This window comes from Pedobacter alluvionis, from assembly GCF_003664035.1.
Classification (GTDB): domain Bacteria; phylum Bacteroidota; class Bacteroidia; order Sphingobacteriales; family Sphingobacteriaceae; genus Pedobacter; species Pedobacter alluvionis.
The window spans coordinates 461,372-519,042 of the sequence record NZ_RCCK01000010.1; the positions used below are offsets into that span (position 1 = coordinate 461,372).

The 57,671-nt window shown below is 38.4% G+C and carries 47 protein-coding genes (2 of these 47 running past the window's edge); 35 read left to right on the plus strand and 12 right to left on the minus strand.

Features of this window, described 5'->3' with window-relative positions:
* Both BCL90_RS02040 and BCL90_RS02045 read right to left on the minus strand, forming a co-directional pair.
* On the minus strand, window positions 1-1,294 hold the 5' portion of the coding sequence (locus BCL90_RS02040; protein ID WP_121282289.1) for a GumC family protein. 1,121 nt of this gene lie to the left of the window's left edge; only the first 1,294 of its 2,415 coding nucleotides appear in the window; its start codon is at window positions 1,292-1,294; its stop codon lies off the left edge, out of view.
* On the minus strand, window positions 1,294-2,115 hold the full coding sequence (locus BCL90_RS02045) for a polysaccharide biosynthesis/export family protein (protein WP_121282290.1): 822 nt from the start codon (window positions 2,113-2,115) through the stop codon (window positions 1,294-1,296). The genes BCL90_RS02040 and BCL90_RS02045 overlap by 1 nt, the downstream gene beginning before the upstream one ends.
* Window positions 2,116-3,147: 1,032 nt before the next feature.
* Here BCL90_RS02045 and BCL90_RS02055 point away from each other — a divergent pair.
* From BCL90_RS02055 to gap, 5 genes are all read left to right on the plus strand, one after another.
* Window positions 3,148-3,654 carry a hypothetical protein gene (locus BCL90_RS02055; RefSeq protein WP_121282292.1) on the plus strand — a complete coding sequence of 169 codons (507 nt, stop codon included), beginning with the start codon at window positions 3,148-3,150 and terminating at the stop codon, window positions 3,652-3,654.
* A 188-nt stretch (window positions 3,655-3,842) separates the two neighbouring features.
* Entirely contained in the window at window positions 3,843-4,250 is a 408-nt protein-coding gene (locus BCL90_RS25380; RefSeq protein WP_134380529.1) for a hypothetical protein, read from the plus strand.
* A gap of 110 nt (window positions 4,251-4,360) precedes the next feature.
* Window positions 4,361-5,101: a glycosyltransferase family 2 protein gene (locus BCL90_RS02065; RefSeq protein WP_121282294.1), complete on the plus strand. Its 741-nt coding sequence runs from the start codon at window positions 4,361-4,363 to the stop codon at window positions 5,099-5,101.
* 254 nt (window positions 5,102-5,355) lie between these two features.
* Entirely contained in the window at window positions 5,356-6,435 is a 1,080-nt protein-coding gene (locus BCL90_RS02070; protein WP_244095035.1) for an MraY family glycosyltransferase, read from the plus strand.
* Window positions 6,436-6,577: 142 nt separating this feature from the next.
* Complete coding sequence (gap, locus tag BCL90_RS02075) at window positions 6,578-7,573, plus strand: type I glyceraldehyde-3-phosphate dehydrogenase (protein WP_208529830.1); 996 nt, start codon at window positions 6,578-6,580, stop codon at window positions 7,571-7,573.
* Here gap and BCL90_RS02080 read toward each other — a convergent pair.
* A complete protein-coding gene (locus BCL90_RS02080) occupies window positions 7,563-7,964 on the minus strand; it encodes a DoxX family protein (RefSeq protein ID WP_121282296.1) in 402 nt (133 codons plus the stop codon). The two genes, gap and BCL90_RS02080, sit on opposite strands and share 11 nt — an antisense overlap.
* A 249-nt stretch (window positions 7,965-8,213) precedes the next feature.
* On the opposite strand from BCL90_RS02080, the gene BCL90_RS02085 reads away from it, so the two are divergent.
* Window positions 8,214-8,651: a GNAT family N-acetyltransferase gene (locus tag BCL90_RS02085; protein WP_121282297.1), complete on the plus strand. Its 438-nt coding sequence runs from the start codon at window positions 8,214-8,216 to the stop codon at window positions 8,649-8,651.
* Window positions 8,652-8,657: 6 nt separating this feature from the next.
* Entirely contained in the window at window positions 8,658-9,851 is a 1,194-nt protein-coding gene (locus BCL90_RS02090) for a phosphoglycerate kinase (RefSeq protein WP_121282298.1), read from the plus strand.
* 79 nt (window positions 9,852-9,930) lie between these two features.
* Here the strand turns inward: BCL90_RS02090 and BCL90_RS02095 are convergent, their stop codons facing one another.
* The 4 genes from BCL90_RS02095 to BCL90_RS02110 all read right to left on the minus strand — a co-directional run bounded on the left by BCL90_RS02095 (window position 9,931) and on the right by BCL90_RS02110 (window position 17,000).
* Window positions 9,931-11,508 (minus strand): SusD/RagB family nutrient-binding outer membrane lipoprotein, encoded by a 1,578-nt coding sequence (locus BCL90_RS02095; protein WP_121282299.1) that lies wholly within the window; start codon window positions 11,506-11,508, stop codon window positions 9,931-9,933.
* Window positions 11,509-11,520: 12 nt separating this feature from the next.
* Window positions 11,521-14,667 carry a SusC/RagA family TonB-linked outer membrane protein gene (locus BCL90_RS02100; protein WP_208529831.1) on the minus strand — a complete coding sequence of 1,049 codons (3,147 nt, stop codon included), beginning with the start codon at window positions 14,665-14,667 and terminating at the stop codon, window positions 11,521-11,523.
* Window positions 14,668-15,147: 480 nt separating this feature from the next.
* Window positions 15,148-15,345, minus strand: a complete 198-nt coding sequence (locus BCL90_RS02105) for a hypothetical protein (RefSeq protein WP_121282300.1) — start codon at window positions 15,343-15,345, stop codon at window positions 15,148-15,150.
* Between the two features lie 83 nt (window positions 15,346-15,428).
* Window positions 15,429-17,000, minus strand: coding sequence for a PepSY-associated TM helix domain-containing protein (locus BCL90_RS02110; RefSeq protein ID WP_121282301.1), 1,572 nt, complete (start codon window positions 16,998-17,000; stop codon window positions 15,429-15,431).
* Window positions 17,001-17,499: 499 nt separating this feature from the next.
* Between BCL90_RS02110 and mraZ the strand changes: the two genes are divergently transcribed.
* From mraZ to BCL90_RS02200, 18 genes are all read left to right on the plus strand, one after another.
* The gene (gene mraZ / locus BCL90_RS02115; RefSeq protein WP_121282302.1) at window positions 17,500-17,967 is read left to right on the plus strand and encodes a division/cell wall cluster transcriptional repressor MraZ; all 468 of its coding nucleotides are present in this window, start codon (window positions 17,500-17,502) and stop codon (window positions 17,965-17,967) included.
* Complete coding sequence (gene rsmH, locus BCL90_RS02120; protein ID WP_121283426.1) at window positions 17,957-18,862, plus strand: 16S rRNA (cytosine(1402)-N(4))-methyltransferase RsmH; 906 nt, start codon at window positions 17,957-17,959, stop codon at window positions 18,860-18,862. The genes mraZ and rsmH overlap by 11 nt, the downstream gene beginning before the upstream one ends.
* The gene (locus BCL90_RS02125; protein WP_121282303.1) at window positions 18,859-19,281 is read left to right on the plus strand and encodes an FtsL-like putative cell division protein; all 423 of its coding nucleotides are present in this window, start codon (window positions 18,859-18,861) and stop codon (window positions 19,279-19,281) included. The genes rsmH and BCL90_RS02125 overlap by 4 nt, the downstream gene beginning before the upstream one ends.
* Window positions 19,271-21,373: a penicillin-binding protein gene (locus BCL90_RS02130; RefSeq protein ID WP_121282304.1), complete on the plus strand. Its 2,103-nt coding sequence runs from the start codon at window positions 19,271-19,273 to the stop codon at window positions 21,371-21,373. The genes BCL90_RS02125 and BCL90_RS02130 overlap by 11 nt, the downstream gene beginning before the upstream one ends.
* Before the next feature lie 76 nt (window positions 21,374-21,449).
* Window positions 21,450-22,907, plus strand: a complete 1,458-nt coding sequence (locus BCL90_RS02135) for a UDP-N-acetylmuramoyl-L-alanyl-D-glutamate--2,6-diaminopimelate ligase (RefSeq protein ID WP_121282305.1) — start codon at window positions 21,450-21,452, stop codon at window positions 22,905-22,907.
* A complete protein-coding gene (gene mraY, locus BCL90_RS02140) occupies window positions 22,907-24,154 on the plus strand; it encodes a phospho-N-acetylmuramoyl-pentapeptide-transferase (RefSeq protein WP_121282306.1) in 1,248 nt (415 codons plus the stop codon). Before BCL90_RS02135 ends, mraY begins: the two co-directional genes overlap by 1 nt.
* Before the next feature lie 150 nt (window positions 24,155-24,304).
* The gene (murD, locus tag BCL90_RS02145) at window positions 24,305-25,693 is read left to right on the plus strand and encodes a UDP-N-acetylmuramoyl-L-alanine--D-glutamate ligase (protein ID WP_121282307.1); all 1,389 of its coding nucleotides are present in this window, start codon (window positions 24,305-24,307) and stop codon (window positions 25,691-25,693) included.
* Window positions 25,694-25,708: 15 nt separating this feature from the next.
* Window positions 25,709-26,902 (plus strand): FtsW/RodA/SpoVE family cell cycle protein, encoded by a 1,194-nt coding sequence (locus BCL90_RS02150; RefSeq protein ID WP_208529832.1) that lies wholly within the window; start codon window positions 25,709-25,711, stop codon window positions 26,900-26,902.
* Between the two features lie 42 nt (window positions 26,903-26,944).
* On the plus strand, window positions 26,945-27,358 hold the full coding sequence (locus BCL90_RS02155) for a GxxExxY protein (protein WP_121282308.1): 414 nt from the start codon (window positions 26,945-26,947) through the stop codon (window positions 27,356-27,358).
* 114 nt (window positions 27,359-27,472) lie between these two features.
* A complete protein-coding gene (gene murG, locus BCL90_RS02160; protein ID WP_121282309.1) occupies window positions 27,473-28,597 on the plus strand; it encodes an undecaprenyldiphospho-muramoylpentapeptide beta-N-acetylglucosaminyltransferase in 1,125 nt (374 codons plus the stop codon).
* Window positions 28,598-28,732: 135 nt separating this feature from the next.
* Complete coding sequence (gene murC, locus BCL90_RS02165) at window positions 28,733-30,088, plus strand: UDP-N-acetylmuramate--L-alanine ligase (protein WP_121282310.1); 1,356 nt, start codon at window positions 28,733-28,735, stop codon at window positions 30,086-30,088.
* Window positions 30,081-31,301 (plus strand): cell division protein FtsQ, encoded by a 1,221-nt coding sequence (locus BCL90_RS02170; RefSeq protein ID WP_121282311.1) that lies wholly within the window; start codon window positions 30,081-30,083, stop codon window positions 31,299-31,301. Before murC ends, BCL90_RS02170 begins: the two co-directional genes overlap by 8 nt.
* Window positions 31,302-31,306: 5 nt before the next feature.
* Window positions 31,307-32,665 carry a cell division protein FtsA gene (gene ftsA, locus BCL90_RS02175; RefSeq protein WP_121282312.1) on the plus strand — a complete coding sequence of 453 codons (1,359 nt, stop codon included), beginning with the start codon at window positions 31,307-31,309 and terminating at the stop codon, window positions 32,663-32,665.
* A 129-nt stretch (window positions 32,666-32,794) separates the two neighbouring features.
* Window positions 32,795-34,423 (plus strand): cell division protein FtsZ, encoded by a 1,629-nt coding sequence (ftsZ, locus tag BCL90_RS02180; RefSeq protein WP_121283428.1) that lies wholly within the window; start codon window positions 32,795-32,797, stop codon window positions 34,421-34,423.
* A gap of 165 nt (window positions 34,424-34,588) precedes the next feature.
* A complete protein-coding gene (locus BCL90_RS02185) occupies window positions 34,589-35,830 on the plus strand; it encodes an aminotransferase class I/II-fold pyridoxal phosphate-dependent enzyme (protein ID WP_086545008.1) in 1,242 nt (413 codons plus the stop codon).
* Between the two features lie 252 nt (window positions 35,831-36,082).
* A complete protein-coding gene (locus BCL90_RS02190; protein ID WP_029278061.1) occupies window positions 36,083-36,259 on the plus strand; it encodes a hypothetical protein in 177 nt (58 codons plus the stop codon).
* 303 nt (window positions 36,260-36,562) lie between these two features.
* Entirely contained in the window at window positions 36,563-37,534 is a 972-nt protein-coding gene (locus BCL90_RS02195; protein WP_208647482.1) for a helix-turn-helix domain-containing protein, read from the plus strand.
* A 182-nt stretch (window positions 37,535-37,716) separates the two neighbouring features.
* Entirely contained in the window at window positions 37,717-38,199 is a 483-nt protein-coding gene (locus BCL90_RS02200; protein WP_121282314.1) for a GNAT family N-acetyltransferase, read from the plus strand.
* A gap of 46 nt (window positions 38,200-38,245) precedes the next feature.
* Here the strand turns inward: BCL90_RS02200 and BCL90_RS25385 are convergent, their stop codons facing one another.
* From BCL90_RS25385 to BCL90_RS02220, 4 genes are all read right to left on the minus strand, one after another.
* Window positions 38,246-38,521 (minus strand): hypothetical protein, encoded by a 276-nt coding sequence (locus BCL90_RS25385; protein WP_131526948.1) that lies wholly within the window; start codon window positions 38,519-38,521, stop codon window positions 38,246-38,248.
* A gap of 230 nt (window positions 38,522-38,751) precedes the next feature.
* Window positions 38,752-39,639: a 4-hydroxy-tetrahydrodipicolinate synthase gene (gene dapA / locus BCL90_RS02210; RefSeq protein WP_121282316.1), complete on the minus strand. Its 888-nt coding sequence runs from the start codon at window positions 39,637-39,639 to the stop codon at window positions 38,752-38,754.
* An 89-nt stretch (window positions 39,640-39,728) separates the two neighbouring features.
* On the minus strand, window positions 39,729-41,741 hold the full coding sequence (gene ligA / locus BCL90_RS02215; RefSeq protein ID WP_121282317.1) for an NAD-dependent DNA ligase LigA: 2,013 nt from the start codon (window positions 41,739-41,741) through the stop codon (window positions 39,729-39,731).
* A gap of 245 nt (window positions 41,742-41,986) precedes the next feature.
* Window positions 41,987-42,664, minus strand: a complete 678-nt coding sequence (locus tag BCL90_RS02220) for an ACP phosphodiesterase (protein WP_121282318.1) — start codon at window positions 42,662-42,664, stop codon at window positions 41,987-41,989.
* Between the two features lie 136 nt (window positions 42,665-42,800).
* On the opposite strand from BCL90_RS02220, the gene tyrS reads away from it, so the two are divergent.
* Complete coding sequence (gene tyrS, locus BCL90_RS02225) at window positions 42,801-44,087, plus strand: tyrosine--tRNA ligase (protein ID WP_121282319.1); 1,287 nt, start codon at window positions 42,801-42,803, stop codon at window positions 44,085-44,087.
* Between the two features lie 966 nt (window positions 44,088-45,053).
* On the opposite strand, the gene BCL90_RS02230 is transcribed toward tyrS, so the two are convergent.
* A complete protein-coding gene (locus BCL90_RS02230; protein ID WP_121282320.1) occupies window positions 45,054-46,256 on the minus strand; it encodes a GTP-binding protein in 1,203 nt (400 codons plus the stop codon).
* 753 nt (window positions 46,257-47,009) lie between these two features.
* Here BCL90_RS02230 and BCL90_RS02235 point away from each other — a divergent pair.
* From BCL90_RS02235 to BCL90_RS02275, 9 genes are all read left to right on the plus strand, one after another.
* Complete coding sequence (locus BCL90_RS02235) at window positions 47,010-51,152, plus strand: hybrid sensor histidine kinase/response regulator transcription factor (protein WP_121282321.1); 4,143 nt, start codon at window positions 47,010-47,012, stop codon at window positions 51,150-51,152.
* A gap of 666 nt (window positions 51,153-51,818) precedes the next feature.
* Window positions 51,819-53,375: a glycoside hydrolase family 43 protein gene (locus BCL90_RS02240; protein ID WP_121282322.1), complete on the plus strand. Its 1,557-nt coding sequence runs from the start codon at window positions 51,819-51,821 to the stop codon at window positions 53,373-53,375.
* A 366-nt stretch (window positions 53,376-53,741) separates the two neighbouring features.
* Complete coding sequence (locus BCL90_RS02245; protein ID WP_121282323.1) at window positions 53,742-54,134, plus strand: MerC domain-containing protein; 393 nt, start codon at window positions 53,742-53,744, stop codon at window positions 54,132-54,134.
* Window positions 54,135-54,249: 115 nt separating this feature from the next.
* Window positions 54,250-54,924, plus strand: a complete 675-nt coding sequence (locus BCL90_RS02250; RefSeq protein WP_244214187.1) for an ABC transporter ATP-binding protein — start codon at window positions 54,250-54,252, stop codon at window positions 54,922-54,924.
* On the plus strand, window positions 54,924-56,138 hold the full coding sequence (locus BCL90_RS02255) for an ABC transporter permease (protein ID WP_121282325.1): 1,215 nt from the start codon (window positions 54,924-54,926) through the stop codon (window positions 56,136-56,138). Before BCL90_RS02250 ends, BCL90_RS02255 begins: the two co-directional genes overlap by 1 nt.
* 17 nt (window positions 56,139-56,155) lie before the next feature.
* Entirely contained in the window at window positions 56,156-56,593 is a 438-nt protein-coding gene (locus tag BCL90_RS02260; RefSeq protein ID WP_121282326.1) for a hypothetical protein, read from the plus strand.
* Window positions 56,590-57,027 (plus strand): hypothetical protein, encoded by a 438-nt coding sequence (locus tag BCL90_RS02265; RefSeq protein ID WP_134380532.1) that lies wholly within the window; start codon window positions 56,590-56,592, stop codon window positions 57,025-57,027. Before BCL90_RS02260 ends, BCL90_RS02265 begins: the two co-directional genes overlap by 4 nt.
* Window positions 57,024-57,473: a hypothetical protein gene (locus BCL90_RS02270; protein ID WP_121282328.1), complete on the plus strand. Its 450-nt coding sequence runs from the start codon at window positions 57,024-57,026 to the stop codon at window positions 57,471-57,473. Before BCL90_RS02265 ends, BCL90_RS02270 begins: the two co-directional genes overlap by 4 nt.
* Before the next feature lie 20 nt (window positions 57,474-57,493).
* A protein-coding gene (locus BCL90_RS02275; RefSeq protein WP_121282329.1) for a Fur family transcriptional regulator crosses the window boundary here: on the plus strand, window positions 57,494-57,671 show its 5' end (the start). 260 nt of this gene lie beyond the right edge of the window; only the first 178 of its 438 coding nucleotides appear in the window; it begins with the start codon at window positions 57,494-57,496; the stop codon falls past the right edge of the window.

The following is a 57,671-nucleotide window of genomic DNA, read 5'->3' on the forward strand; positions in this document are numbered from 1 at the left end:
TGCCCAGTTTTTGGTTAGCCTGGCCAATTTGCCCATTAATGTAATTAATGGTTTTTTGATTACGTTCGTGTAATAAGCGAATATTGGTTACAATGGCCTGTTTTACTTCGTTAATCTGTTTGTTAATATCCAGGATGGGCTGCGCATTGGCATTAAAGCTCTGTAACTTATCTTCTCTGTTTATAATAAGCGCGTTAAGTTGTGCAATCAAACCAGTTAAGAGCGTATTATTGGTGCCTTCTAAATTAAGGTTAAGCTGTATCCGATCCTTGTTGTTTTTTACCTGGGTTTCTAATTGCCGGATAGCAAGCTGTTGCAGTTGTAATTCGGCAATCTGGTTTTCCAGGTTGTTTAGTTTCGAATTTCCCAGTTGCCTTTCGCTACTGGGGTCGATAAGTTTATTGCTGCTTTGAAAATTAGAAAGTTTATTGCCCGATTTGCTCACTTGTGCATCTAAAAAGGCAATCTGGCTATCCAGGTAATCTATGGTTTGTTTGGCTGATCTTTTTTTAAGTGTTGCATCATTTTTTACATATTGTTTGATAATCTCGTTCAATACATCGGCAGAAAAAACAGGATTACTATCGGTATGGGTAACCCCCATGACATTGGTGTTTTTTTCCTGTTCGAATACATTTAATCCTCCTGCAGCCCTGCCGTACAAATCTCTGATTCCGTTGAATTTAAAACCGTAATTGCCTGTTGATGGTATTTCTGTTTTAATCGTGAATACCATATTGCCCATGCTAATTGGTTGACCATAACGATATTTCTTCAAACTTTTATTGTTATCATCGCTGCTTGATAGTGCGAAGGTCCGGCTGTCAATGGGTTTAACGTTGTAGGTAGCCCTGCTGAAGTTTACAGAATCCTGTGTTAAAATATCAACCTGAAAAGGTTGTTTCGGATAAAGTTCAGTAAATCGTACCCTTCCTTCTAAATAATAACTGATTTTATAATCCAGGTTCTTTAAAGCATTTAAAATCACATCTTCCGAGCGCATAATGATACCTTCAGTTTGAATCTGATCCTGAACCTGATTAAACGGCCGGTAGTTTAACGCAGAGCCAGGCAGCGAAGCCATTTGTTCCTGCTGGTCACTATCTAATTTTAGCGAAGCCGAAGTAATATAAATAGGAGTAATGCTGCGCACATAAAGCCAGGCCAGTACAAAACTGATTAATACCGTTCCGGCAACCCAATACCACCTGCTTAAAAAAATCAACAGGATTTTCCAATAGTTGATGGTTTGGCTGGCTAACATTCTAGCTCCTGTTGGTGTAGTGTTATCCATTATCGGGTTAGGGTAAAGATTAATACAGCCAGGTTGACTACAACGAGAAACGGTTGTACAATATTATTGACACTAGTCAGCTTTTCGCTCAATGCCGAACTTTTGGTTTGTTGGAGTACAATAATATCATTATTCTGAAGAATTAGTTTTTTGCTGGCCAAGCTGTTAATATCATTTAAGTTTACATAGATAATTTCGGGGTGGCTTCTGTCGCCACGAATAATTTTAAGCGTTTTAGGATCAGCCGTTTTATTAATGCCCCCTGCTTCTCCAATAATGTCAATAAGTGTCGTGTTTTCCCGCTCCAGTAAAAAATTACCTTGTTTGCTGAATTCGCCCAATAAGGTTACCTTTAAGTTTACTATACTTAATTCAATAATGGGGTCACGAAGAAGTTGTTTTGCATATAAATCCTGAATTTTGATGGCAGCATCTCTTCTGCTTAGGCCTGATACGTCTACTTTTCCAATCGCCGGCAAGTTAACTTTACCATCAATATCTACCGGATAGGAAAGTATATTATTTATTGAGCCGCCAGCTATATTCTGATTACTGTTTAAACCATTGTTTGAAGATTGAGATGCCCCAAATTCTTTATTCTGTACATTTCTGATGGCCAATTGATCATTTACTTTTATTTTGTAGTACGCATCACTAATGCCCGGGTCGTTTACCACATAAACTTGTTTAATGGTATCCGTAACGATATCACTTGGGGCATTAAATAGACTATGCTCTTTTCTGGATGCACAACTGGCAAGCGTAATGCAGAAAAATAAAACGTAAAGAAATTTCAAAATTGCTTTTGTCTGGATCATCATCTTAAATCTGATATTGGATGGAAGCTTAAGGCTAACATGCGAAAATATGGTTAAAAATCCTTAAAAAAAAGTCAACGTAGAAGCAAAGCGCCTTTTAAAATAGTTGTCTTTAAGATTTGAAAGTATCGGAGAAATAGCAGTTTATCTTTTTAATCTGTTAAATTCTAAATCAAAAAAACATCTTTAGACCATTTGATTTCTTGACTTTAATCAATTTTAAAATATTATTGGTGGAATAGATTTTCCTGTTGGAGTCTGTCATTGATAGGGATAATGTATTTTAATAAAATCAATATTAGTGATGTATAATTGATTTCTTTGCCATATACCACGCTCACATCTCGGTTCGTCGCTGCCGAAAAACTCTTTCTTTTGTAATTAAAAAGACCAGCGAAGCTAGCTTGAACACCGTTGAAAAAATAAAGGCATGTGAAAAACAAAAAATGCAGGCTGAAAATTATTCATTTGTTGCTTATAACTTTCAACTGCAAGAAGTCTTCGACTTCGCTCACCTGACGACTTAGTGCTTAACTTAATGACATTGCCTCGAGAATTGCCCGGATTACTCAGAAAAAGGTCGGGTAGTCTCCATGGATTGCGTCGTGATTTCATAAAATTTCTATCCTTGCCTGCACAACAAAAAGCATCCATCATCTGGGGTAATTCATCTTTATAATCATAAAAATATTCAATTTACATTGTCCAGTCTTGTTGATATAATGGCATATTTTATCCGATTTATAGCGGTGAAACGTTGTTGGATAATATTTTGTTATTGATAAAAATCAAGGTTCTTGTTAGCCCGAAATTAATTTTTTAAAGCCATTTTATCTCTCTATGTAGAATAGGGCTATATTTTTTAATTTTTCAGTTTTTTTAGAAGAAATACAATTGTCATCTCAATCTGTTTAGTGTTGGTGTTCATTTTGTTCAATGCCCAATTAAGTTTATTTTTGTCGTTTTAATAATACGAAATGTTCGTTTTATGAAAAATATTTACAGCCTTATATTTTTAAGTTAACCATTTATAAATTGAAACAGAATTTTTATATCCCGTTCTTACTTTTTTTAATCATTTCGTTAAAAACTTTTGCATCAGATCCAGGTCGCAACTATGGTTGTGTAATTCAAGGCTATCCAGCCAAATTGTATTTCTCTTATAGTAAAGATGGTAATCCGTATAATTGGGGGCCAAACAATAATACCAGTAATGGTTTATATCATATTTATAATAACAATTCCAGTAATTATGAAATATACAATGATACCCAGGCTGATGGATATCATTGTGGCGTTATTAATAGTAAATTTGGTGAATATCATCAGGTTGGAGAGGTTTGTTTTGTTTCCAGTGGCGGAAGTTATCTACAAGGTGACTTAGCAACTTATAGTGTGCACAATCCTACATATTGCGGTACCAATTCATTGCCTATCGATAATTATGCTGTTATCCTATTGGTATTGATGGGTGGTGGGGGCTTTTTTTATATCAGGAAGCATGGAGTTGGTTTTTTTGATCTTACTTCTGAAGTAAAGTAATGTGTTAAACTACTATTGGGTAGCTGCAATATTAAATTATCTAAGAAATTAAAATATTTCTCTTGTAGTAAAGCAAGTGCTTTACTACATCTCCTTAGCCGATAATAGCCTTCGGATTATTGAACAAAACGAACGGCATTTTTAGTTTAGAACCATAGTAAATTCGTGTATCACCATTAAAATGATGCATGAGAGGCTTTTGTTTTTTAGTAATACTTATCGTAATTTCTTTTGATATTTATGCCCAAGGTTCAGCAACAGGTTGCTTAGTGCCTTATTATAACAGGGTTTATACTTCTAATTCGCTTGAAGTATTAGGCTCTTCTCAATTATATAATAATTCTCCTTCAACACCTTTATCTGCTAACTATTGTAGTTGGACTCCAAGCAGTACAGGATCTTCTTGTGTTATTTGCGACGGAACGTTAGGCGTGGATGCATTAGGTCTCAAGGTATGTTTGTTAGGTTCATTCAGGTATGGTTCACAAGGTACATTTACAATGGTACAATGCGATCTGGACAGCCACTTCTGGATTGTAAGCGCAATGGCAGGCCTATTTGGTATGGTATTCATCAAAAGAAGAAATAGACTATAAATCATCTTTGCTCCGGATAGATAGGAAACCATTCGGCAGATGTAAAGCTATTCTTTATCTTTACGCAGTTTTTACTTTTAAGAAAGCCGAAGAATCCTGATTTGGTCACAATGAAAATATCGCTCATCACAGTTGTTTATAACGGAGAAACCTTTTTGCAGGAGTGTTTTAATTCAATAATGGCACAAACCTATTCTGATATAGAATATATAGTGATTGATGGCGGATCGACAGACAGTACACTGGATATTATTCAAAAAAACCATTCTGCCATTGATTATTTTATTTCAGAAAAAGATAATGGCTTATATGATGCAATCAATAAAGGGATTCAGCGCGCAACCGGAGAGGTAATTGGGATTTTAAATGCCGATGACCTGTTTGCCAGTCCTGATGTACTGACATCTGTAGCCAAAACCTTTACCAGCCTGCCGAAAATAGATGGACTTTATGGTGACCTCAATTACATTCATCCTGTAACGCATAAAGTGATCAGGACCTGGAAATCATACCAGAACACATTTGAAGATATTAAAAAAGGATGGATGCCCGCACACCCCACGCTGTATTTGAAAAGGGCGTTGTTTGAAAAAAATGGATATTATGCTTTGAATTTAGGCACTGCAGCCGATTACGAGTTAATATTACGTTACTTTTATACTCATAAAATTGAGGCAGCTTATTTGCCTGTTTTAATGGTTAATATGCGCACAGGAGGCGTAAGCAATCAATCTTTAATGAGCAGGATCTCTGCCTTTGCGAATGATTATAAGGCCCTGAAAAGAAATCGCGTACCGTATCCGCTTTTTGTAGTGGTCAGGAAAAAACTGAGTAAACTCAATCAATTTTAATCTTTTATATAAGTTGGATCATAAATGTGGAATAGTTATTCTGAAGCTTAATTTATTTCATAAAAATCAATATAAATGACAGGAGAACTTAAACTTAATAAAATTTCTGCTGATTATCGGGTGATCTGTTGTCTGGCCAGCAAATAACATGATATAAATCCTACATCTCATTTGATTTATATCATGTTAAAGAATTATAATAGCCGTTTTTTAAGCGTACATTGCTTATATTTGTATTACTAAGTTATCCCGCTTTGTTTGAAAATATACTGAATAGCAACACTAATTATTTCTACATAGCCATATTTATTCTGGCCTTTTCCATCGTGATAATCAGTATTCCGAGTGTGATTTATACATCTTTAAAGTATGGCCTTTTTGATAAGAACGACCTTTACCGTAAAAACCATAAACGTAATATTTCACGTTTAGGTGGCTTGGCTATTATTGGTAGCTTTACAGTTAGTATTTTGCTTTTTTCTGCTATTATTAATTTTAAAGAGGCCAATTTTTTAATTGCATCGTGTATTGTGTTGTCAGCACTTGGCCTAAAAGACGATGTTCATGGCACCAATACCAGTACAAAATTTATTTTGCAGATCGTGGTCGCCTTTATCCTTGTGTTTTTTGGAGCTTTCCGTCTAACAAGTTTGTACGGTGTGTTGGGCATAGGAGATATGGCCCCTCTATGGGGAAGCCTTTTTTCCATCGCGCTCATTATCTTCCTGAACAATGCATTCAACTTAATAGATGGCATAGATGGATTGGCAGGTGGAATAGGCATTTTAACAAGCCTGGTTTTCGGTATTTTGTTTTCTTCGATGGGGCAGGTACCTTATGCATTTATCGCCTTTGCATTGGCAGGTGCTATAGCAGGCTTTTTAAAGTACAACTGGTTTCCTGCAAAAATATTTATGGGCGATACAGGAGCCTTGATTATTGGACTTATTTCTGCAGCATTGGCTATTAAGTTTATCGAACTAAATAAGTTTACAGGCGAGAATAAACCGGCTTTTTATTCAGCCCCGGCAATAGCTGTTGCCATCCTGATTGTGCCGATATTTGATTCTTTAAGGGTATTTACGGTACGGATATTAAAAGGTCATTCTCCCTTTAAGGGCGACCGTAACCATATCCACCACCGTCTGGAAAATATGGGCATCAGAACAAACTGGATTGTAATTTCTGCACTTGGCCTTAACATATTTGTTCTTGCTGCTACCCTTGTATTGCAGAACCTTGGAAATTTTGTTTTAATCCTGATCATTATTGGTATCTGTATTGTATTTAATAGTTTACTAACACTAAGTCTCTTCCTTAAGAAGAAGAAATAAATTCTATTTTAACTATTTTGTACTCTTAATTTTTGCCTCTCAGTGCGTAATTTAAAACTGCTATACTGCATTTTCATCATCTTATATAATCAGGTCTTTGCTTTAATAAATAAACACTAATTTTGCGCTCTAATTTTATATCATGAGGCTGGCAATAAATGGTTTTGGTAGAATAGGAAGAACATTTTTACGCCTGGCACTGGCTGAAGGCTTTGAAGTGGTGGCCATTAACGATCTTGCAGATGCGAAAACAATGGCGCATTTGTTTAAGTATGATAGTGTTCATGGTGTTTTTGCAGGGAACGTTTCGGCAAAGCCAGATGCACTGGTGATTGATAACCTTTTGATTCCGGTTTTTACTATTGCATCAGCTGATAAGCTGCCATGGTCTGCATTGCGTGTTGACTTGGTCATTGATTGCACGGGCAGAAACCTCACAAAATCATCAGCCGAAAAACATATTGCATCAGGTGCAAAACAAGTATTAATTTCCGCTCCGGCAGCCGATGATATTCCAATGGTGGTATTGGGGGTAAACGATGATCATATTGATTTAACAAGTACTGTACTATCAAATGCGAGTTGTACAACCAATAATATTGCGCCCATGATTAAGATTTTAAACGATAATTGGGGTGTTGAAGAAGGTTATATTACCACCATCCATTCCATGACGGGCGATCAGAATCTGCATGATGCAAACCATAAGGATCTGCGTAGGGCAAGGGCAGCTTCATCTTCCATTATCCCAACTACAACTGGTGCAGCAAAAGCCATTACGCATATTTTTCCCGAATTGGATGGGCGTTTGGGTGGTGCAGGAATCAGGGTTCCTGTTTTAAACGGATCTTTAACCGATTTTACCTGTCTGTTAAAGAAGAAAACAACCATCGAAGAAATTAATTCGGCTTTCAAATACGCTGCCGAAAATGAATTGAAAGGCCTTATTGAGTATACTGAAGATCCGATTGTGTCGATCGATATTATTGATAATCCACATTCGTGTATATTCGATTCGCTGTTAACCTCAATTGTAGGCGATCTGGTTAAGGTTGTTGGCTGGTACGATAATGAATACGGTTACAGCAGCCGTTTAATCGATGTGGTCAGAAAAATCGATGCCTTACCTACGAAATAAGCTTTCTTTTCTGCGTTGATTTTAATGCCCAATAAACCAATACCGGTTGAAAAAACAGGCGTAAAAAACGTTTACTATCAGTATTAAGCCCAAAGGCGCTGCGTTTATGGGTGTACTGTGAAATATTCCCGGGGAATACGCCAACAAATAATCCTGCGGCAATTTTGCCTATTAAAGCTTCGTGTTTTTTCGGGGCAAGCACTAATGCGGTACCCAATGCAATTTCAACTAAACCAGAATAAACAACGGTATCGTCTTTTTTCAAAGGCACCCAATCAGGTACCTGTGCCTGGAAAGGTTTGCGCGCAAAGGTCAGATGACCGATTCCGGCAGTAATTAAACCTGCGCCAAGTAATATTCTAGCTGCTGTTTTGATGTTTTCTTCTTTCACGTTATCTGCTTTAATTCACTATCCTATAATTATCAACAAGAAACTGGAAGGTCTGTTTGATAATATGTACATTTTATCCTTGTTTTAAATGATAACCGTTTGATCAGATCGGTTCTATATCCAAAATGTTAGCACTTTATGGCTATTATTATTATCGGGTTTCAATTGCTTTATTAACTTTGCAAACGTTTGCGGCGCACTCTATAGCAATATCCTGAGATCAGGCATAAGCTAATTGATAAAAAAAGTATGGTCAAATTTATTCTCCCGGAAGAAGTTCTACCTTTAAGAAGCCTGGTTTTACGTAATGGCAAACCATTTGAAGCATGTGTTTTCGATGGCGACCTGGCTTACGATACCTTTCACCTGGGTTTTTTAAAAGATGGTGAAATAAAATCTATTGCCACATTTATGCGTAACGATTTTTTTCCGGAAGAAGGGGAGGGCTATCAGCTTAGGGGCATGGCTACACATCCCGATTCAAGCGGGCAAGGTTATGGTGCTGCACTCGTTACTTTTGCCATTGATTACCTGAAAGAATACAATACCGATTATTTATGGTGTAACGCCCGCTCAACAGCTGCGGCTTTTTACAAAAAAATCGGTTTTACTACCGAATCGCCGGAATTTGATATCCCAGGCATCGGTTTCCATTACGAAATGAAATTAAATTTAAATCAAAAATAATTAAACATGAACACCATTGACCAGTTTGACTTTAAAGATAAAAAAGCATTAATCAGGGTAGATTTTAACGTGCCTTTGGATGATGAATTTAAAATTACCGACGATAAAAGAATCAGGGCTGCATTACCAACCATCAGCAAAATTTTAAAAGATGGCGGCGCTGTTATTTTAATGTCTCACTTAGGTCGCCCAAAAGACGGCCCTACAGATAAATATTCTTTAAAACACATCTTATCTGATTTATCTGCTCTTGTTGGTGTAGAAGTTAAGTTTGCTGACGATTGTATTGGCGAAAGTGCAGTTAAACAGGCTGCTGATTTAAAAGCGGGTGAAGTTTTATTATTAGAAAACCTTCGTTTTTACAAAGAAGAAGAAAAAGGTGATGTAGCCTTTGCAGAGAAATTATCAAAATTAGGCGACGTTTATGTAAACGATGCCTTTGGTACTGCTCACCGTGCACATGCCTCAACTTCAATTATTGCCCGGTTTTTCCCGGATGCAAAATACTTCGGTTATTTAATGGCATCGGAAGTGGAAAATGCAGAGAAAATTCTGAACCACGCAGAAAGACCTTTTACAGCAATTATGGGTGGCGCTAAAGTATCTGATAAAATTCTCTTAATTGAGAAATTATTAGATAAGGTAGATAATCTGATTATTGGTGGCGGTATGGCTTACACTTTTGCGAAAGCACAAGGTGGAGAAATTGGTACCTCCTTATTGGAAGCTGATAAACAAGAACTTTCTTTAGAACTGATTGAAAAAGCGAAAGCAAAAGGTGTAAACCTGATTTTACCTGTGGATACGGTAATTGCAGATAAATTTGCAAATGATGCTGATAAAAAAGATGTAACCTCGGGGCAGATTCCTGCAGACTGGATGGGATTAGATATCGGCCCGAAATCAGTTGAGTTGTTCCAGGAGGTAATCAAAAACTCCAAAACTTTATTATGGAATGGTCCGATGGGCGTTTTCGAAATGGAAAGTTTCCAGGTAGGGACTAAAGCTGTAGCAGAAGCAGTTGTGGCGGCTACTAAAAATAATGGCGCATTCTCATTAATTGGTGGTGGTGATTCTGCCGCGGCCATTGCAAAATTCGGAATGGAAGACGAGGTAAGTTATGTTTCTACAGGCGGTGGTGCTTTATTAGAATATATGGAAGGTAAAGAATTGCCGGGGGTTAAAGCCATTAATGGATAAACGATAAATTTTCATATTGAAAAGAAAAGGCCTTGCAGAATTAATTCTGCAAGGCCTTTTTTGTTAATTATTAAAAAGTTTAGAAATTACTTACCGTGCTTGTATCCCACCATAAGCGTGAGGCGATGTCGTCTTTACCCGAGCTTAAAAATGTCGAAGCCTCTGCAACAGCTGAAGCATTTCCGGTTCTTTCTGCAGGTACAAATACCAGTCGCTTTATCCATTGATCGGCTGTTATAATTCCCCAATCCGGGTTACTGTCATTTTTTGCAACATGTGGAATTTTAGGATAACCTGTTCTTCTAAAATCAACCCAGGCCTCTAATGTATTGGTAAAAGTGGCCAGGTATTTTTGTGTAATAATTTTTTCCAGTTTCAATTCATTCGAATCGCCTTCATTCCAGGCTACAGTAATGGTAGAAAGTGCGGTGAAATTATTTCTGCTATCCTTTGGGTCGATATAGTTTATTGGTTTGCTTGTAGCATCAATCAGGTAGGCATCTACCCCTGCTGCTCCCCAATCGGCAAAGGAGAGGCGTACTCCATTTTCATAGTTGGTTTTGGCATCGCCAGCACCTGCCCAACCCCTTAATGCTGCTTCGGCTTTTAAAAAGGCAATTTCCGATGCGGTGAAGCCTCTCCGTTTTTGTACTGATTTGAAATCCGTACTCACGGTAGAATATGGAACTCTATCATCTTTGGCATTTATAAATGCTCCGCTGCGGATACCTTTATACTTATATGAAGGGTGATCAGTAACCAATGATGCATCGCTCACTTCATTAAAATATTTAGCCACGCGGCCATCTTTTAAACCAACCATAAATGATTCCATTGTTGCGCCCATGCGCGTGTCGTTCCAATCAAAACTAATCATAGAAACCGGCATAACATTGCCATTTAAAGGCAAAAGAAAATTTTCGGCATTGGTGCTAATCAATCCAGCAGCATCGGCTAAAGCTTTCTCGCCCTGTGTTTTGGCAATTGTAGGACTAACCTTAACCAAACGCATGGCCAATCGGAAGCGTACTGAATTAAGCAATTTTAACCATAAAGCGATGTCGCCTTTATAACTAGGATCAAATTTGGTAAAGCCAGTGTAAGTGCTGTTTGCTTTCAAGTTGGTTTCAATCTGATCTAACTGGGTAAACATATTATTATATAAATCAGACTCTTTATCGTATTTAATTGCACCTAAACCTGAAGTTCCATAGTTAGCGTAAATTACCGGGCCATGTATAGCTGTTAGTTTAGATATCGCCAATATCCTAACCAGTTTAGCCCAATCGCCAAATAAGGGTAATTTTTTTTCAACAGCAAGCTCAATAACCTGTTTTGATGGAGACATTACGCTACCATATATCCGGTTCCAATAGGCATCAATCCAGCGCAGGTAATAGGTTGTATTATTTACATTCCCAACATAAGGAGTTGGTGTACCCATATAACCCATCCAGTTATCATAGCATAAATCTTCTTCAATTTGATGACCCATCAGGTTAAATAACATTACTGAAAAAGAAGAACCCACTAAATTGAAATCCTGCTCTAATAACTTATCTGTGATCTGATTGGGATTTGTATTGATCTCTTCGAAATTTTTGGTGCAGGAGTTGAATAAAATCAAGGCAAGCACCATTAAACATAATTTTTTCATTACTTTAATATATTAAAAGTTCAACTTAAGATTAAAACCGTAAGAACGTGTAGCAGGAACTGCAAACACGTCATTTGCCTGATTACTATTGTTCGTACTCATTGCTTGCTCAGGATCAAATGGAGCTTTTTTGTAGAAGAAGAACAAGTTACGGCCAATTAACGAAACAGATGCAGATTTAATAGCAGAACCTTTTATTGGTATATTGTAGGCTAATGATATTTGTGCTAAACGAACATTAGTACGTGAGAACACATAAGGTTCCATAATTCCATTTCGGTCACCTATCACGTTGTAGTAATCTACCGGATCGATTGATGTAACTGGTGTATTACCTTTAATGGCATTAATAGGCATGGTTGTACCAGCATCGCGAATATCGCCTGTTCTTTTACTTACCCCGTATGCGTCTAAGAAGGCTTCGGTTTTAGAAAAGGCAACACCACCAAACTTAGCCGATACCAATGCACTTAAACTTAGGTTTTTGTATGTAAAGGTGTTATTCCAGCCCGTTATCAAATCAGGATTTAAATTTCCAACATATTCTTGTGTTGCTGTTCTGGTAGGTTTTCCATCGGCATCCAATATGATTTGGCCAGCTGCATTTCGGGCAAGCTTAAAAATATACAAATCGTTAAAAGAGCCTCCGGATTTAATGATTGAATTAAACCCTTCATCGTTACTGCCTACCTGGTATTCAGGGTTTTCGGCGATAAGTTCTACGATCTTATTTCTATTGCGCGATAAATTAAGTGTTGAGTTCCATTTAAAGTCATCATTTTTTACAGGATCTCCACCAAATGTTAACTCAAAACCTTGGTTCGCTACCTTACCTGCATTTACATAATAAAAAGTATAACCAGAACCAGAAGGAGCTGTTAAAGATAAAAATTGATTCGTACTGGTGTTTTTATAGTAAGTAAAATCAAAACTTAACCTATCATTTAGAAAACGACCTTCTAAACCAATCTCATTACTGATTATTTTTTCGGGTACCAATGTTGCAAATGGCGTTTGTGTATTTCTGTTAATACCACCTATGCCATCTGGTCCGCCTGCACCGCCTATAGTATTACCAGGGTTTACAATGTTATAAGGTACCTCGTTACCTACCTGCGATGTAGATGCCCTTAACTTTAAGAAATTGATTTCTTTAGGCATGGTTACCATTTGGCTAATGATCGCCGATAAACCAGCTGAATAGTAAAAATAGGAGTCATTTCCGGTAGTAGCTAGTGTAGAAGCATAGTCGTTTCGGCCAGCCAAATCAACATAGATCATATCTTTAAAGCCCAATGAAGCATTGGCGAATAAGCCTTGTTTCTGAACTCTGCTGTAAGTTTGGTTAATAACCAGATTATATGGCAGGTTTGCAAAACTGAAAAAGTTTGGGTACTGAAGCGGCACTGTACCGTTTCCAAAAGTCATCCCATCGTTAAAAGTATAATCCTGAATACTTGCGCCCAATACACTGTTCAAGCTTAATTTACCAAAAGTATTATCATAGCTTAAAATGGCATCACCATATAAGGCCTTGTCATTATATTTGGTATAATTCCAGGTGCCATTAGAACTTACGCTTACCGAGTTTCCGCCTGCAGCATAACGATAATCTAATAGTCTGTCATTATAATCAATGTTACCACGTACATCAAACTTAAAATGTGGTAAAAATGCGTATGATGCTTTTGCTGTAGCAATTACCCTGTTGCTGGTAGAAAGTTTTGGGTCGTTATACAATTCCCAGTATGGGTTGTTTTGTTTTTCTTCACTGGAATACCAATTTTGCTTAAACAGGTTTCTAGTAGCATCAAAAATTTGATAATTGTTTTTGTAATCATCAAAATTTCTTTCCCGTGCAAATAGATATAACCCTGTTATTGGGTTGTTGTAATAACCCGCACCAGGGCGGTTCTTCGACTTTTCGTAAGAAAATCTCACATTACCGCTTAAAGTAAGTTTGTCATCAAATAATTTTGTTTCCTGACTTAACGTAACATTATGCTTGTTGTAAGTGCTGGTTGGTACAATACCTGTTGCATAATTGTTACCGTATGAAAAATAAGTGGTTGTTCTTTCATTCCCGCCAGATACAGATACCGAATTAATCGTATTCACACCGGTCTGAAAAAAATCATCAATATAATTACTCTGGTAATTTCCTTTGGTTTTAGACCAACTCCTATCATTTCCGGCTTCAGCTCCATAACTGAACTGAAATTCCGGTAATGTAGCAGCACTGCTGAAATTGGTTATAGAATTTAAAGCAATTGAGATTTTGCCATTTTGACCTTTTTTTGTGTTAATTAAAATCACACCATTTGCACCCTGACTGCCATATAAAATGGCTCCGTTTGCGCCCCTTAAAATAGTAACTGATTCAAAATCATCCTGATTTAGCGCTGATAAACCATCACCTGCATCAGTGCCTCCGTAAGATCCCGGCTGCCCGCCTTTGTTATTTACTACAGGAACCCCATCAATTACAAAAAGAGCTTCGCTGTTTCCCGCAATTGATTTAGAACCCCTTAATACTGTTTTTGTTGAGCCCCCTACACCAGAGTTACTGATTCCCACATCAACACCTGCAGCCTTGCCACTTAAAGCTTCCATGAAATTGGGACTACCGGCTTTCGTTAATTCTGGGCCAGAGAGTTGCTGAGCAGCAAAGGTAAGTGCTCTTTTCTCGCGTTTTACACCTAAAGCGGTAACTACCACCTCTGTTAAGTTTGCATTGCCGGAAGGTTTTAGCTTTACTATTACATTAGTTAAATTACTAATGTTTATCTCTTGCGAATCCATGCCGACATACGAAATCACCAAAATTGTGGCCTCATCAGGAATGTTTAGCACAAACTTACCGTCATTTCCTGTAAGTGTTTTAGCGCTGGTTCCCTTAGCCACCACAGTTGCACCAGGGAGTGGAAGCCCAGTCTCATCAGTTACTAATCCATTGATCGTCTTAGCGAGTTTGACGCTAATACTTTTTGGAATGTTTACCATTGGAATGATGTTTTTGTTTCTTACAGTACCTTCACCCCTGGCTGCATTTTGTAAGCAAAGACCAGCTACAGCTACGAGTGCTAGGTTCCGCAGGCCTCTGGTTACGCTAGGAGTTTTGATTTCTAGCGCATTGATAGCGGAATAAATGTTACTCATTTTCATACAATTTGTTAGTTTAGTTTTAGTTTACTCTATTAAATGTCGAGCCTTAGGCATTGAAACCGCAACAAATGATTTTTTAGCACTATTGAATAAAAAACATAAAACGTTTTACGAACTCTTAACTATGATTAGTTAGGAGGTGTGAAATTTGAATAGTTTAGTTTTAGTTCTGTATTGTTAAGTGTTTAAATGTTCAAGTTTTAGGTTGTTTACTTTTAGGTTTGTACGACGATATTTAATTTTGTCGCTGTAATTTATAAAAATATTGTTACAATTCAATTAATCAAAGAGAATTTTTAGCTGCCCAAATGTATTTAACTGCTTAATAAGTTAACTACATCCACAAGAAAAAAATGGTTGGTTTACGTTGCCTGCTTATTGCAGGTATACCTGCCAAAACATTTGCTGCAACTACAGAATTGATCGCATTTATTTACTTGCTGAGCCCAAAGAGTTTTATCGGCTGATGGGACATTACTGTTGAGGTAAACGGAAAGCCGGCAACATTAAAACTATAAGGCTTAAACTGTAGCGAAAATAACCGCTACCAGAACCAAGGTTTCCTGTACTTTGGTTAAATGTTACGTCAGATAAAAGCAGTGCCAAATTATCAATAGTGATGAAGCTTACTCCAGTGGCAAGTTCGAAAAGCAACTGAAAGACTTTATACATGCGAAATAGCCAAAAAGTATTTTCAGCCGTGGGTGCAGTCAGCTGTTACCAACTGACTGCAAGAGAATGCCTAAGCGTTCATACTAGAACACTTCTAAGCCGGTATTAAGCAGTACCATATAAACAGCTAAATAACATACCAAAAAAGCCGTTGATAACGCAAAATATCGTGTTAACTTATGGCTGCCTTTTTTAAATGGAAATAAAAACAGGATATTGAATATTTCAGATAACAAGGCGCAGATGAAATTTAAACAGACCATCACACAGCTAAACGCCACAACGAAAATGGCCGGCTGGATAATGATTCCCGAGGGAAGGCCATAGAGTGCCCCCATAATAAAACTGATTAATAGGATAATCATGGCATATTTTAATCCTGATTTAAACTGGATCAGGAAATAGCTGCCCAATTTAGGAAGGGGCATTTTAACTTTCGCTGGTTTTAATTCTTTTTCAGTTACCGGAGTTCCTGATGTCTCATCTAAAGCTGCTTCATTTGTTTTACCCTTTTTGCCTCTCTTTTGTTTCCTGTAACGTGGCCACCAGATTATAAAACCTGTAATAAAAAGCGCAAGCGGCATTAGACCGGCAATAAGGGCGATAATTTGTGTAGGCCTGCCACCGAAGCTTCCGTAGTGGATAGGTGTTAACCAGCTGAGGTAAGCATTACCGACATTGGGGAAATCCTTGCGGCTGTTTAATAATGTTTTGCCTGTGTATTGATCTACAATCAACATTTCCCGTTTTCCAACCCTTGGAAGATTTCCACTCAGCATGTCGAGGCGATATGCTCCCATTTTATCTGCCGGGAAGGCAATACCGCCAATGTAAGCATTTGGCATTTTTTCCTTGGCTGCATGAACAATAGCTGTAAGTGGCAATGGGGTAGCTTCTGCATGCCATGCTGATTTAGCACCCAGGAGTTGGGCAACACCCTGCGGCGATTTTCCGCTAAGCAAAAATAACAGCGGAATAACAAGCGTAGAAAAAGTGATTGAGAAACCAGTAAGGCTCAATATTGCTACAATAGGCGAGGAGTAAAAACCCAGTGAATTGTGCCAATCATAGTTTTGGCGTTTAAATGATCCGCTAAATCTTACTGTAAGTGCCGATTTTAATTGTTTCCATTTCTTCGGAATCCATAAACGCAGACCCGAGATCGTCAGAATTAAAAGGCAGAGAGAAGCCAGTCCGCAGATATATCGTCCGGCAACCGGAATTAGCAGTGTCCGGTGCAGTTCAGTAACCACATGGATGAAAGAACTGGTATGTATTCTTTTACCACCTATTTTTCCGGTATAGGGATTAATAAAAGTTTCTTCATTACTTTTTAAATTGATTACGCTATAAGCTTCATTGGGGTTCTTGAAGTTATTTAGCATCAGGTAATCGATTTTTAGCCTGGGATAGTTCTTTTTTATGAGTGGCACAATCTCTTCCACCGGCATTTTTTGCTTTTGCGCAATTACCTCAAACAGATCTGGATTCAAAGCCCGGTCAATCTCGTCCTGAAAAACAAGTATGCTTCCTGTAATGCCTATAAAAGCAACAATTGCCCCGGCAATAATGCCAATATAAAGATGCCATTTACCAAACCACCTTTTTTGGTGTTTTGCCCAGTTTAGTTTTTTAGAATTCTGTTCTGATTTCATTTTTGAGCGTTTTACAGCTTTGCAAAAGTTATTTTGGTTTATACCACAAAGAAATCGTTTTAATTGGTATTGTGCAAATTATATTTAATAAGTCTAAATAAGATATTGGGATGGAGATATTAGCAGACAACCGCCCAATTTTTAGTTTGCTTTATTTTCCAGGACAGGCATTCTTTAATTTGGCGTGAGTAGTGATCTTTGAGACGCGATAATTGAGGAATATTATACCATAATATAAGGTATTAAGCCACTCAATTTTAAAGCTATTTAAGTTTTATGCTGAAAATTGGGCGGACCTGACACTTTTAAATAATGTATTTTTAACCTGCTTATTATCAGTTGTTAATGGCTTTTTGATTGTGCTGGTAAGCTTATTCTAACTATATTGGCTGACCATTATTGTAACAAAAAAGATGTGGAAAACTTTTTTGTGGTAAAAAGTGGTAAAAAGTGGTAGAACTATTTACTTTTACACTTGATAAAAAGTGTAGATACCACTATGACCCAACTTTTAGGAGAATTCGATTGTAAACTTGACGCAAAGGGCCGCCTTATGGTGCCTGCTGCGCTTAAGAAACAATTGCCTGATTCTGAGAAAGAAGGGTTAATTATTAACCGTGGTTTTGAGAAAAACCTGGTGATCTATCCAAAGAAAGTTTGGGATGCTATCGTTACCGATTTAAGCAAACTGAACATCTACGAAAAAAACAACAGAGAATTTATCCGTTCGTTTACCAGGGGTGCAACCGAGCTTTCGCTTGATGCAGCTGGTCGTGTGCTTTTGCCAAAATCGCTGGTTGATTATGCGGGTATAGGGAGTGATCTTGTATTGGCTTGTCAGTTAGATCGTATCGAGGTTTGGGACAAAAAATCTTACGAAGATATTTTTGATGATGTACCTGAGAATTTTGCAAACCTTGCCGAGCAGGTAATGGGTGGAAAGAAAGGAGGGGCTGATGTCGAATAATTATCATGTACCCGTAATGTTGCAGCCGTGTATTGATGGCTTGAATATTAAGCCTGATGGGGTTTATGTTGATGTAACCTTTGGTGGCGGTGGTCATTCGAAAGAGATTTTGAAACATCTCGGTCCAAAAGGAAGATTAATTGCTTTTGATCAGGATCCTGATGCTCAGGCAAATGTTCCTGCTGATGATCGTTTTATTTTTATCGACCAGAACTTCGGTTTTCTGAAAAATAACCTCCGTTTAAAAGGTTTTAAGCAGGTTGATGGTATTCTGGCAGATCTTGGCGTTTCCTCTCATCAGTTTGATGTGCCGCAACGTGGTTTTTCCATCCGTCATAATGCAGATCTGGATATGCGTATGGATCAGCACCGCGATTTAACGGCTGCTGAAATATTGAATACCTATACCGAAGATAAGCTGCATAAGATATTTGGAATTTATGGAGAAGTTAAAAATGCGAAATCTTTAGCGCGCGCTATTGTGACTTCGCGTTTAGAGCAGTCTTTTACTGATATCGACAGTTTGAAATCAGCTATTGCCGGTTATATCCCAAAGGGAAAAGAAAATAAGTATTTAGCACAAGTTTTTCAGGCGCTGCGTATAGAAGTGAATGCAGAAATTCAGGTGCTTGAAGATTTTTTGATGCAGGCTGCTGATGTGCTGAAGCCGGGTGGTCATTTGGTGGTGATGTCATATCATTCTTTAGAAGACAGGCCGGTTAAAAACTTTATGGCGAAAGGGAAATTTCAGGGAGAGGTAGAAAAAGATTTCTTCGGAAATCAGCAAAAGCCATTTAATGTAATTACACGCAAAGCGATAATTGCTACTGATGCGGAGATTGCGCAAAACAATAGGGCCCGCAGTGCGAAACTTAGAATTGCAGAAAAGATATGAACAGGTTTAGGGAAGAGATAGAAGAGGAAGAGGTTGGGCCTGAACCAGAATTAAAAGCCGTGCCTAAAAGGCCAAAAACTGCTGAGGAAAAAATGGATAGCAATTCATTTATCAGCAAGCTTTTTAATGATGGATTAGTAAGTAAAGAGGCGGCAACTGATGCTTTGCCTTATTTGTGTTTTCTGGCCCTTTTGGGAATGATTTATATTGCTAATAGCCATTTTGCGGTAAACAATGTGCGCCGTATTGATAAATTAAATAAAGAAGTAAAAGAATTAAGATGGGAGTATAAATCCCTTAAAGCCGACCTGATGTTCAAGAGTAAATTGACGGAGGTTGCTAAAAAGGTAGATACCCTTGGTATAAAAGAACTGATTGAACCACCAAAAAAAATAATTGTTAAAAGCGATGAATATTAGAGCAAACATCTTGCTTCGTGTATATCTGGCATTTGGCTTAATTGTGCTTTTTGCTTTCGCGGTGTTTTTACGCCTCGGTCAGGTGCAGTATGTGCAAGGAAAAAAATGGAAAGCTATGGCGGATAGTCTTTCTACACGATATGTAAATGTGGAAGCTACCCGTGGGAATATTTATTCTAACGATGGCAGTTTGCTGGCTACTTCGATACCGGAATATGAATTGCGTATGGATATGTTTGCCGGTGGCATAACTGATGATAAAGTATTTAATGAAAAAGTAGATTCGCTGGGATATAAATTATCGCAGATTTTTCAGGATAAAACGGCCAAAGAATATGCTCGTTATCTGCGTAAGGGCCGTCAGGATAGTGCGCGTTATTTGTTGATCCACCGTAAAGTAGGTTATGCTGATCTTAAAACCATCAGAACTTTTCCTTTATATAATATTGGTAAGTTCAGTGGCGGTTTAATCGCTGTTCAACAGAACAAGCGGATTCTTCCTTTTCAGGCTTTAGCTGCCCGTACAATCGGTTATAAAAACGAAAATGTAGCTAATGGTGTAGGTTTAGAGGGGGCGTATAAAGAATATATCAATGGTGAAACCGGAAAAAGGTTGATGCAGCGTATTGCAGGCGGTGTTTATATCCCGGTAAACGAAGAGGCTGAAGTAGCGCCAAAAGATGGTGCTGATATTATCTCTACTATTGATGTAAACATGCAGGATCTGGCACAAAGTGCTTTAGAAAAACAACTAATTAAATCGCAGGCCGATCATGGTACAGTGATATTGATGGAAGTGGCAACGGGCGAAATCCGTGCGGTAGCCAATTTCTCTAAAGTGGAAGAAGGTGTGTACAAAGAAAAATTTAATTATGCTATTGCCGGTAACCAGGATCCGGGCTCAACTTTTAAACTGGCCTCTTACATGGCGCTTTTAGAAGATAAGCTGATAGATACCAATACAATGATCGGGACAGGTTACTATCAGATCCCTGGGAAGCTGATTACGGATTCGCACCCGAAAATTGAGACAGTCACTGCAAAAAAAGCTTTTGAAACGTCTTCTAATGCTGCAATTGCAAAGCTGATCAATATGCATTATGGCAACGATCCGATAAAATTTACTGATCACTTATATGATTGGCATCTGAACCAAAAAATGGACTTACAGATTCCTGGCGAGGCAATGCCGGTGGTTAAAAATCCTAAAACAAACAAAAGCTGGAATAAAAATATGACCCTTCCTCAAATGGCTTATGGTTATGAGATGCAATTAACGCCATTAAAAATGCTTACCATGTATAATGCGGTGGCTAACAATGGTAAAATGGTAGCGCCAATTTTTGTGAAAGAGATCAGAAGGCTGGGTAATCCGATCGAGCAGTTTAAAGCAAGGGTAATTAACGATAAAATATGTTCGGATGTTACCTTGAGCAAAATCAAAAAAATGCTTGAAGGGGTAGTGACTGAAGGCAGTGGAAAGCAGGTTGTTTACAATCCATTATATCCGATTGCGGGTAAAACAGGTACTGCCCAGGTGGCTGATGCGAATAAGGGATATAAAGCCAATAAACAATATCAGGCTTCTTTTGTGGGCTATTTTCCGGCAGATAAACCTAAGTATTCTTTGATCGTCGTAATCAATGATCCTAAAGGTGCTTATTATGGTGCTACAGTTTCAGGCCCGGTTTTCAGGGAAATCGCCGACCGTATTTACGCCAGCGATATGCAGATGTACAATGATGTACCTACGCGCCTGGTTGGTAATACCGGAACACCGCCAACAAAGGCCGGACAGAGTAAAGCGACTCAGAAAGTATATAAAGCATTCGGATTTAAGCCACTTTTTGCTTCAAAATCTGAGTATTACAATATTATTGATACCAGTGCAGGAACAATTTTCCAGGAAAATAGCGAGCGTAAAGGTGTAATGCCAAACGTGTCGGGGATGGGCCTTAAAGATGCATTGTACCTTTTAGGTAACGCTGGTTTAAAGACCAAAGTTTTTGGATCAGGCAAAGTGATCAGCCAGTCTATAGCTGCTGGTACAAAGGTGGGCAAGGGATTAGGCGTACAAATAGAGTTGAATTAAGGTGTAAGGTAAAAGGTATAGGGTTTAAGGTCTTGCTACTCGATACTCACTACTTAATACTAAAAAAAATAAAAAAATGCAATTACAAGATTTACTTTACGGCGTAACGATTAAAGAATTGGCTGGTAAAACCGATAGGGAAATCAGTGCACTGAATTTCGATTCGCGTAAGGTAGGTAAAGATGATATCTTTTTTGCAATAGTAGGGACTTTGGCTGATGGACACCAATTTATTGAGCAAACCATTCAGCAAGGTGCAGGTGTGATCATCTGCGAGAATTTGCCGGAAATCCAGGACTTTACGGTTACTTATATTAAAGTAGAAAATACATCAGTTGCTTTAGGGATCATTGCTGGTAATTATTTTGGAAATCCTTCAGCAGATTTAAAACTGATTGGTATTACCGGAACAAACGGAAAAACCACCATCGCTACCCTTCTTTTTAAATTATTTAAAGATCTGGGTTATAAAACCGGGCTTTTATCAACAGTAGAGAATTATATTAACGATACTGTAGTGCCTGCCACGCACACTACACCGAATCCTATTGCCTTAAACCAACTTTTAAGGGATATGGTAAATGCAGGCTGCGATTTTTGCTTTATGGAAGTGAGTTCGCATGCAGTATCACAACACCGGATCGAAGGATTAACTTTTTCTGGTGGGGTATTTTCGAATTTAACACACGATCATTTAGATTTTCATAAAACTTTTGATGCTTATCTGAAAGCTAAAAAGGCATTTTTTGATATGCTGCCTAAATCGGCATTTGCATTGACCAATATCGACGATAAAAACGGTATGGTGATGCTGCAAAATACCAAAGCACATAAAAAAACCTATGCCCTTAAACAACTGGCTGATTTCAAAGCGAAAATAATTGAAAATCAGTTCAGTGGCTTACACCTGGATATCGATAATGAAGATGTTTACTTCAAACTGGTAGGCTCTTTTAATGCGTATAACTTACTCGCTGTTTACGGAACCGCAATTTTGCTGGAACAGGATAAACTAAAAGTATTGACCTTGTTGAGCCGTTTATCAGGTGCTGAAGGAAGGTTTGATTATATCACTTCTGCCGATAAGATTATTGGTATTGTAGATTATGCCCATACGCCAGATGCCGTTCAGAATGTGTTGAGTACCATTGCCAATATCCGCAAAGGAACCGAACAGGTAATTACCGTAATCGGTTGCGGTGGAGATCGCGACAAAACAAAACGCCCGATTATGGCCCAGGTGGCCTGCGATTGGAGTGACAAGGTGATTCTAACTTCAGATAATCCACGAACAGAAGATGCCCAGACTATAATTAACGATATGGAAGCTGGGGTTTCGCCAACCAATCAACGTAAAACCTTATCCATTTTAGATAGAAGAGAAGCGATAAAAACAGCCTGTCATTTAGCGCAACCGGGAGATATTATTCTTGTTGCGGGTAAAGGACATGAGAAATACCAGGAAATTAATGGCGTAAGGGACCATTTTGATGATAAAGAAATTTTACTTGAACAATTAAAACCAATCAGCTAATGTTATATTTATTATTCGAATACCTGCATAAGCATTATGATATACCCGGTTTAAGGTTGTTTCAATACATCACTTTTCGTGCATCTATCTCTATTATTTTATCGTTGATCATTACTACCGTTTATGGCCGCAGGTTGATAGATTACCTGCATAAAAAACAAGTTGGAGAAACGGTAAGAAATTTAGGATTAGAAGGACAGATGCAAAAACAAGGTACGCCAACTATGGGTGGTATCATTATTTTGCTGGGTATTCTTATTCCGACCTTGTTATTTGCCAATATTTCCAATATCTACGTCATCCTGATGATTATCACCACCATTTGGATGGGTGCAATCGGGTTTTTGGATGATTATATCAAAGTATTCAAAAAAAATAAGGAAGGTTTAGCTGGTCGCTTTAAAGTAGTCGGCCAGGTAGGTTTGGGCTTAATTGTAGGTACAACCATGTATTTTCACCCTAATATTGTGGTAAGAGAAACCGTGCAGGATAATGTTAAAAACACTTCTACGGTTCCGATGGTATTGCGCCAGAAAGGAGAAACCTTTTATTATACCCAGGATGTAAAATCTTCAAAAACAAATATGCCTTTTTATAAGAACAATGAGTTCGATTATGCCAAGGTATTGAAGTTTTTAGGTGGCGATTATCAGAAATATGCGTTTATCATATTTCTGATCTTTACCGTATTTATTATTACAGCGGTTTCAAATGGGGCTAATATTACCGATGGTATTGATGGTCTTGCTACGGGTACTTCTGCTGTAATAGGCATTACACTTGGGATTCTTGCTTATGTTTCAGGTAATACGATCATGGCCGATTACCTCAACATCATGTACATTCCCAATTCGGCAGAGCTGATGATTTTTGCCGGAGCCTTTGTTGGTGCATGCGTAGGTTTTCTTTGGTACAATTCTTACCCTGCCCAGATTTTTATGGGTGATACCGGAAGTTTGGCTATTGGTGGTATTATTGCCGCATTTGCACTCATGATCCGTAAAGAACTTTTGATTCCGATTTTATGTGGAATATTCCTGGTAGAACTGGTATCGGTAATTATGCAGGTTTCCTACTTTAAATATACCAAGAAGAAATTTGGAGAAGGACGCAGGATTTTCCTGATGTCGCCTTTGCATCACCATTACCAGAAAAAAGGATACCACGAAGCCAAAATTGTAACCCGCTTCTGGATTATAGGAATCATGCTTGCAATTATGACCATTGTAACATTGAAACTGAGGTAGGTTGAGGTTGAAGTAGAGGGTTTGAAGGTTGAGGGGAAAAGCTGAAAGACTAAAAGATAAAAGAGAGAAAAATAAAAAAAAGTTAAAGTGTGGAGGTATTCCTGTCTCGATGCTTGATACCAGTTACTTAATACTAGAAAAAAATAAAAAATGAGCACGAATAACATCACATCAAGCAATACTAAGTCAGCAATGACCGGGCAGGGCCGTGTGGTTATTCTTGGTGCCGGTGAAAGTGGGGTAGGTGCCGCAAAATTGGCTCAGGCCAAAGGTTTCGAGGTATTTGTTTCCGATTACGGTGTAATTACTGATAAATATAAAGCCGCATTAGAAAAGCTTGGCGTACCATTTGAATCTGAAAAGCATACTGAAGAATTAATTCTGAATGCGACGGAAGTAATTAAAAGTCCGGGTATTCCGTCTACGGCGCCAATTGTTAAAAAGCTGGTAGCTCAAGGTATTCCGGTGATTTCAGAGATTGAATTTGCTAAAAGATATACCCATGCTAAAACCATCTGCATTACAGGTTCCAATGGTAAATCAACCACGAGCCTGTTAACCTATCACATCTTAAAAAATGCCGGGTTAAATGTAGGCTTGGCCGGTAACATCGGACAGAGTTTTGCCGCACAGGTGGCTACAGAAGATTACGAATATTATGTATTGGAAATCTCGAGCTTTATGCTTGATGATATGTTCGAATTTAAAGCCGATATCGCGGTTTTGCTCAACATCACCCCAGATCATTTAGATCGGTACGATTATAAACTGGAGAATTATGCTGCATCTAAAATGCGCATTGTTCAAAACCAAACTGCAGCTGATGTTTTCATCTATTGTGCAGATGACGAAGAGAGCCTGAAAGCCATTACGCTGATTAAGCCGATAGCAAAAGCCTTTCCTTTTTCTATTACTAAAAAAGTAGCGATTGGTGCTTATTTAGAAAAAAATACGATACATATCCTTACAGAACCAAATAACCAACTAACCATGTCTATTTCAGATTTAGCCTTACAGGGCAAGCACAACATTTACAATTCTATGGCCTCAGGCATTGTGTCTAAAGTTTTAGAATTAAGAAATGAGACCATCCGCGAGAGCATGGGCAATTTCAAAAATATTGAGCACAGGTTAGAGCATGTGGCCAAAATTTCGGGGATCGATTTTATTAACGATAGTAAAGCCACGAATGTAAACTCTACATGGTATGCTTTAGAAAGTATGACTAGTGATGTAGTGCTGATTATGGGTGGTGTTGATAAAGGAAACGATTACAATATGCTTAAAGACCTGGTTAAAAGTAAGGTTAAGGCTATCGTTTGTTTGGGTAAGGACAACAAACGTATCCACGATGCTTTTGAAGATGATGTAGAAGTAATTGTAAATACTTTTTCGGCTGATGAAGCAGCGCAGATTGCCTTTCACCTGGCTAAACGTGGCGACGCAGTATTGTTATCACCTGCATGTGCAAGTTTTGACTTGTTTAAAAATTACGAAGACCGCGGTAACCAGTTTAAAGCGGCAGTTAGAGAATTATAATAGGAGGTACAATAGATGTTGCAGGCACTACTTAATAAAACAAAAGGCGATAGATGGATCTGGCTGATCATCATCCTGCTTTCGCTTATATCTGTTATGGCGGTATACAGTGCAACAGGTACTTTGGCCTATAAAAAAGGAGAAGCCGTAGAAAAACTTTTGCTTACCAAACACTTAATTTTTGTGTTGATGGGTATTGGCATGATTTATATCGCCCACCTGCTGGATTACCGTTATTACGCTGGTATTTCGAAGGTGCTAATGATTGTAACCATTCCTTTGCTGTTTTATACATTAATATTCGGAACGAATTTGAACGATGCTTCCAGATGGGTTAAAATACCCGTAATAGGATTAACCTTTCAAACTTCCGATTTGGCTAAACTCGCATTGATTACCTTTCTGGCCAGGATGCTCACTAAAAAGCAAGAAAATATTAAAAATGTTAAAGAGTCATTTATACCAATTATGGGCTCGGTTTGTGTGGTGTTTGTTTTAATCGCACTGGCCAATCTATCTACAGCATTAATGCTGTTTGGTGTAAGTATATTGCTGTTAATTATTGGTAGGATTAGTATTAAGCAGATCGCAATTGTTTGTGCAGGCGGCTTCGTGTTGCTGTTGTTCGTTTTCTTTTTGGGACCAAGGAGAAAAACTTACATGTCGCGTATCAATACGTTTATGCATCCCGAAATGCAGCATTCAGACAAAACTTTCCAGGCAGATCAGGCAAAAATTGCCCTAGCTACTGGTGGTGTTTTTGGTAAAGGACCAGGTAATAGTACACAACGCAATTTCCTACCACACCCGTATTCCGATTTTATTTTCGCCATTATTATTGAAGAGTGGGGAACCGTGGGAGGAATTGTAATCATGATACTATACCTGGTGCTTTTATACCGATGTATCAAGATCGTAACCCGGGCGCCCAAGGCCTTCGGTGCGCTCCTGGCGGCCGGATTGAGTTTCAGTCTCACCATTCAGGCTTTCGCAAATATGGCGGTAGCTGTAGGACTGGGGCCGGTAACAGGGGTTCCGCTTCCATTGGTAAGCATGGGCGGTACATCGATGATTTTTACCAGTGTGGCCTTTGGTATTATTTTGAGCGTAAGCCGCGATGTAGAAGAAAACGCAAGTGCATCTACAAAAGAGGATAAAGAGAAAGTAAAAAATAAAGTGATTGTTGGAGAGATACCAGCATTTGGATAAATAAAGACAACCACAAAGAAACAAAAGAACACAATAGCTACAATGAAACCTAGTAAAACATATCTAACCGATTTAACTTATCAGGTCAATGGGGCTGCAATTGAAGTGCATAAGGCTCTTGGAGCTGGGTTGTTGGAAAGTACGTATCATAAATGCATGAAACATGAGCTAGTGCTGCGAGGGATTTCTTTTATGACGGAAATGCTTGTACCGGTAAATTATAAAGGACTGGCTATAGATGCAAATTTGAGGTGTGATTTATTTATTGAAAATATATTGACGGTTGAATTAAAGTCTGTTGACAAATTAATGCCCATTCACGAAGCTCAAATTATTACTTATATGAAGCTATTAGGTTCTCCAAAGGGAATAATTTATAATTTCAATACAGTTAATTTATATAGTGAAGGACAAAAGACATACGTAAACGATTTATTTAGACTATTACCTGAATAATCAAATATTAGCTATTGTTCGTTTGGTGGGCAATATTTACAATAAAATAAAATATAACTTTTGTTCACTATTGTGCCTTTTGTGGTGAAGTAGTTAGCATTAAAAACAATTAAAATGAATAATTCCCCAAAAATTATCATATCAGGTGGTGGCACCGGTGGGCATATTTTTCCCGCCGTAGCCATAGCCAATGCGCTAAAACGCATGGTGCCAACCTGTGAAATCTTGTTTGTGGGTGCGCTAGGCCGAATGGAAATGGAAAAAGTTCCTGCAGCCGGATATAAAATTATAGGATTAAACATTAGTGGGATGCAACGCGGCTCGATTATTAAAAATCTGGTACTACCGTTCAAAGTAATCGGAAGTGTGCGTAAAGCTATGCAGATTATTAATGATTTTAAGCCCGATGTTGTAGTAGGTGTTGGTGGTTATGCTTCAGGACCATTATTGTATGCAGCTTCATTGAAGGGAATTCCTTACCTCATCCAGGAACAGAATTCCTATGCAGGAATAACCAATAAGTGGTTAGGCAAAAAGGCTTCGAAAATCTGTGTCGCCTTTGATGACATGGATCAGTTTTTTCCAGCTGATAGAATTTTGAAAACAGGAAATCCTGTTCGCCAGGAAGTGGTTGATATTAAAGGAAAACATTTTCAGGGTGCCGAATTGTTAAAGCTAGATCCATTGAAAAAGACCATTATGGTTACTGGTGGAAGTTTAGGCGCAGGCACACTGAATAAAGCGATTGAAAAACATTTACCCGATATCCTTGCACAAGATGTGCAGGTGATCTGGCAAACAGGTAAATATTACTATAAAGGAATTATTGAGAGATTGGGCTTAGACTATCACCCCAATGTTAGGATCCTTGAGTTTTTAAATAAAATGGATTTGGCTTATGCTGCAGCAGATGTAATTGTGAGCCGGGCAGGAGCGGGAACCATAGCAGAACTTTGTTTAATTAAGAAACCAGTGATTTTGGTGCCTTCGCCAAATGTAGCAGAAGACCATCAAACCAAAAACGCCATGGCCCTGGTTAAAAATGGAGCAGCAATATTAATTAACGACCGCTCTGCTGAAGATACCCTGGTTAAGGAAGCATTGGTATTGCTCACGAATAAAGAGCACTGCGAAACGCTAGCTCAAAACCTGGCTATGATGGCATTGCCACAGGCAGATGAAATTATTGCGAATGAAGTATTGAAACTTATAAAGTTGAAAGTCCAAAGGGAGGAATAAGTAGTAAATAAAATAAAAAATATAACTGGAAGATAGAGAGGAGGCTTTAAGCTTTGGTCTTTCGCTTCAAACTTAAAATAGAACGGTGGAAAGACAGCTTTAAGCTTTAGTCTTTCTGCTTTTAGCTAAAAAAAAATGGAATTAAGTAAAATAAAAAGGGTTTTCTTTGTAGGTATCGGTGGTATCGGCATGAGTGCGCTTGCCCGTTATTTTGCTAAACGCGGACAGGTGGTTTGTGGTTACGATAAAACCAAAACTAAACTGACCGAAACCTTAACGAGTGAAGGCATTCTTATTACCTACCTGGATGAGGTATCTTCGTTGCCTGGTGAATTTTTGGATCATCAGGATGATACCCTTATAGTTTATACACCAGCGATTCCGAAAGATTCAAAAATTTTAAACCATTTTATAAATAAAGGTTTTGCGCTTAAAAAACGTTCAGAAGTTTTAGGGATTATTAGTAAAGGAATGTTCTGTATTGCGGTTGCGGGTACACATGGCAAAACCACAACATCATCTATTGTTGCACATATTTTAAAGGATACCGGATACGATTGTACAGCTTTTTTAGGTGGAATAACCAGTAACTATAACAGTAATGTGCTTTTTGGGGAAAATAATGTGGTAGTGGTAGAGGCTGATGAATATGACCGTTCATTTCTTACGCTACACCCTGATGTAGCTGTTGTTACTTCTATGGATGCCGATCATTTGGACATTTACGGAGATAAAAGTCACCTCGAAGAATCTTTCAGGTTATTTTCCGGGCAGCTCAAGGGTGAAGGTACACTTTATGCACATGAAGGATTGCCTTTGGAAAATAGCATCAGTTATGCTGCAAGTTCAACTGCTACAGCAAAGGCAGAAAATCTAAGGGTAGAAGGTTCGAAGTTTGTGTTCGATTATGCAGATGCCGAGCAGCGCATAAAAGATATCAGTTTAATGCTTCCCGGTAAGCACAATGTCGAAAATACAACGGTTGCCATTGCTATTGCGCTGCAATTGGGAATCGATGCAGAAAAGGTAAAACAAGCGGTTGCCAATTTTAAAGGTGTTAAACGCCGCTTTGAATATATTGTGAATAATGCCAGTCAGATTTATATAGATGATTATGCACATCATCCTGAAGAACTGAGGGCTTGTTTTGATGCTGTGAGGCAATTGTATCCCGGTAAAAAATTAACGGTAATTTTTCAACCGCACTTATTCACGCGGACAAGAGATTTCGCAGATGAATTTGCAAAAGTTTTAAGCACTGTTGATGAATTAATGCTGCTGGAGATTTATCCGGCAAGAGAATTGCCGATTGAAGGGATAAATGCACAGTTTTTATTGGATAAAATTACTTTAGCAGAAAAAAAAATATGTGAAAAAGATTTTGTGGTTCAGCATGTTGAGCACACAAAACCTGAATTAATTTTAACAGTAGGCGCGGGAGATATTGATACGATTATCGAACCCCTTAAAAATACTTTGAACAATGCTTAAACGGATAAACTGGAGCGCAATTTTTACTGGCTTTGCCTGGCTAATCAGCCTGGCAGGGGTGGTGGTGCTTTTGAGTTTTATCAATGTGAAGAAACAGACTGTTAAATGCACTGATGTTAAGATTCTGATTCCCGGAGCAGATAATTTTATTGAGCGTGAAGAAATTGACGCTATTTTAAAAGAAGACCAGGGTGTGCTTTTAGGCCGTAACCTCGAAAATATCAATATTCATAAAATCGAGAAAAAACTGCAGTCTAACCCGTATATCGGATTTGCGAAAGTTTACGTTGATATGGATGGGGTGTTGCACATCGAAGTAAAACAGCGCCAGCCTATCCTTCGCATATTGAACGAGAACGGACAGGATTTTTATATTGATAACGATGGGTTGAAAATGCCTATTTCATCAAACTTTACCGCTAATGTGCTGGTGGCAACAGGTCATATTACTGAGGTTTTTGGTAGTCGCGTTGATAGTCTGCATACCCAGTTGGCACGAGATTTATATAAAACTGCCCAATACATTAAAAAAGATACGCTTTGGGATTCACAGATCGAACAGATTGTGGTTGATCAGAAAAACGATATTGAACTGATCCCGAGGGTCGGTAATCAACGGATTATTTTAGGTAATGCTGATTCGCTTGAGAAGAAAATGAAAAACCTGTTATTGTTTTATAAAAAAGCAATGCCACAGGTAGGATGGGATACTTATAGAACGATCAACATTAAATATACCAACCAGATTGTTTGCGAAAAAAGAGATTCGACAGGATTAGGAAAAAAAGCGAAAACAATTTCGGCGGCAGATAGTTTGAGGATACAACGAAGTGTGACCGACTCATTAATCAAAAGTACAATTGTGGCGGAAATGGACGATCGCCCTGAGCCTGATCAACAGGAAAAAGAAGCACTTAAAAAAAGTGAAGTTCGAAAAGTTGAACCAAAAAAGGTTGAAGTAAAAAAAAACGAACCTAAAAAGGTAGAACCGAAAAAAACAACACCAGTTAAAACAGTAGTCAAAAAGCCGGCGGTTACGTCAGCCGCAAAACCAAAGGAAACTAAACCTGCGGATAAAAAAGATAAACCGAAGCAAACGGTAACAACACAGCCAAAGCCGGCAAAATCTGAGGCCCAATTAAAAAAAGAGAAAGCAGCAAGAGAAAAAGAAATCAGGGCCTTAGAAAAACAGTATAAAACTCAGCAAAATTAACGAATATGGACAAGGCAAAATTTACCAGTCAGTCGCCCATCGTAGTAGGATTGGATATCGGTACTACAAAAATTTGTGTTATCGTTGGTCGTAGAACGCAACACGGTAAGATAGAAATCTTAGGAATAGGCAAGGCAGAATCGGCGGGAGTGACACGCGGAGTGGTTTCTAACATTCAAAAAACAGTGCAGGGTATTGCTCAGGCAGTTGAAGTAGCAAGCGGACAATCCAATGTAGAAATACAAGTGGTAAATGTGGGTATTGCTGGTCAGCATATTAAGAGCTTACAGCACAGAGGGATTTTAACAAGAAGAGAATTAAACAACGAAATCGGTAAAAGGGATATTGATAAGTTGATTGATGATATGTTCAAGCTGGTAATGCCTCCGGGTGAGGAGATCATCCATGTATTGCCGCAAGAATTTACCATCGATAATGAGCCAGGAATTAAAGATCCGATTGGTATGGCAGGGGTTCGCCTTGAAGCTAACTTCCATATCATTTCCGGTCAGGTTACAGCCGTAAAAAACATTATCAAATGTGTAAATAATGCAGGTTTACAAACTCAGGATTTAATTCTTGAGCCATTAGCTTCTTCTGAATCGGTGTTGAGCGAGGAAGAAAAAGAAGCGGGCATTGCATTGGTTGATATTGGTGGTGGTACTACAGATATAGCCATTTTCCATGAAGGTATTATCCGTCACACAGCAGTTATCCCTTTCGGTGGCAATAGTGTTACAGAAGATATCAGAGAGGGTTGCTCTGTAATGCGTAACCAGGCCGAGTTGTTAAAAACACGCTTTGGTTCAGCATTGGCTGAGGAAAATAAAGAAAACGAAATCATTTGTGTTCCGGGATTACGTGGCCGCGAACCAAAAGAAATTTCGGTTAAAAACCTGGCTTACGTCATTCAGGCGCGTATGGAAGAAATTATCGAACACGTATATTACGAAATCAAATCTTCCGGATATGAGAAAAAGCTGATTGGTGGTATTGTGATTACAGGTGGTGGTGCTTTATTAAAACACTTATCTCAGGCGGTTGAATATGTAACCGGTTTAGATTGCCGTATCGGTTATCCGAACGAGCATTTATCTAAATATGAAGACATGCCTAAAGCCATTTACGACGATCTGAAAAGCCCGATGTATGCGACTAGTGTAGGTTTGCTGATCAAAGGAATCCAGAAAGCAGAAGAGTTAATTGAAGAAATGAAACAACCTGGTGTTTTTGTAGAAAAACCAAAAACAGCAAAAGAAAAAGAGAAGCGAGGACCTGGTTTGTTTGATAAATTACTGGCAAAAACAAAAACTTTCATTCAGGATGATATGAATGTGAGTGATGAAGATTACTTAAAAAGCTAAAACTTTTCCACAAAAGATGAGTTTTCCACATTATTAACAGTTGTGGAAAACGTCTGTTGAAAAAGTGTTAATATTACATTGAGTAATGAACAGAATTTAAAAATTTTTAAACAACTGATTCATAAAGATATGCAGTTCGAAATGTTAAAAGATAAGTCGTCAATCATCAAGGTAATTGGTGTTGGGGGCGGTGGCGGCAACGCAGTGAACCATATGTACCTGTCAGGTATTACTGGTGTGGATTTTATTATTTGTAATACAGATGCCCAGGCTTTGGAATCTAGTCCTATACCCAACAAGGTACAATTGGGCGCTAGTTTAACCGAAGGAATGGGAGCTGGTTCTATTCCTGAGGTTGGTAAAAACTCAGCTATAGAAAATATAGATGATATTAAGGCCATGTTAGGTAGTACAACCAAAATGCTTTTTATTACAGCAGGAATGGGTGGTGGTACCGGAACAGGCGCTTCTCCTATCATTGCGAAAGCAGCTAAAGAACTTGACATTTTAACTGTTGCTATCATTACTACACCATTTTCTTTCGAAGGAAAAAGACGTAAACTGCAGGCCGACGAGGGAATGGAAGAGTTGAAGAAATATGTAGATTCGTACCTGGTGATTTCTAACGATCGGCTGCGCGAAATCTTCGGAAATTTAACTTTGGGTTCTGCCTTTGGCCAGGCCGACGATATTTTAACTACCGCTGCAAAGGGTATCGCAGAAATCATTACAGTTCCCGGTTATATCAACGTGGATTTTAAGGATGTGCGTACCGTAATGAAAGATAGTGGCGTAGCCATTATGGGTAGCTTTGCCGCTGAGGGCGAAGACCGTGCCTTACAGGCAGTTGAAGGTGCTTTGGCTTCCCCGCTTTTAAAAGATAACGAAATCGAAGGTGCCCGTTATATTTTATTGAACATCAGCTCTGGTTTGCGTGAGGTAACCATGGATGAGGTTTCGATCATTACCGACTATATTCAGGAGAAAGCTGGTTTATCAGCAGACTTAATATGGGGTAACTGTACCGACGAATCTTTAAGCGATAAACTTTCTGTAACCATTATTGCAACAGGTTTCCAAACCTCTGAAGAGCGCGTACACGAAGAAAAAAATAAAAAGAAAATATCACTTTTAACACCAGAAGAAGCGCCGCTAGTTCGTCCCGTTGAACCAGTAAACTCTTTCATTCAACCTAAAACGCCATCTTATGAGCCTGTTTTAAAAACGAAGGAAGAAGTTTCGCAGGCAGATCTTTTCGGTGGTATGTTTAATAAGCCGGAACCTCAAAAATTTCAGGAGCCGGAAAATAATGTGGTTCGCCATACTTTAATTGAAGAAGAATCTCAGGTTGAAGAAGCCAAAGAAACCGGATTTGAATTTGAAGTTAAATTAGCAGAAACCAACTATGTATTCGAAACGCCAGTAGCCCAGTCGGTACCTATGCCACAACCTGAGCCAGAAATCGAAATGCCGGTTGTTGGATTGGATGATGACAAAAGTGACGAATCAATGGAAGAGCAATTGAAAAAATCTAAAGAACGCATTTTACGTTTAAAAGATTTGAGCATGAAATTGCGTACAACCAATGGTTTACAGGAATTGGAAAACGAACCTGCTTACAAACGCAAGCAAATGCAGTTGCAACAAGTTCAGCATTCATCTGAATCGCAGGTGAGCAGGTTTACTTTAAGTAACGACCAGGACGGTGGTACAGAGATCAGACCTAACAATTCTTTTCTGCACGATAACGTTGATTAAAGCAAACCAAATATAATTATAGAGCCCCGTTGTAAAATCGGGGCTTTTTTGGCATAAAATTGGAGTACTAAAAACCTTAATCGGAGCCTGAAAGATCATTAGGTTGATTTTAAGACGAATAAAGCGTAAATTCGCAAAATTTCATTATAAAAAATACATAATACATTGGATATATTTGATAAGATAGCAAAGCACATGGGGCCGCTTGGCCAACACCAGAAATGGTCTCATGGGTATTTCTCATTTCCAAAATTAGAGGGAGAAATTGCACCTCATATGCAATTTCGTGGAAAAGAGCATTTGGTTTGGAGTTTAAACAACTACTTAGGTTTAGCCAATCACCCGGAAGTTAGAAAAGCAGATGAAGAAGCAGCTGCAAAATTTGGTATGGCTTACCCTATGGGAGCCCGCATGATGAGTGGTAACTCAAACTATCACGAACAGCTGGAGCAGGAACTTGCAGAATTTGTAGGTAAACCCGATGCATTTCTATTAAACTATGGTTATCAGGGCATGGTATCCATTATCGATACTTTGGTTGACAGAAACGATGTGGTGGTATATGATGCAGAATCGCATGCCTGTATTGTAGATGGATTACGTTTGCATATGGGTAAACGTTTTGTTTACAAACATAATGATATCGAAAGTGCCCGTAAGCAATTGGAGCGTGCCACCAAACTTGTTGAAGAAACTGGTGGTGGGATTCTTTTAATTACAGAAGGTGTTTTCGGAATGAGTGGTGCTCAGGGCAAATTAAAGGAAATCGTTGATCTTAAAAAAGATTTCAATTTCCGTATACTGGTTGATGATGCGCATGGTTTTGGTACCATGGGTAAAACCGGGGCCGGTACACATGAAGCACAGGACTGTATTGAAGGAATTGACGTTTACTTTGGAACATTCGCCAAATCAATGGCAGGTATTGGTGCATTCGTTGCTTCAACAGAACAAATTACCAATTTCTTAAGGTATAATATGCGTTCTCAGACTTTTGCTAAAGCATTACCTATGCCAATGGTAATTGGTTTATTAAAGCGCTTAGAATTGCTTAAAAGCAAACCTGAATTAAAAGATAAACTTTGGGAAATTGCAATGACCCTTCAAAAAGGATTGCGCGAACGCGGATTCGATTTAGGTGTTACCGATTCAGTAGTTACTCCGGTTTTCTTGAAAGGTGAACTTTCTGATGCGACTGCAATTACTTACGATTTACGCGAGAATTATAGCATCTTCTGCTCAATCGTAGTTTATCCGGTAATTCCAAAGGGAATGATCGAACTTCGTTTAATTCCTACTGCAGTTCACACGCTGGAAGACGTACAACGTACTTTAGATGCTTTTAGCGAAGTTGCTGAAAAATTAGAGAACGGGTATTATAAAGAAAATCTTTTCGCTACTGTTTAAGATCAATCAAAATTATACAGAGCCCTTTAAACATGTTTGAAGGGCTTTTTTGTATAAGTTATTTTTTTAAAATACTGTATATCAGGATTTTGTCTTTCCGATATCGCGTAATATGTTTATAAAGCCATAACATGTGGAAAAAAACGTTTTAGAAGGCTGTTTTTTATTATTCTAAAAATTTTTTTATTTCGTTAAACCCTTTAAATTAGATAATTAAAACTAAAAACCTTAGAACCATAGGAGTAATTAAAAATGAAAAAATTCGAAGAAGTAAAAAGTTTAGTGGCAGCTTTAGAAGCTGATGCAGACAAATTTTATAACAAAGGCAACAGCGCAGCCGGCACCCGTATACGTAAAGGTATGCAGGATTTGAAAAACTTAGCCCAAGCTATCCGTTTAGAAGTTCAGGAAACCAAAAATAAAGCTTAAACAAAAAATATTATTGTTAAGAGCCTCAGAATTTTTCTGAGGCTCTTTTTTTTAACCAATGTTAATTTTTTGTAAATATATATATTGCTGTTAATGTAAAATTTATAATACAAATTAACCTTTGTAAAATAAGTTTTTTAGCTTTCTTATTATTTGCTCCAGGTCGTCTTTTAGAGATAACATTTGCGGAATTTTGATGTTATGACACGTCATAAGATTTAAGGCAAAGTAATTAATTTACTTAAGTGAGCGGTCATCTGGTAGGATTGAAAACATTATTAGCAGGATAAGGTGTCAAAACATTTGCAATACAATAAGGCAGAAAGTAAGGATGTAAGTTATATATTGAATGTGCTCCGTAGCATACATGCAGTAGATCCTAAATTGAAAGAAGAATTTGACAAACATCTTTTAAAGCTCAGGATTAAAAAAGATCAGATACTCTTCAATGAGAACGAAGTATGCGAATATATATACTTTATAGTTAAAGGTGCTCTAATGGGGTGTACCACTCATAATAAACAAAAAATAACCACCTATATTTCAATTGAAAATGATTTTGTAAGTTCTATTTCCGGGCTTCACGGATCTGATTATTCTCAGGAATATGTAGTCGCTGTTGAAGATACAGATCTGCTGGCCATCCACAATAGTGAACTCAACCGTCTTTTTGCATACCATTTCGAGCTTAATTATATCGTTAGGGTTGTTTTAGGGAAATATTATAAAGCTGCACAACAAAGGGCACACATTATCCGTGTTGGAAATGCAATGGAAAGATACCTGTACTTTGCAAAAACGAATCCAGGCTATCTGGACCGGCTGCCCTTGGATCTGGTAGCTTCATTGTTGAATGTTAAAACTTCAACACTACTATCCATTCAGAAAAATTCTTCTAAAGCCAATGAAGGCAATGTTGACCTTGCAGAATTTGGGCGAAAATTGGAAAGTTATGTTAGCGACCATCAGCTGTTCAGGCAAAAGGATATCAGGCTCCATTCTCTCGCTCAAAAGATCGGTATAAGCAGTCACAAGCTTTCTATTGTGTTAAACAGCTATTTCAACAAAAGCTTTATTGATTATATTAATCAGTATCGGGTAAACTGGATAAAGGAGAGTATCCGTAATCCTGAGATTATGCAAAATTTCACACTTGAGGCCCTGGCTTATAGTGCTGGTTTTTCATCCAGAAGTGCCTTCTATAATTCTTTTAAAAAAATAGTTGGAATGAGTCCTCTCGACTATTCAAAAAACACTGGGGGGAAAAGACTTTAGCTTAACGTTTTTGTTACCGATATGCCCCTTGAGGTTACTTTTAGCTGGCTTATTGTATTGATTTATAATACTGGACAAACTTGATCCTGTTATCTTCGCCAGAATAAGCCTGATTGGCTAATTTAGTTTGACTAGCAATTTTATATATAGCTTTTACTGAATTTTGCCAAAACTGATTAACTATGATAAGAAAGATGCGTGATACAGATTGGAGTGAGGTAAGTACCATTTATCAGGAAGGAATCGACACGGGTACCGCAAGTTTTAGAACCCCAGACATTTCATGGAAGGACTGGGATTCATCACACCTTAAAACCTGCAGATTTGTGATCTTGCAGGGCCGGGAAATTGTTGGGTGGTGTGCACTTTTGCCGGTAATGGCCAATTATGACGCTGGTGGTGTTGGAGAGATTGAAGTTTACGTTAAACAGGGTTACAAGGGGCAGGGCCTGGGTTCTTCTTTATTAAACACCCTAATTACCGAAAGTGAAAAAACAGGAATATGGATGCTTCAGGCAGGAATCTTCCTGCAGAATTCGGCCTCCTTAAAAATTCATGAAAAAGCTGGATTCAGGGTAGTAGGATACCGGGAAAAAATAGGTAAAGCAAAAGGTGTTTGGCAGGATAACCTGTTACTGGAAAGAAGAAATAAATTAATTGCATGATAAACAAAAGGCCTTTTAAAATAATTTCAAAGGCCTTTTGTTATTTTTAGTATCTGAATGACTTATAATCATCTGCATAAATTCCTTTCTCAAACCTCACAAGTTTTTCATTTCGAAAAAAGAAAAATTTGTAATTCGTGCTGGCGTAGTATGTACTATAAATTCTGGTTCCATCTTCTTCATTCGCAGCGACCAATTCCGGCTTGTTTTTCTTTTTGAAATCAGATTCTGACATGCCCATCGTAAAAGTAGGTTCGAAGCCTACAAAGGCCCTACAGCTCAGCATAACCAGTGCCAGGCCAATTAAAATTAATTTTTTCATTGTGTGTTTAATTTGTGTGTATCGAAGCCAATTCAATAATGATGCCTTTAATATTTCTAAAACTTTTGTAGCATTATAGTTTTTGAGCTTTGTTTTAAGGTGTTGATTGTCAGTTGTTTTGTTTTTATATTTTTTTATTAAACACAAAAAACAGATTGTCTTCATTTGCATTTTTTCTGCAAAATCAAACAATCTGTTTTACATTTTTGGGAAATATTATTATAAGCAGTTTAAGCTATCTCACTTAGTTTTTCTATTTCTGCAATTATTGATTTTTCTAAAGGTGCAGATGCTTTAACCAATGGCAGCCTTACGGTATCGCCACAAATACCTAAATGTTTTAATGCAGCTTTAATCCCAGCCGGATTACCTTCTGCAAATGCCAGGCGAGTGAATTCTACTAAGCCTAAATGAGCAGGCAAGGCCGCTTTATAATCGCCAGCTAAACAAAGTTTTACCATATCAGAAAATTGCTTCGGTAAAGCATTTCCGATTACTGAAATAATGCCCGCGGCACCCAAAGCAATCATCGGCAAAGTAACCGGATCATCTCCTGAGATTAAAAGAAAATCTGCAGGTTTATCTCTCATAATCTGGTTAAACTGATCGAAACTTCCTGATGCTTCTTTGGTCGCAATAATGTTTTTAAAATCATGAGCCAGCCTGCAGGTAGTTTCAGGACTCATATTACTTCCTGTACGACCGGGTACGTTGTATAAAATCAAATCTAAAGGAGAAATTTCAGCTAAATATTTATAGTGTTGATAAATTCCTTCCTGAGTAGGTTTGTTGTAATAAGGACTAACAGATAAAATTGCACTATAACCTGCAGCATCGAAAGATTTAATGTCTTCAGCCACAGAGAACGTGTTATTGCCACCTATTCCGGCAACTAAAGGTAATCTGTTATTGTTAATTTCAGCAGTATAGGCCCACACCTTCTTCTTCTCGTCCTTAGTCATTGTAGCGGTTTCGCCGGTTGTACCTAAAGAAACGAGGTAATCAATCCCTCCATCTACCAGGTAATTAATCAGGTTTTTTAAGCCGTTATAATCAACTGATCCATCTGTGTTGAAAGGTGTAACTAAGGCTACACCAGTACCCTGAAATTTGTTCATTTTTAATTTATAATTATTGAATTTTGAATGAGAGATTGAATGAATGCTTTGTACATTCTATCATCCACTAATTCAATCACTCTCTCATTTTATTTTATCATTTCTAAAAGTTCGGCATCAGTGATGATTGGGACGTTTAGCTTATTCGCTTTTTCCAGTTTTGATGGCCCCATATTGTCGCCCGCTACCAGATAGTTCAATTTGCCCGAAATGCCGCTCAGCATCTTGCCTCCGTTGGCCTCAATCATATCTTTTAGCTCATCGCGGCTAAAGTTTTCAAAAACGCCCGAAATTACGAATGTTTTTCCAATAAGCCTATCACTGTCCAGCGTTATTACTTTTTCTTCAATTTCAAACTGTAATCCTGCTAATTTTAATAATTCTACCTGCTGTAAATGCTCAGATTTTCCAAAATACTCAACAATACTCTCTGCTATTCGCTGTCCAATTTCATCAATAGCAATTAAATCCTCTACAGTTGCCTTTGCCAAATTATATATATTCTTAATTCCGGCGGCCAGTTTCTTTGCTACTGTTTCGCCAACATAACGGATGCCCAAGCCAAAAAGGACTTTTTCGAAAGGCATTTCTTTCGATTTTTCAATGCCTGCAAGCATGTTTTCAATAGAACGTTCGCCGAAACGATCGAGAGTTTTAAGTTCATCTGATTTCTCGTATAAGGTATATAAATCACTAATGTGGTTTACTAAGTCCCGTTTGTAAAAGGTTTCGATGGTTTCATCTCCAAGTCCGTCTATATTCATGGCCTTGCGGGAAATAAAATGCTGGATTTTTCCCACTATCTGTGGAGGACAACCTTCATCGTTAAGGCAATAATGAACTGCTTCTCCTTCTCTCCTGATTAATTCTGTTCCACATTCGGGGCAGTTGTGTAAATAATGAACCTTTTTAGCATCAGGTAAGCGCTTATCTAAATTTACCTTAATAATTTTTGGAATGATTTCACCACCTTTTTCTACATACACAGTATCGCCTTCGTGTAAATCTAAACGCTCTATTTCGTTTGCGTTATGTAGTGTAGCGCGTTTAACCGTTGTGCCAGCCAGTAAAACAGGCTTTAAATTGGCAACTGGCGTAACTGCTCCGGTTCTACCTACCTGATAGGTTACCTTTTCTAAAACAGTTTCAACCTCGGCAGCTTTATATTTGTAGGATATGGCCCAACGCGGAGATTTAGAGGTAAATCCCAATTCCTGTTGTTGCGCATAACTATTTACCTTAATTACAATACCATCAATATCGTAACTTAGTTTAAAACGTTCGTTTTCCCAATGGTGAATAAATTCCAGAACTGCATCGATATTAGAAACAAGTTTGTTGTGTTCGCAAACATGAAAACCCCAGTCTTTTACAGCATTTAAACTTTCCCAATGGGTTTTAAATTCATTTTTATCTGTATATAGGAAATAAATAAAACCATCCAAGGGCCGTTTGGCCACTTCCTTGCTGTCTTGCATTTTTATGGTGCCTGATGCAAAGTTACGGGGGTTTGCGTAAGGGATTTCTCCCAGCTCCTCCCGTGCTGCATTTAAGCGTAAAAAAGCCGCCTTGTGCATAAAGATCTCGCCACGGATTTCGAAATGTTCAGGTGCGGAAGTTGATTTGATTTGATGTGGGATGGTATGAATGGTTTTTACATTATTGGTTACATCATCACCTTTGGTGCCATCACCACGGGTAACCGCACGTAAAAGTTTGCCGTTTTCGTAAGTAAGACTGATAGACAGGCCGTCAAATTTCAACTCACATACATATTGAAAATTATCGCCAATTGCTTTACGGATGCGTTCATCAAAATCCCGGAGATCCTGTTCGTTATAGGTATTCCCCAGTGATAACATCGGGTATTTATGATTTACCGTAATAAAATTTTTGGTGATATCGCCACCAACACGCTGTGTAGGCGAATTCGGATCGGCAAAATCAGGATTTGCTTTTTCGAGTCCGGCAAGATGTTTTAATTTTTTATCAAATTCATAATCGCCAATGGTAGGCATAGCCAGCACGTAATAGTTATAATTGTGCTGGTTTAATTCGGCCACCAGGGCATCCATTTCTTCTTTTATTGCAGTTAGCGACATAAGACAAATATAGAAAAAGGAGGAAAGGGTTTTATGGTGTGGAAAACAAAAAAAGCTGCTCTATTTAATCTTTTTTAAGATGTTAGCGTGAAATCGTCATTGCGAGAAGGCTTTTTCAGCCGACGAAGCAATCTCCTACCGTGAGTTATAGCGATCGTCGTAAGATTGCGTCGTCGTTCCTCCTCGCAATGACGACTTTTTTAGATCTCTCCATTCCACTGCGTTTCAGGAGATGACGATTTCTCTTACAAGTCTATTTTTCCTTCAATTTCTTTAAAAATATCCATATAGTCTTTTTCCAAAACCGCCTTGAAAAGGCCCAGCTGAAAAGTCAGCTGCTGAAGTTGTTTCTCACTCAATGTTTCTGGCCACAAACGCATACAGATCCTGTTAAGGGCATAACTGATGTTTTCGAGTTTTTGGTAACTCAACAGGTATTTACTGCTAATGAATTTCGCTAAAAAATCGAAAAATATTTCAGGATTTTTAAGCTTGCAGTGCTCAAGGAAATCGCTTAAAGATTCTTTTTTTACGGCATCAAGTTTATCGTAAAAATGGTTCACCTGAACCAGGTTGTGCTCCACTAATAGATGATCCAATAAAAGTTCTAAGCCAATATGGGCAAGAAACGAAGGACGGACAGCAGTATTTTCTACAATGGGCTTAATGAGTTGCTTAAGTTCGGTGGTTTTCTCAAGGAAGAAATTAGAAGAATGAAAAAGCAGATCAACAGCTAAATGCCTTTTCCAGCCAATTAGCAGGCTTTCTTCATTAGGGTTCCCTTTAAACAGGAATTCATTCTTCTGGGGATATAAATTTGCTTCTTTAGCTGCATTTTTAATCAGATCTGGCAAAACAGTTCCCATTACCACATTGGCATCATTACTTGTCCGGTCGAAATAATAATGGGATAAAAAGTTCATCTTGCAAGGTAATGTTTTCTTGTATGGTTGTAAAGGCAGAGTTCAATTATGATAACTCATTTACAAAACCAACTAATTTGCTTTAAACTAAGCTAAAATTTTATCTTTGCACGCACATTATTAAAGTGTTTGTACAATGACGAATTTTGTTGAAGAGTTAAGATGGCGTGGCATGCTACATGATATTATGCCGAATACTGAAGAAAAGTTAAACGAGGGTATGACTTCTGGTTATATCGGTTTTGATCCTACTGCAGATTCGTTACACGTTGGTCACTTAACACAGATCATGACCCTGATTCATTTTCAAAATGCCGGTCACAAGCCGTTTGCTTTGGTTGGTGGTGCTACAGGTATGGTGGGCGATCCTTCAGGGAAATCTGATGAACGTAACCTTCAGACGCCTGAAATGATTGAGCACAATCTGAAAGGGATGAAAAAGCAATTGGCTAAATTCTTGAAATTTGAAGAAGGTGGAAATGGGGCGGTAATGGTTAACAATGCCGATTGGTTTAAAGATATGAACCTTTTCACTTTCATCAGAGATGTAGGTAAACATATTACCGTGAACTATATGATGGCCAAAGATAGCGTTAAAAGGCGTTTGGAGGGCGATTCTGGTCTATCTTTTACCGAGTTCTGCTACCAATTAATTCAGGGTTACGATTTCTATCATTTATGGAAAAACGAAAACTGTCTGGTGCAAATGGGAGGATCTGATCAATGGGGCAATATTGTTACCGGCACAGAGCTGATCAGAAGAAAAGACGCTGGTACAGCTTATGCCATTACTACACAGTTGATTAAAAAGGCAGACGGAACCAAATTCGGTAAAACCGAAAGTGGTGCAGTTTGGCTGGATCCGGAAAAGACTTCTCCATATAAATTCTACCAGTTCTGGTTAAATGCATCAGATGATGATGTGAAAAAATGGATCCGCATTTTTACATTAAAAAACAAGGAAGAAATAGAAGCCTTAGAAAAAGAACATGATGCCGCTCCGCATTTGCGTATCCTTCAAAAAGCTTTGGCTGAAGATATCACCATAAAAACCCATTCGGTGGAAGCTTTAGAAACAGCTATTAAAACATCTGAGTTTTTATTCGGAAATGGTTCATTGGAGTTTTTAAAGGGTTTATCTGATAAAGAAGTGTTGGATATATTTGATGGTATACCACAATATAAAATCTTAATTGAAGAACTTGGGGCTGGAATTGATGCAGCAAGCTTACTTGCCGAAAAATCAGCTATATTTCCGTCAAAAGGAGAAGCCAAAAAAACCATTCAGGGAGGGGGAGTTTCTGTAAACAAAGAAAAGGTAGCTGAAATGGCTCAGATCTTTACTGCAGATCATTTGATAAACGATAAATTTATCGTCGTACAAAAAGGAAAGAAAAACTATTTCCTTTTAATCGCTGAATAATATGATTAAGCCCAATGAAACTGATCATAAAAGATCTGTTCATTGGGCTCGAATTTAAAATTGAACAGGAAGTTGATCTCCCGCAAGAGCTCCTGTTAAGCATATCAGTCAAGCATTAAGAGAACCGGACTATGAGATTATAAAGCAGTCTGCTAATATGATTAGCTTTGATAACGGTTGGAACAATGTTCATCAAAAATAAACGAAATCTTTAATGCAGTTAACCCGCCAGAAGGAAATTGATTGGCGTTGTTCTAATAAATTTGAGATGAATTGGTTTTTAGGAATTTTTCTTTAATCTTAAGACTTTCGATCAATCGATCGGCAGCGTATAAACTTCAATATTTTTGAGTTATAAATAAAGTCGATCTTGATTAATTAAAGGTCAATTCCAGGATTTGCTTTAAATATAACTTTGTCTTGAGAAAAAAGCTACCTGGAGCAGCTTAAATGAGATGATAATTTTAGATTACTTAAATACGTAAAACTTATTAAAACACTTATAACATTTGTATCTCTTAACTGAAATCCAAGGCATAATTATTTTAAAGATAAACCCTCTTGGTACTCTGTAGGTTTCGAAGTTTTTACACTTCGGGCAATGCACGTGGATTTTAACTGAAGTTAATTTTCCTGAGGATTCCATAATAAGTATTGGTTGGTGCGGCAAATTTATGCAAAATAAAACCTAAGAGTATTACCTAAAAACTACCATTTTGTTAACTTCATCGACTATTTCTCAGTATTATAGCGAAATATACCCAAATTCATTCTTAAGCTGGTTAATTTAAATAGTTTTTCTTCTGTATCAGTTAACAGACGGTATTTGGGCGCTTTTGCAGATGATGCTGCCTTATTCAGTAAGGTAAATATTCGTTTTAATGGCCTATCGGTCTGTAAAACAAGCCATCTAAGAATATCATAGAACAACTTCCATTGTTTATTCCATCGAATATTGTTTTATTTTTAAGATAAAATATGCTCAAAAGGGTTTTTAAAGCTATTTTTTGTTTTGTAATCCTTTACTTCTGTATCAGTTAACAGGCAATATTCAAGCGATTTTTTTAACTCATCGTTGTTCATTTCCTGGCCAATAAACACAAGCTCATTTTTACGGTCTCCAAAATCATTATCCCAATCTGCATCAATTTCAATTCTGTTCTCCTGGTAGTCCTGGTATTGTTCACGTTCATGCTGTTGCATGCTTGCCCACCAAACCCCTGCCGGATCGATGCGTAAAGAACCGCCCGCTTGCGAGAAATTAATAGCCTGTTCGGGCAAGGCAGCCAAATAGAAAATACCTTTCGAACGGATAATGTTCTGTGGAAATTCTTTATTAATGAAATGCCATAATCTTTCAGGGTGAAAAGGTTTTTTAGAGCGGAATACGGTCGAACTTATCCCATATTCTTCAGTTTCGGGTTGATGGATTTCTTCCAGTTCTTTTTTCCATCCGGCGCCATCTGATGCCAACTCAAAATCGAATAAACCGGTATTTAAGATTAAGGCTGGATTTATTTCTCCAAAGAGTGTCTGATAAATTTTAGCTGTAGGGTTAAGTTTTGCAATTAACGCCTTAAGTACTTTAAGGTCGGTATCACTTACCAGGTCAGTTTTGTTCAATAAAATAACATTGGCAAATTCGATCTGGTCGGTAAGTAGATTTACAATAGTACGTTTATCCGCCAGGTCATCAACCATATTACGGTCTGCAAGCTTATCTGCTGAGCCAAAATCTTTATAAAAATTGTATGCATCAACAACAGTCACCATTGTATCTAGCTGGCTAAATCTGCTCAGATCAATACCAGAGGCTTCATCTATAAAAGAAAATGTTTGTGCAACAGGGATGGGTTCAGATATGCCGGTACTTTCAATCAGCAGGTAGTCGAATCGGTTTTCTTTCGCCAGTTTTTCCACCTCAATCATCAGATCTTCACGCAAAGTACAACAGATGCACCCATTGCTCATCTCTACCAGTTTTTCATCAGTTTTAGATAAACTGTGTTGATTTTTGACTGTAGCAGCATCGATGTTTACCTCGCTCATGTCGTTTACAATAACCGCCACTTTTAAATCTTGCTTATTCTTTAATATCGCGTTGAGCAGGGTGGTCTTGCCACTGCCTAAAAAACCGCTTAATACGGTTACCGGTAATTTCTTTATCATTTTAATGCAATTGTGTTGCAAATATACAATTGCATTATTTTAAATGCAACTAAATTGCTTTTGTGTTTGCGCATTAAATTTATTTCATTGGGAAAAAGGAATTTACAGTATCAACCTCGACCCCGGCAGGCTTTTCGGCTTCCATACTTTAACCCATGAGTGCGCTCGGTCATTTGTAGATATGAATGCCAGCACTTGCCCAAATGCAAGCGCATTATACTGGCTTGTGGAGAGAAGATTTTGTACGAAAACCGGCCTATGTCGGCACAGCCGAAGGCTTGAGAGTAAATAAAAATTGCGCCCTTAAAGCCAGAAACTTCGGTTAATGTTGTTTCTGGCTTTTTTTTTGGAAAATTAGGCCATCGCTCCCGTTACTATAAATTATCACCTCATTTCCCCCTTGCCTTTTTAATACTCCTGATTAAAAAAAACAACATAGTAATGCAATCGATTGTTTTTTTCAAAAGTAAGTGATATATTCGGTTAGAAATTATTCAGGTATTGCTTTACATGAGTATCACTTCTAAAATAAGGTAACCAAATATTAATGCTTTAATGATGTATTGCTGTAGTAAAACCAAACGGAGGGTTGTAAGCACCCATATTTTGTCGGAAATTATATATTGCCCTATTTCGCAGATTTCATCAGTGCGATCGTAAACTTATCTTCCGCTATAGCATACCAAATGTCAATTAAGCAGTCCTGCACAAATACAATCACAATCCAGATCGCTAAAGCGTGAATCTATTATTATGATGTTAAAACGAGTATTGATTATAGGCGCAATGTCAATTTTAGTGGTATTTTTATTGAGCTCCACTATTGCAAGAGGACAAAATAATCCCAATTTTATTACCCTTAATACTAAAAATGGTCTTTCTTCAAATACTGTAAATACGATACTTCAAGATCATAATGGCCTTGTGTGGTTTGGCACCAGCGATGGACTAAATAAGTTCGATGGCACCAATTTTACCGTTTATACCACCAAAAGCGGCGATAGCTCAAGCATTCCGTCTAACAATATCTCAGCACTTTTAGAAGACCGGAGAGGAAGGCTTTGGGTAGGTACAAACGGGGGTGGCCTGGCTTATTACGATGCTAAGCAAAATACATTTAAATCATTTGTGGGGGAGGGGATCCCGAATCGTAATGCTCCATTCAATGTATTAACACTCTACGAAGATAAAAGTGGAAATATATGGGTGGGTACCTTTGGTGGATACCGGGTGATCAATTCGAAAACCTTAAAGGTAAAAAACGTCGGAATAAATACCTTAATGGGCAATGGCTCCAGTGTGCTTTCTTTTCTTCAGGCTAACGACAACAAGTTATGGATTGGTACCAATGTTGGGCTTTTGGCGCTCAATCTAACCAGCGGTGCCACCGAGAAATTTGTCCATCATCCCAATGATCTTTCAAGCCTCACCGATAACTTCATCAAAGCGATTGTGAAGGATGAAAAAGGGCGGATATTTTTTGGCACCAACAATGGCCTTAATATGTTGCTGGATGATGAAAAGCATTTCAAATCCTTTTTGCAATCGGATGACAGGCTATTTTCTGACGACATTATTTATGCTGCCAGATTAGAAAAGGGAGGTAAATTATGGCTGGGAACCGAAAACGGAGTGACTATTTTCGACACTGCCACTGAGGTTTTTTCTAATATTCGTCCCAACAAACGCGAATCCTTTGGCCTTAGCCATAAGTCGGTTAGAAGTATCTGTATGGCTAATAATGGCATTATCTGGCTGGGTACCTATCAAGGTGGCGTTAATAAGTTAGATCCAAATTTAGCACTGTTTAACCTAAAGCATAGCAGCCCTTTTGATCCCAAAGGACTTTCATCACCTATTGTTACTTCCTTTGCCGAATTCTCGAAACGAAAAATATTTGTAGGTACGGATGGAGGAGGATTACACTTTTTCGATCGTGATCAAGGCGTGTTCGAGCATATCGACATGAAGAGCAAGATTGATTTTTCCCGGAATCCATTGGCTATACTTACCTTAATGCTTGATTCCAGGGGCACGCTTTGGGTAGGGACGTACCAACATGGTTTATTTGCCTATAATTCTAAAACCAAAACCTACAAGCAATACCTGGCAGGGCCATCATCAACTGATCTTAGCCAGAATGAAATTTTCGCTATTAAAGAAGATAGTAAAGGTTTAATATGGATTGGTACAAACGGAACTGGTGTTAATGTATTTGATTATAAGACGAATTCATTTACGCAATATGGCACTCAATCCCTCCCACCTATGCTGCTCCCTGGCAATGGTTTTATACGGGCCATTGTAGAAGATCATTATGGCGATATGTGGATATCATCCAGCGGAACTGGAATAGCTGTATTTCAGCGTAGTAATGGGAAATATAAAGTATATCGAAAAGCAAATAGCGGACTTTCCAATGATGTGGTGTTAAGCTTGTTATGCGATAGTAAAGGAAATATCTGGGCCGGAACTGATGGTGCGGGGCTCGATCTCTTCAACCGCCATACTGGAAAATTCACCAATTTTAACGAAACAAACGGATTGTCTAACGCTATTGTTTACAAAATATTGGAAGGCAAAGACGGATTGATCTGGCTCAGCAACGATAACGGCATCAGTTGCCTTAATCCTGAAACAAAAAAAATAAAAAACTTCGGACATCCCAATGGTGTACAAGATAGTCCTTTCATATTGGGTTCCGGAATCAGCACTTCAGATGGTGAGCTTTATTTTGGAGGGCAAGACGGTTTCAACTATTTTAATCCACTCCAATTGCCTACCAATACTGTGGTTCCAAACGTGCTGCTTACCGAACTAAAGGTCTCAAATACCGTTGTGCTCCCTGGCGAAAAGTCACCTATTCAAGAGCAAATAGGTTTCGCAAAAGACATTAAATTAAGTTATGGACAAAATTTTTCAATTAGTTATGTAGCACTTAATTACACAGCACCGCAGCAAAACCACTATTCCTATCGCCTGGTTGGCCTGGATGAGGATTGGAACGAGGTTGGTAAAGAGAAGACCGCATATTACACGAACCTGGATCCCGGAGATTATGTTTTTCAAGTAAGGGCAAGTAACAACGATGGCGTTTGGAGTAATAAAATCACATCAATTTCTGTTCATATACAGCCACCGATATGGAGGACCACTTACGCTTATATTTTTTATGTAGTTTTAACGGGTACAATTCTATTTGCCATTCGCAGAAGAGGAATTCAGCGCATCAAAAAACAGCTCGCCATAGAGCAAGCTCAAATAAATGCAGAAGAAAGAATACTGCAGCAACGAAAAGATGCCGAACGTGCCCATGCGTTGGATACACAAAAGATCAAATTCCTCACCAACCTAAGTCATGAGTTTAGAACACCAATTTCGTTGATTTTAGCACCTGTTGACAAGTTGCTTGCCGTTAAACAAGAGTCTTCCGTAGCTGGCCAGGTAAAGATGATCCGTAGAAATGCCCGAAGACTGTTAAATCTGGTAAATCAACTGCTCGATTTTAGAAAGATGGAAGAACAGGAACTGAAATTAAACCTGCATGAGGCCGATCTCATTACTTTTATCAGTGAAGCCGCAGAATCATTCCAGGATCTTTCCGAACGCAAGAAAATTTCACTTCGCATTAACAGCGATATCAAAAGCCTGAAAACGCAATTTGATCAGGATAAAATGGAAAGGATTATATTTAACCTGCTTTCTAACGCATTTAAATTTACAAAAGAAGGTGGTGAAGTATGTCTTGACATGTCCATCAGGGCCATCGGCGATCAGGTAAAACCTCTATTTTGCATTGCAGTTTCAGATACCGGGATAGGTATTGCACATCAAAGTAAAGACAGGGTATTTGATCGTTTTTTTATGGATAACAATGAAGCCGCTATTTTAAATCAGGGAAGTGGAATTGGATTATCGATTGTAAAAGAGTTTGTAGAACTGCATGGCGGACAGATTACTGTAGAAAGCGAACCTGGAAAAGGCACTACATTTTTGGTTTCGCTGCCGGTTGACGTGGTGAAAGAAGATCATAATCAGGAAATTGACGATTCCGTTGACAGTCTAACAGACGAAGAAACGGATGAAACTTTTGGAGAATCGGTAACTGCCGAGAGTAAGATGGCTACGATCCTGCTGGTAGAAGATAATGAGGAATTTAGATTTTACCTGAAAGATAGCTTACAGCCTTTTTATCAGATTATAGAGGCGGCAAATGGAAAAGAGGGTTGGCAAAAAACACTTTCGGGACACCCTCAGTTGGTGGTTACTGATGTTAGCATGCCCGAAATGAATGGCATTGAGCTTAGTCAGAAAATAAAAGCAGATAAAAGAACAAGCCATATTCCGGTTATTTTGCTTACTGCAATTAGTGGAGAGGAAGACCAGATTAAAGGCTTAAAGTCGGGCGCCAACGATTACCTTACCAAGCCTTTTAATTTTGACATTCTTCATGCAAAGATTGACAATTTATTGTTGTTTAACCGTTCCGTTAAAAATGCATATTCAAAACAAGTGCAGGTACAGGCTAAAGAAATCGAAATTGAGTCTGGCGAAGTTAAATTGTTGAATAAAATTGTTCAATACATTGATGAAAAACTTAATAATCCGGAACTTTCAGTAGAGGAACTGAGCAGGCATGTGGGGATGAGCAGGGGCTCTCTTTATCATAAGCTACTTGAAATTACGGGGTTAACACCAATTGAATACATCAGGTCTGTAAAGCTGGAAAGGGCCGTGGAGTTGCTGGAGAAAAGTGATTATAACGTTGCACAAATTGCATACATGGCTGGTTTTGGTACACCAAGCTATTTTTCTAAGCTATTTAAAGCCCAGTTTAATATGCTTCCATCTGAATATATTAATGCAAAACGAAAAGATAAACGCGAGAAGGTTTAAAAATATATATGGGCTTTCTTTAAATAGATGGCTCACGGACGTAAGAGCCTGTTTAAAAATTAAATAAAAATAATTTGTATGTCAGTGAGGGGATAATTTATGGTATAAAAAATCAATATAAATTACAGTAGAATTTAATCGAAATAAATCTCCCGAGGAATCGTCATTGCGAGAAGGCTTTTTCAGCCGTCGAAGCAATCTTACAACGATCGCTACCAGCGCGCGCATTAAGATTGCTTCATTCCTCGCAATGACGGCTTTTCTATTGGAGTCTGTCAATGGTATCGTACTTGAAGACCATTTCAACGCAATAATAGATTTAAAAAATCGCCGTCATTTCGATCCGATAGCCATCGGTCTACTCTCAATCCTTTTCACTTTATGTTTACTAAATTAAACATTGTAAACATAGGAGCTATCGGATGAAGCGCAGCGAAATGGAGAAATCTTTGAACTATGTTGATGGAGTTGCTACCTTTAAAGAAAACGATGTCTTGGTAATTTTACCAATACATTTTGTTCGCTTGTTTTCTGTAACGGGATTGATTCAATTAAGAACATTCGTCACACACATTTGAACAAAGAAGTTCATTGATCTGTATATTTTTGAATAGCTTTGAATACCGAATATAAACGCAGTGCAAATTGAAATGCTGACTAACCTGTATGAAGAATCTTAAATTATTTACATTATCGCTCTTTTTTGTGCTAATTACTACAGTTACTGTTAATGCGCAAAAAGCTACAAATCCGATCATTTTTGCCGATGTGCCCGATCTTTCGATGATCAGAGTGGGCAAAGTGTATTACATGAGCAGTACCACAATGCACATGAATCCAGGTGTACCGATCATGAAATCAACCGATCTGGTAAACTGGAAAATTGTAAGTTACGCTTACGATACCCTCGGAAATACGGATGAATTAACTTTATCTAATGGAAAGTGGGATTATGGGCGGGGATCCTGGGCAAGCAGTCTTCGTTTTCATAAAGGCGTTTATTATGTAAGCACTTTTTCTGGCACTACCGGCAAAACGTACATCTACAGTACAAAAGATATCGAAAAAGGCCAATGGAAGCTAACATCGTTTAAACCTTCATTGCACGACCATTCCCTGTTTTTTGAGGATGATGGAAAACCTTATATGGTATACGGGACTGGAAAAATTACCCTGGTGGAGTTAAAGGAAGATTTATCTGGAATAAAACCCAATACGCAACCTGTAACGATCATCGAAAACGCAAGCCTTCCGGCAGGTACGGGTGCAGGATTACCAGCGGAGGGTTCCCAGCTATTTAAAATTAATGGAAAATATTATCTTTTTAACATCACCTGGCCACGAAACGGGATGCGTACGGTTGTTGTACATCGTTCCGACAAACTTACAGGGCCGTATGAAGGGCAGGTAGCACTTAAAGATCAAGGTGTTGCACAAGGTGGTTTAATTAATACACCAGAGGGGAAATGGTTTTCTTATCTTTTTAGAGATTTCGGATCCGTTGGGCGCATTCCGTATTTGGTTCCGGTTAACTGGCAAGATGGGTGGCCGGTACTGGGAATAAACGGTAAAGTTCCGGAAACATTGGAACTTCCGGTTAGCAAAGGCTTAATTCCCGGAATTGTAGCATCAGATGAATTTAACCGGAAAAAGGGCGACCCCGCGCTTCCACTGGTATGGCAATGGAACCATAATCCAGATCATGCATTTTTGTCGTTAACTAAACGCCCGGGATTTTTACGGATTACAACTTCAAGATTGGACACTAATATTCTTTTGGCCCGCAATACATTAACCCAGCGTACCATCGGACCGGTATCAACCGGAACCACGTTAATTGATATCTCCGGTATGAAGGCCGGAGACCAGGCCGGACTGATGCTGCTGCAGCGCAAATTTGGTTGGGTTGGGGTAAAACACACCGGATCAAAGAAAACGGTGGTTGCCGTAAGCGCCCAAAATGGTACTGTAATTGGTGAAGATGTTCCGGCCGGACAGCAAACTATTTATCTCAAAGCAAGATGTGATTTTGAGAACCGAACAGATAAAGGTTATTTTTCTTACAGCTTTGATGGCAAAACCTGGAAACCTATAGGGGAGCCGCTGCAAATGTCGTATACGCTTCCCCATTTTATAGGGTACCGTTTTGGATTGTTTAATTACGCAACCGAAAATGCTGGTGGATATGTTGACTTTGATTATTTTAGAATTGAAGCAAAATAGAATAGTTTCACGTCTGATCTTATCTTGTTAGTTTAATTAAATCATCAACATTTTGGATGACCTGCTCCGCATTAATTCATCTAAATGAAATGTGGGTAATTCAATTGTGAATGGCTTCATAATTGCCTTCGTAAACAAATATCCATAAAGGATGTGGCCATTGCGTAAGCTAATACGCGCGTCTAATCTAAAATCTTATTTATTTCTGAACATCGTATTAAGCGGCTTGGTCACTACTACTGCAACCGCTTAATCCTTTCCTGGTAATTTTCTTTATCATTATAATGCAATTATGTTGCAAATGAAGCGTTAATTATTTTAGTGCAACTAAATTGCTTTTATATTTGTGCGCTAAATTTATTTTTAATGAAACAACGGAGTTCCAAAATCAATCTCGACAGGATAGGCATTACGGCCTCAACACTTTGTGCCATACATTGCGCTGCATTGCCATTTTTAATTACCGTTTTACCGATGTGGGGACTGGGTTTCCTGGCCAATGAGGAGGTTGAAATAACCATGATTGCCATTTCATTGCTTGTTGGTATCTGGAGTTTAAGTTCGGCGTACCGCAAACAACATCGCCGTATGATGCCAATTCTGGTACTTATTGCCGGCTTTGCATGTATCGCATTGGGGCATTTTTCGGGCATTGAACCATTAGAGCCAATCTTGATTCCTGTCGGCGGCCTTATCATTGCTGCTGCACATTATATTAATTTACGAATGCTTAAATCCTGCCCATTGGGCCATCAATAGTCAATTATGTCAACGAATTACAAAATATTATTTATCACAGTGTTATCGTTTATAGCCATGTTAAATCCGGCCTGTAAACATGGTACAAACGATGGAATAGAACTTTACAGGCGTTATGCCATCAAAAATCTGGTTATTAAAAAAGTACAAACAGCAGCACATCATGATTGAGGTAAACGCTTTGGCACATGTTTATGATAAGGGGAGACGCTTAAAATTTCCATGTTGGGAAATTGCCGATATGGAACAATGGCTTCTACTGGGTGCATCAGGAAGTGGCAAAAGCACACTTCTTAATATTATTTCAGGTCTTTTAAAGCCAAGCCAGGGTGGAGTTTTAATTAACGGAACCGATTTGTATACTTTGCCTGCACGGGAACAGGATAGATTCAGGGGAAGGCATATTGGTATCGTTTTTCAAAGGCCCCATCTTATTCGTTCTCTTAATGTGCTCGATAACCTGGAACTTGCTGCGGTAATGGCTGGTTTGCCAATAGATCATGAACGAAACCTTTCGCTTTTAACTGATCTGGGTATCGCCGAACTGGCTGAAAATTATCCTGATGAATTAAGTCAGGGACAGTTGCAAAGGGTTTCGGTGGCACGTGCATTGGTAAACAGGCCCGATCTGTTGATTGCAGATGAACCTACCTCTAGCTTAGATGATGAAAATGCCAGTCAGGTAATTCAGATGCTGACTGCCCAGGCTAAAGATAATGGTGCTGCACTGATTATTGCCACGCATGACGGGAGGGTTAAAAACCATATTACTAAAACCTATCTACTCTAATGAATATTTTTAAAATCAGTAGCAAAAACCTCATCAGGAATAAACTCACAACAGTTTTAAATATTATTTTAGTTGCCTTTGGTGTGGGCATCCTGTCAATTCTCTTTTTGGCTTCTACACAGATTAATAATAAGCTGGAAAAAAATGCTAAGGATATAGACCTGGTTGTAGGAGCAAAAGGAAGTCCGTTACAATTGATACTAAGCAGTGTTTACCATATTGATTATCCAACGGGAAATATCCCAGCCAAAGATGCCTACAAATTGATGCACAACCCGATGGTTAAAAGGGCCGTTCCATTGGCGTTGGGCGATAATTATAACGGTTACCGGATTGTTGGTACTGATAGTACCTTCTCCAATCTTTATGGTTTATCTATCCAAAAAGGTAGTTTTTGGCATAAAGATTTAGAAGTAACCCTTGGTAGCACCGTTGCCATAACATCGGGGCTTAAGATTGGCGATTCTTTTTTCGGCGCACATGGTTTAACCGGTAATGGAGATGTTCATAAACAACATGCTTACCAGGTAAAGGGGATCTTAAAACCACAGGGGAATATAACCGATAATCTGATCCTCACTAATATTGGCAGTGTATATAAAATGCATGAAGAGAAGCATGCTGAAGGCCATAGCCACTCCGCTGCAAAAGAAGCCAAAGAAATTAATGATAAGCAGATTACGGCCTTGCTGATTCAGTATAAATCGCCAATGTCGGTTATTCTTTTCCCACGGATGGTTAACCAGAGTACAAACATGCAGGCTGCCTCTCCGGCGATGGAAAGTGCAAGGCTGTTTTCGCTCATTGGCGTTGGCATTGACACCCTGCAATGGTTTGCCATATTTATTATGGGAATCGCAGCGCTGAGTATTTTTATCAGCCTTTATAACGCGATGAAAGAGCGAAAATACGATCTGGCTATTATGCGTTGCCTGGGCGCATCAAAATCGAAACTATTTTTCCTGGTAATGTTTGAAGGGGTTTTGGTTACGTTTATCGGTGCCTGTTTGGGATTACTGATCGGGCATGCTGCCCTGGAGTTAATCGGGAGCTATCAGGAATCTTCGCAGGCAAAATTAACGGGGCTTACCGCAGTTCCACAAGAGATCTATTTAATCTTGATTGGGCTGGTTATAGGTACTTTGGCTTCGCTTATTCCTGCTATGCAGATTTACAAAGTTGATATTGCTCAAACTTTAAGCAAAGACAGATAAACTCAAATGTTTATGCAATGAAGAAATTGATTTTATTGGTTGTTTCTTGTTTAGTTATCCACGTAGTAGCGGCGCAGGTTAAGGTACATACCGACATGCGCACGCCTACCTGGAACCTGCTCGGTTTAAGGTATGATGCCGAAATTGCGCCAAAGAAATGGGGAAGCGTTTTTCCACCGGCATTAAAGGCATTAAACAATAAGGTTATTGAGCTGCCCGGTTACATCATTCCCACAAAAGTAGGATCGAAATTTAGCGAATTTATGTTCTCCATTGTGCCCATTGCCTCCTGTCCGTATTGTGGGTCGGGCGATATTCCATCAATGGTGCAGGTAAAAATGATGACGGCTATTCCCATTACCGAAAAACCGATCAAACTTAAAGGGATATTTATCATTAACGATTCGGGCGATGACCGGAGCGAATTTTTTCTTTTAAATGCAAAACAGTTATGATGAAAAAATATATAACGGTTTTATTGATATTGATCTCTTTTACGGCTGTTGCTCAAGTAAATGTACATACCGATATGCGCACGCCCACTTGGAACCTTATCGGCTTAAAATATGATAAACAGGTAAAACCCCTGGTTTGGCAGGCTGTTTTTCCTCCCGCTTTAAAGGCCATCCATAATAAGGTAATTGAACTTCCGGGTTATATTATTCCCACAAAAGTTGGCAATAGCTTCAGCGAGTTTATGTTTTCTATTGTACCTGTTGCCTCCTGCCCGTATTGTGGCACGGGCGATATCCCTTCGATGATAGAAGTGAAGACTTTAAAACCCATTAACTGGACAGAAGAGCCCATTACCCTTCGGGGGAAATTTATAATCAACGATTCTGGCGACAGCCGGTCTACCTTTTTTCTACTAGATGCTGTAAAACAATGAGATATTTATATGCCATTTTTATTCTGTTTTCGGTGTGTACAGCCAATGCGCAAACGCAAAAACATAGTCCAAAAGATCAGTTACGCTCTTTAAACTGGGATGTAATCGGCTCGGTGAAATTTGAACTTACCGAAAAGAACGAGCTTTTGCCCCTGTTTACAGAATCGATCAGGCGTTTTGATAATAGGGAATTTGATTTGACAGGTTACCTGATTCCTGTAAAAAGCGGACAGAAACAGCAGACATTTCTTTTGGCCACTTTGCCTATTAATCAATGTTATTTTTGCGGGCAAAACGGCATTCCGGTAATGATTATGATCGAGATGGCAAGTGCGGTACCTTATAGTGAAAAACCCATTCACGTACAGGGAATTTTAAAATTAGAAGAAAAAGATGCGAGTTACAAGCCACCAATAACCATCAAAAATGCCAAACTCATTAATTAATTGCTTATTTTTGTATTGCTATGGAAGATAATACTTCGCGTTTTGAAAAACTTTTGGTAAAGAATGGACTAAAAAGAACAGCCCCGCGTTTACAGGTGCTGGAGATTTTGAGTGGGAGAGATTCTGCAACATCACAGCCTTATTTAGAGCAGGTGATGGGAAAAGATGCAGACCGTGTTACCTTGTACCGCGTTTTGC

Coding starts and splice junctions, on each gene's coding strand:
- BCL90_RS25385 (WP_131526948.1), bottom strand. CDS start 38,521: ATGAAAAAATTAATTTTAATTGGCCTGGCACTGGTTATGCTGAGCTGT.
- BCL90_RS25380 (WP_134380529.1), top strand. CDS start 3,843: ATGAGAGGCTTTTGTTTTTTAGTAATACTTATCGTAATTTCTTTTGAT.
- BCL90_RS02265 (WP_134380532.1), top strand. CDS start 56,590: ATGATGAAAAAATATATAACGGTTTTATTGATATTGATCTCTTTTACG.
- BCL90_RS02240 (WP_121282322.1), top strand. CDS start 51,819: ATGAAGAATCTTAAATTATTTACATTATCGCTCTTTTTTGTGCTAATT.
- ligA (WP_121282317.1), bottom strand. CDS start 41,741: ATGTCGCTAACTGCAATAAAAGAAGAAATGGATGCCCTGGTGGCCGAA.
- BCL90_RS02255 (WP_121282325.1), top strand. CDS start 54,924: ATGAATATTTTTAAAATCAGTAGCAAAAACCTCATCAGGAATAAACTC.
- gap (WP_208529830.1), top strand. CDS start 6,578: ATGAGGCTGGCAATAAATGGTTTTGGTAGAATAGGAAGAACATTTTTA.
- BCL90_RS02065 (WP_121282294.1), top strand. CDS start 4,361: ATGAAAATATCGCTCATCACAGTTGTTTATAACGGAGAAACCTTTTTG.
- ftsA (WP_121282312.1), top strand. CDS start 31,307: ATGGACAAGGCAAAATTTACCAGTCAGTCGCCCATCGTAGTAGGATTG.
- mraY (WP_121282306.1), top strand. CDS start 22,907: ATGTTATATTTATTATTCGAATACCTGCATAAGCATTATGATATACCC.
- rsmH (WP_121283426.1), top strand. CDS start 17,957: ATGTCGAATAATTATCATGTACCCGTAATGTTGCAGCCGTGTATTGAT.
- dapA (WP_121282316.1), bottom strand. CDS start 39,639: ATGAACAAATTTCAGGGTACTGGTGTAGCCTTAGTTACACCTTTCAAC.
- BCL90_RS02135 (WP_121282305.1), top strand. CDS start 21,450: ATGCAATTACAAGATTTACTTTACGGCGTAACGATTAAAGAATTGGCT.
- BCL90_RS02250 (WP_244214187.1), top strand. CDS start 54,250: ATGCCATCAAAAATCTGGTTATTAAAAAAGTACAAACAGCAGCACATC.
- BCL90_RS02245 (WP_121282323.1), top strand. CDS start 53,742: ATGAAACAACGGAGTTCCAAAATCAATCTCGACAGGATAGGCATTACG.
- BCL90_RS02100 (WP_208529831.1), bottom strand. CDS start 14,667: ATGAGTAACATTTATTCCGCTATCAATGCGCTAGAAATCAAAACTCCT.
- BCL90_RS02095 (WP_121282299.1), bottom strand. CDS start 11,508: ATGAAAAAATTATGTTTAATGGTGCTTGCCTTGATTTTATTCAACTCC.
- tyrS (WP_121282319.1), top strand. CDS start 42,801: ATGACGAATTTTGTTGAAGAGTTAAGATGGCGTGGCATGCTACATGAT.
- BCL90_RS02150 (WP_208529832.1), top strand. CDS start 25,709: ATGTTGCAGGCACTACTTAATAAAACAAAAGGCGATAGATGGATCTGG.
- murD (WP_121282307.1), top strand. CDS start 24,305: ATGAGCACGAATAACATCACATCAAGCAATACTAAGTCAGCAATGACC.
- BCL90_RS02155 (WP_121282308.1), top strand. CDS start 26,945: ATGAAACCTAGTAAAACATATCTAACCGATTTAACTTATCAGGTCAAT.
- BCL90_RS02220 (WP_121282318.1), bottom strand. CDS start 42,664: ATGAACTTTTTATCCCATTATTATTTCGACCGGACAAGTAATGATGCC.
- murC (WP_121282310.1), top strand. CDS start 28,733: ATGGAATTAAGTAAAATAAAAAGGGTTTTCTTTGTAGGTATCGGTGGT.
- BCL90_RS02170 (WP_121282311.1), top strand. CDS start 30,081: ATGCTTAAACGGATAAACTGGAGCGCAATTTTTACTGGCTTTGCCTGG.
- mraZ (WP_121282302.1), top strand. CDS start 17,500: ATGACCCAACTTTTAGGAGAATTCGATTGTAAACTTGACGCAAAGGGC.
- BCL90_RS02235 (WP_121282321.1), top strand. CDS start 47,010: ATGATGTTAAAACGAGTATTGATTATAGGCGCAATGTCAATTTTAGTG.
- BCL90_RS02130 (WP_121282304.1), top strand. CDS start 19,271: ATGAATATTAGAGCAAACATCTTGCTTCGTGTATATCTGGCATTTGGC.
- BCL90_RS02085 (WP_121282297.1), top strand. CDS start 8,214: ATGGTCAAATTTATTCTCCCGGAAGAAGTTCTACCTTTAAGAAGCCTG.
- BCL90_RS02045 (WP_121282290.1), bottom strand. CDS start 2,115: ATGATGATCCAGACAAAAGCAATTTTGAAATTTCTTTACGTTTTATTT.
- BCL90_RS02200 (WP_121282314.1), top strand. CDS start 37,717: ATGATAAGAAAGATGCGTGATACAGATTGGAGTGAGGTAAGTACCATT.
- BCL90_RS02125 (WP_121282303.1), top strand. CDS start 18,859: ATGAACAGGTTTAGGGAAGAGATAGAAGAGGAAGAGGTTGGGCCTGAA.
- BCL90_RS02105 (WP_121282300.1), bottom strand. CDS start 15,345: ATGTATAAAGTCTTTCAGTTGCTTTTCGAACTTGCCACTGGAGTAAGC.
- BCL90_RS02190 (WP_029278061.1), top strand. CDS start 36,083: ATGAAAAAATTCGAAGAAGTAAAAAGTTTAGTGGCAGCTTTAGAAGCT.
- BCL90_RS02230 (WP_121282320.1), bottom strand. CDS start 46,256: ATGATAAAGAAATTACCGGTAACCGTATTAAGCGGTTTTTTAGGCAGT.
- BCL90_RS02270 (WP_121282328.1), top strand. CDS start 57,024: ATGAGATATTTATATGCCATTTTTATTCTGTTTTCGGTGTGTACAGCC.
- BCL90_RS02090 (WP_121282298.1), top strand. CDS start 8,658: ATGAACACCATTGACCAGTTTGACTTTAAAGATAAAAAAGCATTAATC.
- BCL90_RS02260 (WP_121282326.1), top strand. CDS start 56,156: ATGAAGAAATTGATTTTATTGGTTGTTTCTTGTTTAGTTATCCACGTA.
- ftsZ (WP_121283428.1), top strand. CDS start 32,795: ATGCAGTTCGAAATGTTAAAAGATAAGTCGTCAATCATCAAGGTAATT.
- BCL90_RS02110 (WP_121282301.1), bottom strand. CDS start 17,000: ATGAAATCAGAACAGAATTCTAAAAAACTAAACTGGGCAAAACACCAA.
- murG (WP_121282309.1), top strand. CDS start 27,473: ATGAATAATTCCCCAAAAATTATCATATCAGGTGGTGGCACCGGTGGG.